A 47,449-nucleotide genomic window follows, 5' to 3' on the forward strand; every position below is an offset into this window, starting at 1 on the left:
CAGCGTCTTCGCCAATTGGCGAGCAGCTTCGGTCTTGCCGACACCAGAGGGACCGACGAATAGAACGCAGCCTTCAGGCTTGTTGGTCTCGCGCAGTCCGGCGCGGCCGATCAACACCGCATCCACCAGCGTGCGCAGGGCGGTGTCGTTGCAGGCCTCGTGACTAAAGCGCGAACAAAATTCCGCATCGGCCACGGCAACGGCCGCCCGGGAATCGGCGAGATAGAACTGCAGCAGGTCCGGCGGCGTCAGCGTGTTGATCAGGAGCGGCACGAAACCGGCGCGCACCGCGCCGAAGAATGCCGCAGGGTAGGCGGGCGTGTCGTCCAGAAACATCAGCACACGGTCGCCGCGCTTGAGCCCGAGCGAGATCAGGCCGTGGCCCCAACGTGAGGCTTCTGCGCACAGTTCGGCATAGGTCAGCTTGCCAAGCGGGCTGGTCAGCGCGATGCGATTTCCGTTTCCTTTATCAAGGTTGTCGAAAAGAACGCGGCTGGCATTGTAGATTTCAGGAATCGAAAAGCCTATTTCCTGCGCGCCGGGATTGTCGCGCGGCACCTGATCGGCGATCTGAAAGCGGTCGGATGACGTCATGCGCAGCCTCCGCCAGCCGAACGTGGCCGTGACGCTTCGTAGCGCGCCATGAAGGCGGGCGCCATTGCGCGCAGGCGCCCATCGTCGATCCGTCCCGAGCGGGTGATGTAGCTATAGGCAAAATCCATCAGGTCGAGCTTCATATGGTCGGCGAAGCCGGCGTACCAGTCGGCGCTGGTGCGTGCCGCGGTCACGAGCTTCTTCACGATCGGCTGCCGCTCGCTCTGGTAGCGGGTCAACGCGCTACTCAGGTTGCGCTCCGTCTCCAACGCCTTGGCAAGCGCGATCGCGTCCTCGATCGCAAGCCGCGTCCCCGAGCCGATGGAAAAGTGTGCGGAGTGCAGGGCGTCGCCGAGCAGAACCATGTTCTTGAAGAACCAGCGCTCGTTCCACACCCAGGGGAAGCTCCGCCAAATCGATTTGTTCGAGACGAGTCCATGGCCGCCGAGAGTATCGGCGAACACCTGCTGGCAAATTGCCTTGGACTCGTCGACCGTCTTGTCGGCGAAGTCGTAAGCCTGCCAGGTTGCCAAGTCGCATTCGACCAGGAAGGTGCTCATGTTGGCGGCGTAGCGATAGTGATGGGCGTTGAAGCTGCCGCGGTCGGAAGCCACAAAAGTCTGCGACAACGTTTCGAAACGCTGCGTGGTGCCATACCAGGCGAATTTGTTGCTCGAATAGGACAGCGAAGTGCCGAAATCGCTTTCGAAGGCGCCGCGCACCGACGAATTGAGGCCGTCGGCCGCGACGATCAGGTCATAACCGGCAAGTTGATCGAGCGAGACTTGCGTATCGAAATGCTGCGCTACGCCCACGGACGCCGCGCGTCCTTGCAGCATTTTCAGCAGATCGAGCCGGCCGATTGCCGAAAACCCGACGCCGTCGATCTCGACGCTCTCGCCCCGCAGACTGAGCGTGATGTTCTTCCAGCTTTCCATTCTCGGCGCGATCGCGTCGACCGTTTCGGCATCGTCGGCGCGCAGAAACTCAAGCGCAGAATCGGAGAAGACCACGCCGAAGCCCCAGGTGGCGCTGGCCGGGTTCTGTTCGAACAGGTCGATCTGCGCCTCGGGATGGCGCTTCTTCCAGAAGTAGCTGAAATAGAGGCCGCCGGGACCCCCACCGATGACGGCGATACGCACGTCGCCTCTCCCTGATTGACAGTATACTTACAATCTCGAGAGAATGTAGCGCCCGCGAGCTGCGGGCGCTACCGGAAAATTTCGGCTTTTGACCGGATCAGGCCTAGTGGTCCGATTCTAACATTTGCCTCCCGGCATAGCAGACAATTTGCAAATGTTAGAATCAAAGGACCACTAGCAAATATAGATTTCTAGTGGAGTTTAGGATTCGACATTCGCATTACGAAAGCGCGGTTACGGGGAGCGAATGTCAAATCCACTCCACTAGTAGCAGCGCCTCACCTTGACGCCGCCAACCCAGACCCACCTGCAAGCGGCGACCGGCTTCCTCACCACCACCGCGCCACGCGGTCCGGCGCAGCCTGCGCGATAGACCCCGCGGGCGCAGACGACGGCGCCGGCCGTGCTGGATTGGAGAATCATGAAAGCGGCAAAGGCGAGCAGAGTAGCGCTGGCGAATAGCACTGAACGCATGATGTCCTCCCTTGAATCGGTTGTTGTCGACAATGTTCTGCGGATGAAAAATTACTTCTTCTCGGCTGCTGCCAGCACCTTCTGGCAGGCCGGCGTCAGTTGGGCGTTGTGCTGGCCGAGGCAGGCGATGATCCGCCCCCCGCCGGGCGCGGTGCCCTTGCAGAATTTTCCAAAGTCGCCCGAGCAGGCCGCGCGCTGGGCGGCGGTCAACTGCTGCGCCATGGCGCCGGAGGCAAGCAGCAAGGCTGCCGCAGCGATGATGATGCGTAGCATTCGTCATTTCCTTTCTTTGTACCCCCGTGCCCCACCTTGATCGGTCTTCTGCCTTCCTGTTTCATGGCCGAGACCCGTTGTAGTGAAGGCTGGGCGCCGATTTCGATTAGCCGATATTGTTACAAGGAGAACTCATGGCAGTACCCAGGACCAATTGGCTTGTCTTCTATGGCGAGAATGTCGAGCCTGTTTTCAAAGAGATCGTTTCCCACATCGAGAAGATCATCATCGGAACGCTGATCGTCTCGGCCGGTGCCCATGTGTCGAGCAACAAGCCGTCGATCCAGCTGTTCGGCTATCTGCGCCACAGCCTGGTGGGCCGCGGCGTGATGCTGGTAGGCGTCATCATCCTGCTTCTGAATTTCATCGACGGCCTCTACAAGCTTGGTAGGGTGAACTGGCATGTGGCATGGCAGATCTTGATGTCGGTGTTCTACATCGCGCTATCGGTCCGCATGATCCAGCTCATCCTCGCGTTCCGTGGCGAATGACCGGTCGCCGCAAGGCGGCTGCGGGAGCAAGCCTTAACGCGCCGCGAACGGGGCGAGCACCTCTTTGCAGGCCGGGGATAAATCGGCTGCGCGGCTGGAAATGCACTGCATGATGCGGCCGCCGCCAGGGGCGACACCGGCACACAGCGTGCGGATGTCGGCGCCGCAAGCCGAGCGCATCACGAACAGCTCTTCGCGTGGCCGCAGCGGCCGCAGCACGATCACAACCGGAGCAGCCGCCGGCGTCGCTGCTGGCGCGCCACTCGCGGCCGGAGCAGTTGCGCCACCGCTCGCAGCCGCAAGCGCCGTGCCGCAAGCCGCCGAAACCCTGGCCTTGTTCTTCTCGAGGCATTCCAGCGCCGGCGCGCCGCCGGTCGGAACGCCTGCGCAAACCTTCGGATAATCGCCGCGGCAGGCGCTTTTGATCGCGGAAATCTGCGCGTTTGTCGGCTTCTTCGCCGCTGTCGTCGCAGCAGGCTTGGATTCCCCCTTCGGCTCGGCCGCGGTCGTCTCGGTCTTCGGCTCGGCCGCGGTCGTCTCGGTCTTCGGCGCGGCTGCGGTGTTGGCCGGTTCACTCTTCGGCGCCACGGAAGCTTGGATTGCGCGCACCGCGCTCTGACAGCTCGGTGCCAGGCTCGACATGTTCTTGGCGAGACATTGCAGCGCTGCTTCGCCGCCCGGCGGCACGCTGGAGCAATGCGATATATAGTCGTTGCGGCAAGCCGATTTGACGGCGTCCCTTTGCGCCTGGCTCGGCGCTTGCGCGAAGGATGGTGTTGCGATGGCCACAATTGCCACAGTCAGAAGCGCACAAGTCAGAAGCGCACAAAGCGCCCAATCACGTCTCAACGTGTCGAACATTTGCGTAAATCCTTTTGACTAAACGGTTTTGAGCAAATCCTTTCGGTTTGTCGCTGGCGCGCGCCTTCAATGCTTTAAATCTTCGATTCGTAAAATCTTCCAAACCGGCAGAACAACCTGCGCGAGCCGTATCCTTTTCTGTTTCCGGTTCCACTACAAGCGGATTATTGTTATCAAGGCGCGACAGAACGCCCCTTCGATAACGGTCTTTTTTCTGAACCAAATTGCACCTCGATAGACGTCGTCATTGATTTAAAACAAACTGCAATAGAGGCATGGGATGAGGTCTTTGCGTTTGCATGGCGCCGCGACCATCTCGCGCGCAGCGTTTGCCGTATCCGCATTCATCGCGTTAAGTGCCTGCGAGAAAAATACCTTTGTGGCGCCGCCGCCGCCGAAGGTGGACGTCGCCACGCCGGTGCAAAAATCGATCACGCGCTATCTCGATGCCACCGGCAATACCGCGCCGATCAAGATGGTCGATCTGGTCGCGCGCGTGCAGGGCTTTCTGCAGGCGATCAACTACCAGGACGGTAGTTTCGTAAAGCAAGGCACCACGCTGTTCACGATTGAGCCGGAGACCTACAAGCTCAAGCTCGAACAGGCGCAGGCAGCGGAAGCCGGCGCCCAGGCCTCGCTGAAGCAGGCGGAGAACGACTACAAGCGCCAGGCCGATCTCGTGCAGAAGCAAGCCGTGTCGCAGTCGACGCTGGATACGTCGACATCCAACCGCGACAATGCGCAGGCTAACCTTCAGCAGGCGCAGGCCAACACCAGGATTGCCGAAGTCAACTACGGCTATACCAATGTCACTGCGCCGTTTGACGGCATCGTGACGGCGCATCTGGTTTCGGTCGGCGAACTGGTCGGCGTGGCATCGCCGACACAACTCGCCACCATCGTGGCGCTCGACCCAATTTATGTGAATTTCAACGTCAACGAGCAGGACGTGCTAAGGGTGCGCGAGGAAGCGCGCCGCCGCGGCATAACCGTCGAAAACCTGCGCCAGCTTCCGATCGAGATCGGGCTACAGACCGAGACTGGTTATCCGCACGAGGGCACGCTGGATTACGTCTCGCCCCAGGTCAACCAATCGACAGGCACGCTAGCCGTGCGTGGCATCTTGAAAAACCCCGACCGCGTGCTGTTGCCCGGCTATTTCGCCCGCGTCCGGGTTCCGTTCGAGAAGACCGAGAAAGCGCTGCTCGTGCCCGACGTCGCCCTCGGCAGCGATCAGGCCGGCCGTTACGTGTTGGTGGTCAATGCGGAGAATGTCGTCGAGCAGCGCAAGGTGACCATCGGCCCGCTGGAAGGCGATCTGCGCGTCATCGAAAGCGGATTGAAGGCGGACGACAAGGTCGTCGTCGCGGGGCTGTTGCGCGCGATCCCCGGCCAGAAGGTCGATCCGCAGCTCAAGAACATCGAGTCCGGCAACGCGGCCACGAAGTAGGAGCCGGCCATGATCTCGAAATTCTTCATCGAGCGCCCGGTTCTTTCCAACGTCATCGCGATCCTGATGATCCTGATCGGCGGCGTCTCGCTGTTCGAACTCGCGATCGCCCAATATCCCGACGTGGTGCCGCCGACCGTGCAGGTCACCACCCGCTATCCTGGCGCAAGCGCCAAGACCGTGATCGACACCGTGGCGCTGCCGATCGAGCAGCAGGTCAACGGCGTCGAGGACATGATCTACATGCAGTCCTACAGCGGCGCCGACGGCACCTATACGCTGACGGTGACGTTCAAGATCGGCACCGACCTCAACTTCGCACAGGTCCTGGTGCAGAACCGCGTGTCGGCGGCGCTGTCGCAATTGCCGCAATCGGTGCAGAACCAGGGCGTCACGGTGCAGAAGAAGTCTACCGCGATCCTCCTGTTCGTGACGCTGACCTCGCCCAATGCGACCTATGACAGCCTTTTCCTGAGCAACTACGCCACCATCAATCTGCGCGACGAGCTATCGCGCCTGCCCGGCGTCGGCAACGTTACGGTGTTCGGCGCCGGCCAATATTCGATGCGGGTCTGGCTCGATCCGAACAAGCTGCAGGTGCGCGGGCTGATGCCGCAGGACGTCATCCAGTCGATCCAGCAGCAGAGCCAGCAGGTCACCGCTGGCCAGATCGGCGCGCCGCCGACGCCGTCCGGCCAGGCGTTCCAGTACACGCTCAATGTCGCGGGACGCCTCGACGACAAAAGCGAGTTCGAGAACATCATCGTCAAGACCGGCAGCAACGGCGACGTCACGCGCGTGCGCGATGTCGGCCGCGTCGAACTCGGTGCGCAGACCTATAGCCAGGTGTTCTCGCTCAACAAGAAGCCTGCCGCCGGCATCGGCGTGTTCCAGTCGCCAGGCGCGAACGCGCTCGAAGTTGAGAAGGCGGTCGACAGGAAGATGTCGGAGCTTTCCAAGGCCTTCCCGCAGGACATCCAGTACGACACCCCGTTCGACACCACCAAATTCGTGCAGGCCTCGATCGAAGAGGTCTACAAGACCCTGATCGAGGCGGGCCTCCTGGTGCTGATCGTGATCCTGGTGTTCCTGCAGGACTGGCGCGCGATGCTGGTGCCGGCGACCACCGTGCCGGTGACCATCATTGGCGCGTTCGCAGCGATGGCGGCGCTCGGCTTTACTGTCAATCTATCGACGCTGTTTGCCATCGTGCTCGCGATCGGCATCGTGGTCGACGACGCTATCGTCGTGGTCGAGGGCGCTGCGCATAACATCGAGCAGGGCATGTCCGGCCACGATGCCGCGATCAAGGCGATGGATGCGCTGTTCGCGCCGATCGTCGGCATCACGCTGGTGCTGATCTCGGTGTTCCTGCCGGCAGCGTTCCTGCCGGGGCTCACCGGGCGGATGTACGCGCAATTCGCGCTCGTCATTGCAGCAACCGCGCTGTTGTCGGCGGTCAACGCGGCGACGCTGAAGCCGACGCAATGCGCGTTGTGGCTGCGCCGGCCGGTGCCGCCGGAGCAGCGCAACTTCTTCTATCGCGGCTTCAACGCCGTCTATGCGCGCGTGGAGCGCGGCTACGCAAGTCTGATCGGCACTCTGGTACACCACAGCGGTATTTCCGTGATCGCGGCGCTGATCCTGATTGCCGTCGGCGGCTACGGCCTGTCACGCGTGCCGACCGGCTTCATCCCGATCGAGGACCAGGGCTATCTGCTCGCCGCCGTGCAATTGCCTGACGGTGCCGCACTCGACCGCACCCAGAAGGTGATGGACCATGTGCAGGAGATCGCAAGCAAGCAGCCTGGCGTCGATCAGATCATGACGATCGCCGGTATCTCGGCGCTCGACAACAGTTCGAGCCTCGCCAATGCCGGCGTTGCCTATATCGTGCTCAAGGACTGGAGCAGGCGCGGCAAGGGCGAGGATCTGCGCTCGCTGTTCGTCGGCTTGAACGAAAAGCTCTCGACTATTCAGCAAGCGCGCATCCTGGTTATTCCGCCGCCGCCGATCCAGGGCATCGGCAATGCGGCGGGATTCGCCATGCAAATCGAGCTGCGCGACGGTAACTCCGATTTCGGCGAGCTGCAGGCCATCACCAACGGGATGGTGGCGAACGGGCAGTCGCAGAGTGCGCTGCAGCGCGTCTCGTCGTCGTTCCGCGCCATGGTGCCGCAATTCGATGTCGAGGTGGATCGCGTCAAGACCCAGACGCTGCAGGTCACTACCGACCAGATCTTCTCGACGCTGTCGAGCTACATGGGCGCGTCCTACGTCAACCAGTTCAACAAGTATGGCCGCACTTTCCAGGTCTACGCTCAGGCCGATTCCCAGTCCCGCCTGACCCCGCGCGATATCGAGAACATGATGGTTCGCAACGCGCAGGGCAACATGATTCCGATTGGCACCGTGGCGAAAGTGACGCCCGCCGTCGGCCCGTCGCTGATCAGCCTGTACAACCTCTATCCCTCGTCGACCGTCATCGGCCTGCCGGCGCAGGGTTACAGTTCCGGCGAGTCGATGAAGCTGATGGAAGAGATTGCGGCCAAGACGCTGCCGCGCGGCGCCGGTTACGAATGGACGGCGATGTCCTACCAGGAGAAAATCGTCGGCGGTCAGATCTATCTCGTGTTCGGCCTTGCCATGCTGCTGGTCTATCTGGTGCTCGCCGGACAGTATGAGAGCTGGTACGCGCCGATCTCCGTTATCCTGGCGGTGCCATTGTCGCTGCTCGGTCCGATGGCCGTGCTGACCGGCCTGCGCATCGATAACAATCTCTATACCCAGATCGGCCTGATCCTGCTGATCGCGCTGTCGGCCAAGAACGCCATCCTGATTGTCGAGGTAGCGCTCGAATTGCATGTGCGCGACCGCAAGCCAGTGCTGGAATCCGCGATCGAAGCGGCGCGCGCCCGCTTCCGGCCGATCTTGATGACGTCGTTCTCCTTCATCCTCGGCGTGGTTCCGCTGGTGCTCGCGACCGGAGCCGGCGCCAGCGCTCGAAAGTCGATCGGCATCGCGGTGTTCTCAGGCATGATCGCCTCGACCTGTCTGGCCGTGCTGTTCGTGCCGACATTCTTTGTCGTGGTGCAACGCTTCGAGAATTGGCTCGCCAAACGCAAGGCCAGGATGGACAGCCTGCAGCCGGTTGGCGAGACCGGCGAGGTACGTTGAGACAAGCCGTCGTGAGCAGGGACAGCCGAAGGCCCGGGCCTGACGACGGCCTTCGCAATCCTCACACCTTGACCATCCGCTTGCCGCGGTTGTCGCCAGCAAGCAAGCCGATCAGCGCCTTTGGCGTGTTCTCCAGGCCATCGATCACATCTTCCTGTACCTTGAGCGCGCCTGAGGCGACCCATGACTGCAGGTCGCTCAGCGCCTCGTTGCGGCGCTCCATGTAGTCCGTGACAATGAAGCCTTGCATGATGAGGCGCTTGACGACGATCAGGCCCGGCACGCCGCGTGGTCCGGTGGTGGACGGTATACCATCATATTGGGAGATCGCTCCGCAGCAGGCGATGCGGCCGCGAAGGTTCATCTGCGCCAGGCACGCTTCGAGAATATCGCCGCCGACATTGTCGAAATAGACGTCGATGCCGTTTGGCGCCGCGGCCCTCAGCGCCTTGAACACCGCGCCGTCCTTGTAATCGACCGCGGCATCGAAGCCGAGTTCGGAGGTGAGCCACCGGCATTTCTCCTTGCCGCCCGCAATGCCGATGACGCGGCAGCCCTTGATCCTCGCAATTTGGCCGACGATCGAGCCGACCGAGCCAGCGGCCGCGGAGACCACCACGGTCTCGCCGACTTTGGGCTTGCCGACATCGAGCAATCCGAAATAGGCGGTAAGGCCGGCAATACCGTAGACGCTGAGCAGATAGGTCATCGGCTCGATCTTCGGCATCTTAGTGAGGTGCTTCGCCGGCACCACCGCATAGTCCTGCCATCCGGTGTCGCCGAACACGATATCGCCCTTGGCAAGCTCCGGCGCCTTAGATGAGATGACTTCGGCAATGCCGCCGCCCGCCATCACGGTGTTCGCTTCGACGGCCGCGCGATAGGTCGCGCCATGCATCCATGCTCGATTGGCCGCGTCGAGCGAGATGTAGCGCACCCGCAGCAAGGCCTCGCCATCGCGTGGCTCGGGGATGGTTCCCTCCCGCATCTTGAAGTGCTCGTCGCCGAGTTTCCCGGCCGGTTTTTCCACCAGCAGGATCTGGCGGTTGATGCTGTCGCTCATGGCTTTCCCTCTCGTGACTGTTCTTCAAGCAGCGCGCGCAAGAAATACGCAGGCTAGTGGTCCGATTCCAGCATTCGCATCCCTTCGCAGCGGGCACTTTTGCGAATGCTGGAATCATAGGACCACTAACAAATATTAGGTTCTAGTGGAGTTTTGGATCTGACATTCGCTTTCCGAGCTTGCGGCCAGGTGGGTAGCGAATGTCAGATCCACTCCGCTAGTCCGATTGTGCATTGCGTAACAGGCTAATCCGGCAGCGTCCGTTCCACAACGGTAACATCCGGGTTCTGGAAGCGTGTTGCGTCGGCTTTGAAATCTGCCAAACTCGGGACCAGGAACTTACGGGGGTAAGACATGTCGAACAGGTTTACGCAATATATTCTGATCGCGATGGTGCTGGGTATCGTGATGGGCGCGCTGATATTCAATTATCTGCCGGGTAGCCGTGCTGACATCGCTTCCAGCGTCAACCTGATCGCCATGCTGTTCCTGCGCCTGATCAAGATGATCATCGCGCCGCTGGTGTTTGCCACGCTGGTCGGCGGCATCGCCCATATGGGCTCCGGCGCGAAGCTCGGCCGCATCTTCGCCAAGACCATGGGATGGTTCGTCAGCGCGTCTTTCGTTTCGCTGATGCTCGGCCTCGTGATGGTCAACCTGCTGCAGCCCGGTTCCAACTTCCCCGGCACGCTGCCGGACAAGATGCAATCGACCGGATTGCCGGTGTCGGCTTTCTCGATCGAGAAATTCATGACCCACCTGATCCCGACCTCGATCGCGGATGCGATGGCGCAGAACGAGATCCTTCAGATCGTCGTCTTCGCGGTGTTCTTCTCGGTCGCGCTCGGCGCGCTGCCGGAGCGCTCCAAGCAGATCCTGTCGGTCATCGATGACCTTGCCCACATCATGCTCAAGGTCACCGGTTATGTGATGCTGTTTGCGCCCATCGCGGTGTGGGCCGCGATCACGGCGACCGTGTCCAAGAACGGACTGGCCGTGTTGTGGAAGCTCGTCGTGTTCATGGGCGGCTTCTATCTCTCGCTGCTAATCCTTTGGGGCATCCTTGTCATCGTCGGTTTCGTCGTGATCGGGCCGAGATACAGCCACTTGCTGCGGCTGATCCGCGAGCCGTTGATGATCGCGTTCTCGACCGCAAGCTCCGAGGCCGCCTATCCGAAGACGCTCGAAGGCCTCAACCGCTTCGGCGCCTCCGCGCGGATCTCGAGCTTCGTGCTGCCGCTCGGCTATTCCTTCAACCTCGACGGCACGATGATGTACTGCACCTTTGCCAGCATCTTCATCGCGCAGACCTACAAGATCGACATGTCGCTTGGCACCCAGTTTGCTATGCTGGCAACGCTGATGATCACCTCGAAGGGCGTTGCCGGCGTCCCCCGCGCTTCGCTCGTCGTGATCGCCTCGACGCTCGGGCAGTTCGGCATTCCCGAGGCAGGGCTCTTGATGATCATGGGCGTCGATACCTTTCTCGACATGGGCCGCAGCGCCACCAACGTGATCGGCAACACGCTCGCAACCTCCGTGGTGGCGAAGTGGGAAGGCGAACTTGCGCCCGAACACGCGCTCCGTCCCGACGACGTGGTGCCGCCGAACATGGTGCCGGGCGAAATCCCCGCGATGGGTCATTGACGGGGGGCGGTCCATGCGCCAGACGCTGGGAAGATCAATCGGGGTGGGCGGGCTATTGCTAGCGGGCTGCTGCCTGTTGGCGACGGCCGCCGCCGCCCAAAGCGACGGCGAAGGGCTTAGTCCGACGCTCGCCGCCATCAAGAGCCGGCACACCATCCATCTCGGCTATCGCGAAAGCTCGCCGCCGTTCTCTTTCCTCGACCAGGCCAACCGGCCGATCGGCTACAGCCTCGAGCTGTGCCAAGCGGTGGTCGAGGAGATCGCTACCGCGGTCGACGATCCCGATCTCAAGATCGAATATGTGAAGGTCACGTCGGACGACCGCATTCCCGCGGTTGTGCAAGGCAAGATCGATCTGGAATGCGGCTCGACCACCGCCAATGCCGAGCGCTCGAAGCAGGTGGCATTCTCCCCGCTGATGTTCGTGGCCGGCACCAAGCTGATGGTGGCGAAGGAATCCACCATCTCGGCGCCGAAGGACCTGCAGGGCAAGACGGTCGTCGTCACAAAGGGCACGACCAACGAGCAGGCCATGCATGCGCTGGACAAGAAGTTCAATCTTGGCCTGAAGATCGTGACGGCAGGCGATCACGAGCAATCCTATCAGATGCTGGTGGACGGCAAGGTCGATGCCTTCGCGACCGATGACATTCTGCTTTACGGCCTGATCGCGCGGCACAAGTCGCAGGACAAGTTCAAGGTCACCGGCGATTACCTGTCCTATGATCCGTATGGCATCATGTTCCGCAAGGGCGAGCCGCAACTGAAGGAAATCGTGGAGCGTACCTTCCGCAAGCTCGGCACCAACCACGACCTCGTGCCGCTCTACAACAAATGGTTCGTTGCCCGCCTGCCGACCGGAGAGCGGATGAATGTGGCGATCTCGCCCCAGCTCGAAGATGCCTTCAAAGCGCTCGATGATTCCGAAGGCGTCAACGACTGAACGAATCGCCCAGAGCTGAATGACAAGTCACCCCGCGGGCCTTGCGCTCGCGGGCATGGCGATCGCACCCCTACTTGATATGCAAGAAGGACCTGGTTGCGTCGACCGCGCTGTTGATGGTTGCCTTGGTCTGACCTGCGATCGTCGTGGCCTCGTAGGTCGCCCCCGCCGAAAAGCCGGTCTTCGATCTCGCCCCCATCGCGACCTCGGTCTTGCGGAGAAGATTGCCAAACAGCGACGATGTCGGCGCCTGGGCCTGACTTGGGCTACTCGTAGGCCTGCTGATAACGGCCGGCGCTGAAGTTGGAATGGGCAATATGCTGCTCATGAGGGTCTCCCGGAAGTAATGACCATCGGCCGCTATGGTTAATGAATCGTTACCTGCCGCCAAAGCCTTCAGAAGAAGAACAGTTTGGTTGCGTCCATCCCGCGCGCCAGGGCCGCAAATTCGATCGCGGTGAACAGTCCGCCGGCGACATAGATTCGGCCGTTCCGCGATTTGGCCAGTTCCTTGCTCGCGCTGAACGCCTGCTCGATCGTCGCGGCAATCTCGACATGCGCGCCTGGATTGATCCGGCGCATGCTGACGGCAAGTGCGGCCGGATCGCCGCCTTTATGATGCGCTGCCGTGCAGATGATGATTTCGAATTCCGGGGCGAGGGTGGACGCGATTTCCTCGGCCCTCTTGTCGAACGAAACGCCTGTGACGAGAATCCAGTTCTGCTTGCCGTAGATTTGCTGGAGCGAGGCGAGCGATTGCCGGACGCCGTCGGGCGTATGGCCGACATCGATGACGGTCAGGGGGTCCTGAGAGATGACCTCCAACCGGCCGGGCCAGCGCGCCTCACGCAATCCTTTCCGCACTGCCGTCTCGATGGGAGCACTGGGACCGCGGGGCCAGGTGCGATCGAGCCAGTGCAGGAACAGCGCGGCCGCAATCGCGGCATTGTTGAGCTGAAAGCTCCCGGCCAGCGCGATGTCCGTCGCGCGGAAGTCATATCCGCGAAAGGCGAAATCGAAGCATTGTCTGTCCGGCGCGACAGATTTGCCGTCTATCTCGACTTCGTCTCTGACGAACAGGCTTTCGACATTCCGGCTGCGGTTATATTCGATGATGTGCGGCCGCAAGCTGCGGCAATTCTCGCCATAGATGATTGTGCCGCCCGAGGCGCAGGCGTCGCTCTTGTCCGACACGATCAACTCCAATGAATTCCCGAGCAGTTCGATGTGTTCGTAATCGACCGAAGTCACCGTGGTGGTATGGCTTCCCAGCAGGCGAACCGGATCGTAGCGGCCGCCGATGCCGGCCTCGAACACCATGAATTCGCAGTCGCGCTCCTGGAAATAAAGACAAGCCAGCGCGAACATGGCTTCGAACGCACCGAACTTTTCGCCACGCTTTTTTGAGACGGCCTCGATCGCGGTCGCGATGCGGCTGGCCTTCTCATCGAGCTCGTGGTCGCCGATCGGTAAGCCATCGATCTGAAAGCGCTCGTTGACGCGAAACAGATGCGGCGAGGTGAACAGGCCGGTGCGCAGGCCGAAGGCGCGGCCAATGTTTGCGCAAAAGGCAGCCGTCGATCCCTTGCCGTTGGAGCCCGTGATTGCGACCGAGCGCTCTTGCAGCCGCGTGCGGTCGATGGCGAGCAGTTCGATCAGCTCGGCCATTCGCGCGAGGCAAACGCCGTCGCCATATTTCGGCAGGTCAAACATCCAACAACCCGACCGCAGAAAACGTGTGCCGCCAGATTTTCAAGATCAATTCCGGCCGTTGCAACTCTTCGAGCAGCCGGATCGATGGATTGGAATTGACCTCGATGATCGCGATCTCATCGGCATTTCCATCGATGTCGGCGAACAGGTCGACGGCCCCAGCGCGCAGGCCGAGCGCGCGTACGGCCTTTTGTGCCATCGTGAGCGCAGCCGAGCCGGGTGAGGCAAATGCCATCTGGCCGCCGGCGCTGAAGTTCATCCGGCCTGGAATTTTCCAGCGTTCGCCCGCGGGCAGGACGCGGTCGAGTTCGCCTTGCGGGATCGCCGCAGGATTGATCGCAGAGAGACCGCGGCTTTTCAGTGCGGCATTGTGAGCGTCAAGGATATCGCGCAATCGGCGCGCACCGTCTCCCTCGAGCGCGGGTGGAGATTTTTGCGCGGAATAGACGACTTCATCGTCGAGCACAAAGATTCGGTATTCGAGGCCACTGGCGATCGGCTGCATCAACACCGCATCGTAATGCGGCGCGACCTCGTCGAGGTAGCGGCCGAGCGAGGTCTCATCTGTGATGGCGTGCGCGAAATCGCCACGCGATCCCGTGAGCGGTTTGACGAAGACGCGCCCGTCCAGCTTCCTGAAATAGTGGAAGGCATCCTCGCGTTCGTGTCCGGCGGGACGCAGCGCGCGGTGCCGCGCGGTCAAAAAGATATATTTGCCGTCGAGGCTCGGGATGCCTGCTTGCTCAAAAATGCGGCTGGCGAAGTATTTATCGGAAGCGAGCGTCGCGGCGGTCGCATTGTTTTGCGGATACCAGGAGCATCGTCCGGCGCCGAAATACACTGCCTTGGCTTTCGAAGTGACGCGGAAGATGAGTCCAGTGCCGCCGTCGACGTCGTCAAAGCCAAGTCCCAACTCGGCGCAGGAATAGGCGGCGTAGACCGCCTGATCCGGATAGAAGGCGGGCTTTCCTTGGCGAAATTCCCTTAAGTTCGGCATCCGATACCGGCGACCTTCTATTTCCCGAATTTTTGAAGAATATCTCTAACGAATTTTTTCCGGGCGGGCGCGGCATTAAACACCTGAATTGGACATGCATTCGGCAAGTAAATTGCGCAGCGGAGCCACCCCGGAGAAGGTTTTGGCCAATGGCCCTGAAGAGGGGCCAGATCTGCGGTTTTCGAACGGATATCTTGCGCTGCAGCATGTTGACACCAGGTCAAAATCGGCTACTTAAATACCTGTAATTCCTCAATCGCCACAGAGGCTTCTGCCGCTTTGAGCGGCAAGACCCTGTTGGCCCCCAGCCAAGACGGAAGCGGGAAAAGAGATGAGCGCGTTTCATCGAGAGAAGGTTCTTTCTGTGCAGCACTGGACCGATACGTTGTTCAGCTTCCGCGCCACCCGGAACACCGGCTTTCGGTTTCAGAACGGCCAGTTCGCGATGATTGGACTTGAGGTCGACGGACGGCCTCTGCTGCGCGCCTATTCGATGGCGAGCGCCAATCATGAAGACGAGCTCGAATTCTTTTCGATCAAGGTTGCCGACGGTCCGCTGACCTCGCGGCTGCAAAAGATCAAGGAAGGTGACACCATCCTGGTCGGCCGCAAAGCCACCGGCACGCTGATTGCCGACAACCTGTTTCCCGGCAAGCGCGTGCTGTTGCTGTCGACCGGTACGGGACTGGCTCCGTTCGCAAGCCTGATCAAGGATCCGGACGTCTACGAGCGCTTCGAGCAGATTGTGCTCGTGCATGGCTGCCGCCAGGTTTCGGAACTCGCTTATGGCGAGCAACTGGTCGCGAACCTGCAGGAAGACGAATTGTTCGGACCGCTGCTGGCGGAGAAGCTGACCTACTATCCGACCGTGACCCGCGAGCCCTTCCGCAACCGCGGCCGCATCACCGACCTGATCACCTCCAAGCAGCTGTTCGACGACATCGGCCAGGAGCCGCTGAATATCGAAGGCGACCGCGTCATGATGTGCGGCAGCCCGGCGATGCTGGAAGAGCTGCGCCAGATGTTCGATGCCCGTGGCTTCGCGGAAGGAAGCCACAGCGAGCCCGGTCACTTCGTGATCGAGAAGGCGTTCGTGGAGCGCTAAAGCTCCGTTCGTCATTCCGGGGCGTGCATTAGCGCGAACCCGGAATCTCGAGATTCCGGGTCTGGTCCTGCGGACCATCCCGGAATGACGCGCAATAAATCAAGGGAATCGTTCAGTCGGCGATAAAGAACTTCGCCCCCGTTCGCTCGAGGAGCGATGCGCGGCGTCGCGCGGCGGCAAACACCCACTCTTGATGATGCGGGTCATGGAAGGCTTTGCTATAGTTTTCGAAAATAGCGCGGGTCTATCGGGGGGCGCGTCAAATTCGGGGGGAGGCCTTGTCCGCGTCTGTTCAGGACGATACGGCAAAGACGGCGTTTGTCTTCGCGGGCGGCGGCAGCTTTGGTGCGATCCAGGTCGGCATGCTGCATTCGCTTGTCGCTAACGGCGTTTCCGCCGACATGGTGGTTGGCTCCAGCGTCGGCGCCATCAATGGTGCCTATTTTGCCGGAACCCCTACATTGAAAGGCGTTCTCGAGCTCGAAACCATCTGGCGCGGGCTGACGCGCCATGACGTTTTCCCGATCACCTGGCGGACGCTTCTGGGGTTCATCTGGCGTCGCGACTTCCTGATCTCGCACGAGGGCATCCGCAAGCTGCTTGAAGACCACCTGCCTTTTCGGAAGCTGCAGGATGCGCAGTTGCCGATCCATATCGTCACCACCGATATCGTTTCCGGCGAGAGCGTCGTGCTTTCGGCGGGCTCGGCGATTGAAGCGATCGTGGCCTCGACCTCTATACCCGGGGCATTCGCGCCGGTGCCCTACAAAGGTCGTTACCTCGCGGACGGCGCCATCTCCGCCAATACGCCGGTCAAGGTCGCGATCGAGAAAGGTGCGCGCCGCCTGATCATCCTGCCGACCGGATATGCTTGCGCGAGCGATAAGCCGCCGGTCGGCGCAGTCGCCAATGCGCTGCATGCGCTAACGCTTTTGATCGCGCGGCAGCTGGTGAGCGACCTGGAAGAGCTTCCGCCCGACATCGAATACTTCGTGGTGCCGCCGTTGTGCCCCCTGCTAGGGTCTCCTTACGATTTTTCGCTGACGTCCGAGCATATCGAGCGCTCGATCCGAAGCACTGACGAATGGCTGGCCCACCATGGTCTGGAGAAGAAGCACATCCCCGGTGAACTACGGACACACGGTCACTGAGCTCTGTTGGTCCACCGATTTGCGCGGAAAGCAGCTACGCTGCAGTGCGAAACCGAGTTTGGCGCGATCGGCCCGGCCACCTGCCGGATTGATCACCCTTCAGGTGATTGGGTAGCCTGAGCGAAAGCCAAATCACCTGGCCGCCAATTGTCGCATCCGTGACCGTTGCAGCCGGTAATGTGATTGGCCAATTCGCGCGAGCCCGCCAAGCTGCACGATGACAAAGACCGGCTGATTGACCACCGAGGGGCCCATGGAAACATTGCTGCTGCCGTTCTCGCCGCGTTTCATCCTGCTCACGATATGCGCGGTGGTGACGGCGCTGCTTCTGGGAATCGGCGTCGTCGATCACAAGACGCTCGATTTGGTATTCATTCCCCTGGTGATCTTTGGCGCGCTCACGCTGCTCGGCATTCGCGATCTGACGCAGAAGAGCCACGCGGTGCTGCGCAACTATCCGATCTCGGCGCATTTGCGTTTCCTGCTCGAGGAAATCCGGCCCGAGATGCGGCAATACTTCTTCGAGAGCGAGAAGGACGGCATGCCGTTCTCGCGCGATACCCGCGCGGTGGTCTACCAGCGCGCGAAGATGGTGCTCGACAAGCGGCCGTTCGGCACGCAGGAGGACGTCTATCGCCAAGGCTACGAGTGGATTCACCACTCGGTGGCGCCGAAGGTTCACGCCGGCCAGAAATTCCGCATCACGATCGGCGGGCCGGATTGCGCCAAGCCCTATTCGGCTTCGGTCTTCAACATTTCCGCGATGAGCTTCGGTGCGCTCAGCCCCAACGCGGTGCGTGCGCTGAATGCGGGCGCGAAGAAAGGCGGTTTTGCGCACGATACCGGCGAAGGCGGCGTCAGCCCCTATCACCGCGAAAACGGCGGCGACCTGATCTGGGAAGTCGGCTCCGGCTATTTCGGCTGTCGTAACCTCGACGGCAGCTTCAATACCGACGAGTTTGCCCGCGTTGCTGTCGATCCGCAGATCAAGATGGTCGAACTCAAGATGAGTCAGGGCGCCAAGCCCGGTCATGGCGGCGTGCTGCCGGCGGCCAAAGTCTCGCAGGAGATTTCCCGGATCCGCGGCGTTGCCATGAACGAGGATTGCATATCGCCGGCATCGCACCGCGCATTCTCGACGCCGCTTCAGATGATGGCCTTTATCGGCGAGATGCGCCGCCTGTCCGGTGGCAAGCCGGCCGGGTTCAAATTGTGCATCGGCCATCCCTGGGAGTTCCTGGCCATCTGCAAGGCGATGCTGGAGACCGGCATCTATCCCGATTTCATCGTGGTCGACGGCAACGAAGGCGGCACCGGTGCCGCCCCGCTCGAATTCATGGATCATCTGGGCATGCCGATGCGCGAGGGCGTCAATTTCGTCCATAATGCGCTGATCGGCATCAATGCGCGCAACCGCATCCGCATCGGCGCTTCGGGCAAGATCGCGACGGCTTTCGACATGGCGCGCGCCATGGCGATCGGCGCCGACTGGTGCAATTCGGCGCGAGGTTTCATGTTCGCGCTCGGCTGCATCCAGTCGCTGAGTTGCCATACCGATCGCTGCCCGACCGGCGTGACCACGCAGGATCCTTCGCGTAACCGCGCGCTGGTGGTGCCGCACAAGATCGAGCGTGTCTTCAACTATCATCACGCGACGCTGCATGCGCTGGCAGAGCTTCTGGCTGCCGCCGGTCTCGAGCATCCGCAGGACCTGCGGCCGATTCACTTTTCGCAGAGGACGTCGACGACCGAAGTGCAGACCTTCGCCAAGCTCTATCCGTCGCTTCGTCCGGGCGAACTGATCGACGGCACCAGCGATCCACGCTTTGCCGAAGCCTGGACGATGGCGCGGCCGGATAGCTTCGCGCCGGTAGGGTAGAAATGGATTCGTCCCTGCCTGTACGGGGATGACGGCCGGAACTAATGCGGGTTTTCGAGGCTGTAGGTTTCCGATTGTTCGTCATAGGCGAACAGTTCGGCATAACGTCCCCATGACACGATGGTCTTCAGCGTTTCGTCGGCCGCCTGCTCGCTCATATAGTCTTCCAGCTCGTTGCGAAAGCGCGCTTCGGGCGCGGTGTGCGAAGGCCGCTCGTCAAGCACCCGCCGGACCAGGCCGATGACCGGCACGTAGTTGATCATATGCTCGGCGAACAGCCGTTTGCGGGCATCGGTTTCCAGGTTGGCGAAACGCTTTCCGGCATCGGTCAGCATCAGGTCGCCCTCGCTCAACTGGGCAAAGCGCAGAAGCTGCAGCGACTCGCCGAGATGGAAGATTTCATCCGCCTCGAGCTGCAAGTGATTGGCCAGAACCGGCAAGTCCGCATGGCCGTTGTAGGGCGGCGCGGCCAGCGTCTCGATCAGGCCCGACAACACGTTGGAGGAGACGTGATTGAGGATCATGCCGACGCCGGTGCCCTGGATGCCTTCGAGCGTCGGCGCCTTTGGCTCGGGGCGCTGCGTCATGCGGGCATAGATGCTGTCGACCAATTGGCGGAAGGCCGGGTCGAGGCGTTTGCGCGGATGCGGCAGGTCGACCTTGATCTCGGAGGCGACGCGGCCGGGGTTGGACGAAAACACCAGGATGCGGTCGCACATCAGCACCGCTTCCTCGATGTTGTGCGTCACCATCAAGACCGACTTGATCGGCAGGCGGCCTTCGATCCAGAGATCGATCAGGTCGGTGCGGAGCGTCTCTGCCGTCAGCACATCGAGCGCCGAGAACGGCTCGTCCATCAAGAGCAGATCCGGATGCACGACCAGCGCTCGTGCAAAGCCGACGCGCTGGCGCATGCCGCCCGACAATTCCTTCGGATAGGCGGATTCAAATCCGTCGAGGCCGATCAGGTCGATCGCCGCCAGCGCGCGCTTGCGTCGCTCGGCGCTCTCGACGCCCAGCGCTTCGAGGCCGAGTTCGACGTTCTGCAGCACCGTCAGCCATGGAAACAGCGCGAACGACTGAAACACCATGGAGACGCCGTTCGGCGGTCCCACGATGGTCTCGCCGCGGCATTTGGCGTCGCCAGATGACGGGCTGACCAGCCCTGCGATGATCCGCAACAGCGTCGACTTGCCGGATCCGGAGCGGCCGAGCAGGCCGACGATCTCGCCTGAACGGATGGTCAGGTCGACCTTCTCAAGAACCAGCAATTCCTCGCCGCTGCCCTTCGGGAAGGACCGGCAAACGCCGCGGATATCGAGCAGGTTGGCTTCTTTGAACGTATCGAGCATCGGGACTTCCCTTCAGAGCTCCGATTCCGAAGTTCGCAAGCTATCGCGGCGACCTCTGATGCGAACTTCGGAATCAAAGGAGCTCTGGCAAATAATGGTCTTTTAGTGGTCCAATTCTAACATTCGCATCCCTTCTCGGCGGCCACTTCTGCGAATGTTAGAATTGCTGGACCACTAGCAAATATTAGATTCTAGTGGAGTTTTGGATTTGACATTCGCTTGACGAACTCGTGGCCAGGTGGGTAGCGAATGTCAAATCCACTCCACTAGTGCGGCTTCGAATTTGAAGTTCCTATGAAGAACATGTCGCGACCCTGATAGGAACTTCAAATTCGCCGCACTTGCGTTTATCCGAGGCGAAGGCGGCGTTCTCCGAAGGCGTAAAGCGGCCTCCAGATCAGGCGGTTGAACAAGGTGACGAGGACGCACATCACGAGGATGCCGAGCACGACGCGCGGAAAGTCGCCGGCCTCGGTCGCTTGAGCGATATAGGAACCAAGTCCCCTGGCCATCAGGTGGGTGTTGCCCCAGCTCGCCACTTCCGCGACGATCGAAGCGTTCCAAGAGCCACCTGAGGCGGTGATCGCGCCCGTGATATAATAGGGGAAAATTCCCGGCAGGATCGCCTTGATCCACCACCGCCATCCGCGCAGGTGGAAGCTGCCGGCGGCCTCACGAAGATCGCTCGGGAAGGCGCTCGCGCCCGCGATCACGTTGAACAGGATGTACCACTGGGTGCCGAGGATCATCAGCGGGCTCAGCCAGATATTGGCGTTGAGGCCGAGGCGCACGATGATCAGCACGAATACCGGAAAGGCGAGATTGGCCGGAAAGGCGGCCAGAAATTGCGCCAGGGGCTGCACGCGTTCGGCGATTTTCGGCCGCAAGCCGATCCAGACGCCGATCGGCACCCAGATCAGCGAGGCCAGCGAGATCAGCACGATGACGCGGGCGAGCGTGATGAAGCCGTCGCCCACGGCCGTGAAGACGTCCGGCAGGGTCAACGTCGTCGACATGAACCGATAGGCACGCCAGCCGGCGTAGCAGGTCGCGGCCCCAATCAACGCAAGCCAGAGAGCATCGACGAGGCGCGACGACGACTCGGCCTTCATGGGCAGCCGCAGGCCTTCCGGCAGTCGCACATGCAGGTTCGAAAATACCTTGTTGGCGGCCGCGAAAGGCGCGGTCAGCGCCCGCAAGGCGCGCGTGCGGCGGAACAGGTCGAGCATCCAGGAAGTTGGAGCTGCGGCGGATGCCGTCTGCTCGAAACGAAACTTGTCGGCCCAGGCTACGACGGGGCGGAACAGCAACTGGTCGTAGGCAATGATCACGAGCAGCATGGTCAGGATGGCATAGCCGATCGCCGGCAGATCCTGTTTCTCGATACCAAGCGCCACATAAGAGCCGATGCCGGGCAGGGTGACGGTGGTGTTACCGACCGTGATGGCCTCCGAAGCCACGACAAAAAACCATCCGCCCGACATCGACATCATCGTGTTCCAGATCAGGCCGGGCATGGCGAAGGGCACGTCAAGTCGCCAGAAACGCTGCCATCCCGATAGATGAAAACTCTGCGAGGCGTCCTCGAGATCCTTCGGCACGTTGCGGATCGACTGGTACAGGCTGAAGGTCATGTTCCAGGCCTGGCTGGTGAAGATCGCGAACACGCAGGCGAGTTCGGCGCCGAACACCTGGCCGGGAAACAGATTCAGAAAGAACGCGACCGTAAAGGTGAGGAAGCCCAGGATCGGCACCGATTGCAGGATGTCGAGCAGCGGGATCAGCACAATTTCCGCCCGTCGGCTCTTGGCGGCGAGCGTGGCGTAGCAAAGCGTAAAAATGATCGAACAGACGAGGGCAAGCAGCATGCGCATCGTCGTGCGCAGCGCATAAAGCGGCAAATGCCTGGGATCGAGCGAAACCGGAGAGGTGTCGAGCGCCGATAGCGGCAGCGTGGTCTGCTCGCCGCCATAGACGATCAGCACCATCGCGCCGACGACCAGCACAAGAGCGACCACGTCCCAGATGTTCGGCCGCAGCGCCTGTCCCAGTCTCGGCGTAAGGATTTCGTCCAGCGTCATGCGTGCTGCCTTGGTTCGGATGCCTTGGGGACAGGCTGTCTTGATGACCGGTCTATCGGCGAGCTGGGATCTGAAAGAGCATCGGATTTTCGCAATTGCAAGTCTGCTTATTCCAGAATGGGTCCGACGCTCCAGCTCGCTGCCGAAACGGTCGGCTCCAGGCTGAGGCGGCCCACGACCTGTTCGAGCACCGCGTCATTCTTGATCGCCGAGGTGAGCCTGGCGTTGACCTCGACGCGTCCGCTTTCCTCCAGATCGGTGCTGTCAAGCTGCCGCAGGCTGAGCTGGCCGTTGCCGGTGCCCTGCAACAGTAGGGCCCGGACATGGGCCTCTTCGGGGCTGCGGCAGACGACGCGGACCCTGTAGCAAAAGTCGGTCTCGGCCTGCGCAAACGGCTGGCGGTTGATAAGCCGGACCAGCGGCCGCAGGGTCAGGTTGACGAGCACGACAAACGCCGTCGCCGCCGCCGCGTGCAGCGGACGTCCGCCGCCTGCAAGCAGTCCGACCGCGGCCGAGCACCACAGCGTCGCCGCCGTGTTGAGGCCGGTGACCTGAGGTCCCTCGCGAAAGATGATGCCGGCGCCGAGGAAGCCGATCCCCGAGGCGACCTGCGCGGCGACATGAGTCGGGCTTGCCTCGCCCGGAAACAGGCTTTCGAATACGACAAAGCTCGCCGCGCCGATCGCAACCAGCGTGTTGGTCCGCAAGCCCGCCATCCGTTGGCGCCATTGCCGCTCAAACCCGATGCAGGCGCCGAGCAGCGTCGCAACGCCGAGGTTGAACGCGGTCTGGTCGATCGACGTGATCATGACCGGATTCCCGTTTGGTTTTGCGGATTCTGGGCAAAGCGAGGGCCCGCGCCAAACAGGCAGGCTGGAAATATATTGCTGTTCTTCTTGAACATCGCTCGCCTCCACTTCCGCGATCAGCGCGGCAGGCCGGGGAGCGAACAGTCCGCCTAAGCGGGACCGCCAATCCTCACGCAGCGAAAGCCGACGCGATCAATTTTGAATGTCGCCGGCATCGTAGTCCCGGGCAGGGCCGGGATGACGTTGCCGAAGGTGGTACTGCCCATGGTCGATTGATATGGCTGTTGTCAGGATTGAAGGATTTGTTTGACACTAATGTAACTAGAGCTCCGATTCCGAAGTTCGCAAGCTATTGCGGCCTCTCCAATGCGAACTTCGCAATCAAAGGAGCTCTAGCAACTGATTGATTCTAGTGCGGCTTTGAATTTGAAGTTCCTATAACGAACTCACGGCGAAACTGATGGGAACTTCAAATTCGCCGCACTAGTATCGCCGATCTGAAGTCCCTGCAGCACAAGCGGCGAATTCGATCAGGGACTTCAGCTCGATAAAGCGGTACTAGAATCAATAAGCACGCGCGGCACCTACGCCCGGTTCCTGCCGCTGTCAACCGCAGATTTAGGCGAGGTGCTGGACCTCGACGGTGACATGCGACAAGTCCTCGAAATGTGCGAGCCGCTGCCGATAGTGAGCCGGCTCGCGCTGCGCTGACGTCGCGATCGAAACAATGGCGCCGAGGTGTCCGGGTCCGAGCCGCCAGAGATGCAGGTCGGTGACCCGGTCGCCCTCGCTTTCGATCGCGCGCTTGACCTTCTCGGCCATTCCGGCGTCGGGCAGGCGGTCAAGCAGGATGGCGCCGGTGTCGCGTACCAGCCCAATCGACCAGATCGCGATCACAAGCGCGCCGATCAGGCCGGCGAGGGGATCCATCCAGATCCAGCCAAACGCACGCGCGAGCAGCAGGCCGATAATGACCAGAACCGAGACGGCGGCATCGGCCGCGACATGAATGACGGCAGCGCGCATGTTGTTATCGCGGTGATGCCGCCCATCGGAATGATCATGGTCGTGATCGTCGTCGTGGGCGTGATCGTGGTGATACGAATGGTCATGAGAATGCCCATGGCCATGCGAATGATCGTGGTGATGCGCGTGGCCGTGGCCGTGGTGATGGCCGTCGGCCAATAGCCAGGCGCTGGCGATATTGACCAGAAGCCCGAGCGCCGCGATCGGGATCGCCTCGTTGAACGCAATCGGAACCGGATTGAGGAAACGAAGCACGGCTTCATAGGCGATCAGGAGCGCGATCATCGCCAGCACGATGGCGCTGGAATAGCCGGTGAGGTCGCCGAACTTGCCGGTTCCGAACGTGAAATTCGGGTCGGTGGCGTATCTGCGCGCAAATGTGTAGGCGAGCGCGGCGAGCAGCAGCGCGCCGGCATGGGTCGACATGTGCAGACCGTCGGCGATCAAGGCCAGCGAACCGAACAGGGCGCCGCCGACGATCTCCGCCAGCATCATGGCCGTGCAGAGCACGATGACCGCCCAAGTCCGCCGCTCCGCGCGCGCGTGGTCGGGACCCAAAAACACATGGCTGTGCGGCGAGGCCTGAAAGGCAGTGCCTTGGTTCGTCATGTTCGCCTCACTTCAGATAGGTATGAACCACATCGATGAGCTGGTCAGCGGCTTCCGCATTCAGCACGCCGGGATTCTTCTCCGGGTCAACCAGATGGGTGCGAATATGGTCTTCGACCACCTCGGCCATCAGCCCCGCAACGCTGCCGCGGACGCCCGCGATCATGTGCATGATGCGCTCGCATCCAGCCTCTTCCGCCAAGGCCCGCTCGATCGCTTCGACCTGGCCGCGGATACGGCCGACGCGCGCAATCAGCTTCTTTTTCTCTTTGATGGTATGGGACATCGCTAAAGCGAAATATAGGGTACCCCCCTATACTATGTCAACCGCGGCCCCGGATGCGCCGGTAACGCGTGCCGGGTCAGCGAGGAACCGCAGTCAGGCTTGCGGACGGTTGGACAGACGTTGCAGGTCGAAGCGGTCGACCTCGGCGAGCAACTCGCAGAAAGCGCGGGCGCCCTGATCCAGCAAGCGCTCGCCCTTTTCTGTGGAGGCAAGCGTCGCATCGCCCACAGCGCCGCTCGGATGAAGATCCTGGGTCTGCCAGGCAAAGGGCGCGGGGCGCTGGGTGGAGAGCCAGCGAAACTCCTTCTTCATCGCAATGGTCGAGGGGCGGAAATTGGCGATTCTCTCGCGCCGCACCTGTTCGCGATATCGCGCCAGCATGATCGACGTTTCGACGGCGCCGCCATGGATGCCGTGCTCGATCTCCTCGGCGGGAAACAGCGTCTCGGCCGACGAGAGTCGGCCCCAGGCCGTCGTCACCACCAGCATTTTGGCGCGCGTGCGCAGCTCCTGCGCCACCAGGCTCATCGCGGCGCTGTTGCCGCCGTGACTAGTGACGATCACGAGCTTTTTGAGACCGGCCTGCGCGATGCTTTCGCCGAGCGCGATCCAGTTCTGGATGGCGGCTTCCGGAGATAGCGTCAGCGTCCCGGGGAAGTCGGTATGCTCGGATGAGATTCCGATGCGCTCGATCGGCAGAAAGGTGACCGGCATGGCGTTGGTTAGCAGTTCTCGCACCCGCGCGAGATAGGCCTCGGCGATCAACACATCCGTTTCGAGCGGCAAATGCGGTCCGTGCTGCTCGGTCGCCGCCAGCGGCAACACCGCGATCCATCGCGCGCGATCGACACCTGCTGGGTCAAGCCGGCCAAGGTCATTCCAATCGCGGGGCGGGAGGGTTGCAGTCATGGCACAAAGATAGTTTGTATGGGTTCTCTATCGTTCGCATCATGCGGCCAAAGGCCCGCGGAGTCTAACCATGAAGCCACCTCTTTTGCCGCTGATGTTAACGGCTTTCCTGGGGGCCATGGTGGGTGCCACATCGCCGGCACACGCCCAGACCAAGCTGGACAAGGTGTCTTTCGGCACCAACTGGGTGCCCGAGGGTGAGCACGGCGGATTCTATCAGGCCCTTGCCGACGGCACTTACCAAAAATATGGCCTCGACGTCACGATCGTGCCCGGCGGTCCGAACGAGAACAACCGCATGCTGCTGGTCGCGGGCAGGATCGACTTCTTCATGGCCGCCAACACGCTGATGTCGTTCGACGCAGTGGCCAACAACGTGCCGGTCGTCACGGTGGCGGCGATCTTCCAGAAGGATCCGCAGGTTTTCCTGACGCATCCGGAATCCAAGATCACCAAACTCGAGGAGCTCAAGCCGCTGACGCTGTTCGTCTCGAAGGAGGGCATCTCAAGCTATTACCAGTGGCTCAAGTCGGAATATGGATTTAGCGAAGACAAGGTAAAGCCCTATACCTTCAATGCCCAGCCGTTCATCGCCGACAAGCATAGCGCGATGCAGGGCTATGTCACGTCAGAACCCTATGGGGTCGAGAAAGCGGCCGGATTCAAGCCCGGCGTAATTTTGCTCGCCGATTATGGCTGGAACACCTATTCGACGCTGATCGAGACGCGTCGCGACGTGATCGACAAGAAGCCGGATCTGGTGCAGCGCTTTGTGAACGCTTCGATGATCGGCTGGTACAACTATCTCTACGGCAACAACACCGCGGCCAATGCGATGATCAGGAAACTCAATCCGGAAATGACCGACGAAATGCTCGCGTTTTCCGTCGCAAAAATGAAGGAATACGGGATCGTCGATTCCGGAGATGCCTTGCACGACGGCATCGGCGCCATCAACGACGCGCGGATGGCAAGCTTCTTCGACAAGATGGTGCGCGCCCATGTCGTTCGTCCCGATATCGATTATCGCAAGTCCTACACACTTCGTTTCATCAACAAGGGTGTCGGCCTCGATCTCAGGCCCAGGAATTAGGTTGCCGGGAAATGGCGAACTCGCCGGCGTCGAGGGGATCGGGCATTGAACCCGCAGGGCTTGCGGTCGATCTGCGCGACGTCGTCAAGGCCTATGACAACGGCGTCGTCGCGCTCGGGCCGATCAATCTCGCCGTGCGCCGTGGCGAATTCGTCTCCCTGCTCGGGCCATCCGGCTGCGGCAAGTCGACCGCGCTCCGGCTGATTGCCGGTCTGAGCAATCCGACCTCGGGCACCGTCGAAGTGGCGCGGCCGGCTCGAACTGAGAACGGCCGGCATCCGATCGGCTTTGTGTTTCAGGAGCCGACGCTGATGCCGTGGGCTACCGTGCGCGAGAATGTCCGCCTGCCGTTGAAACTCGCGCATGTTTCGCTTTCGGAATCCAGCGAGCGTATCGACGCGGCGCTGGCGCAGGTCGGGCTTTCTGAATTTGCAGCGAGCCACCCCCGCGAACTGTCCGGCGGAATGAAGATGCGGGTCTCGCTGGCCCGCGCGCTCGTCACCGATCCCGACATCCTGTTGATGGACGAGCCGTTCGCAGCACTCGACGAGATCACGCGCTTCCGTCTCAACAATGATCTCCTGGCGCTTTGGCGCAGCCTGTACAAGACCGTCATCTTCGTCACCCATTCCGTCTTCGAGTCGGTCTACCTGTCGCAGCGGGTGCTGGTGATGACATCGCGGCCCGGGCGCATCGCCACTGAAATCGGCGTCGAAACCGCCGAGCCGCGCGGCGAGGAGTTTCGTACCTCCGCCGATTATGCCGGCTACTGCCGCAAGGTATCGGAAGCACTGGCGCCTGCCTATTCGGGGCAATCCGCATGATCGCGCCCAACGCCTCTCGATCGGTTGCCGCTCCACCGTCTCAGGGCAACGGCGCTGCACGTCTCGTTCGCCTCATGTTGCCCATCATCGTGCTCGCGGCGGGCATCGGCGTGTGGGAACTCGTGGTCCGCCTCGATGACATCCAGCCCTACGTACTGCCTGCGCCGTCAGCCATCTTTGCAACACTGATCCGCGATTGGGGCGTGCTCTCGCAATCGCTGCTCACCACGCTTTTGACGACGTTCGAAGGTTTTGTCGCGGCGGCGATCGGTGGCGTTGCGCTGGCGCTATTGTTCAATCTGTCGAAGTGGCTGGAATATTCGCTATTCCCCTACGCGGTGGTGTTGCAGGTCACCCCCGTGATCGCGATCGCGCCGCTGCTGTTGATTTACCTGTCGCAATCCACCGCCGTGGTGGTCTGCGCCTTCATCGTCGCCTTTTTCCCAGTGCTATCCAACACGACACTCGGTCTGAGTTCGGTGGATCGAAATCTCGCCGGCCTGTTTCAGCTTTATGGCGCATCGCCTTTGCAAACCCTGTTCTTTCTCAAGCTGCCTGCGGCGCTGCCGTTCGTGCTGGGCGGGCTTCGCATCGCGGGCGGCCTGTCGCTGATCGGCGCAGTCGTGGCTGAAATTGCGGCCGGCTCCGCCGGCGCGGGATCGGGGCTTGCGTATCGAATTGCCGAATCCGGTTACCGGCTCAACATTCCTCGAATGTTTGCGGCCTTGCTGTTGCTCTCAGTCGCCGGAATTGTCATTTATGGGTTGCTGGCGCTAACCTCGCATCTGTTGCTGCGGCGCTGGCACGAGAGCGCGATTGGAAAGGAAAATTAGATGGCGGGCGGAAATATCTCATCGGAGAAGATCGATCTTCTGATCTATGGACCGAACAAACCGATCATCGACAAGGGCTTTTCCGATCAATACATTCTCCATCCCGCCGAGACACGCGCCGATCTCGAGCGCATAAGTCCGGCGGTGGCTGGGAAAATCCGCGGCGCCGCGGTGACCTACGGCACCGCCCGATGCGACGGCGGCGTGATGGCGATGTTCCCGAAGCTCGAAATCGTGGCGTCCTTTGGCGTCGGCTACGATCACGTCGAAGCCAACTATGCGCGCGAGCATAACATTATCGTGACCAACACGCCCGACGTCCTCTCCGAGGAAGTCGCCGACATCGCGATGGGCCTTTTGATCTCGACCTTGCGTGAATTCGTCAAGGCCGACCGCTACGTTCGTTCGGGCCTCTGGACGACGCAGCAATACCCCTTGAGCGCCGGCTCGCTGCGCGACCGCAAGGTCGGATTCGTCGGCATGGGTCGGATCGGCCAGGCGATCGCGCGACGGCTGGAGGCATCGCTGGTGCCGGTGGTCTATCATTCGCGTAATGCCGTCTCAGGCCTCAAATACCAGCACTATCCCGACCTGATCGAGATGGCGAAAGCCGTCGATACGCTGATGGTGATCGTGCCCGGCGGTCCCTCGACGGCGAAGATGATCAACGCCGATGTGTTCAAGGCGCTCGGCCCGCGCGGCGTTATCGTCAACGTCGCGCGCGGCTCGGTCGTCGATGAAGAGGCGTTGATCGCGGCATTGAAGTCCGGCACCATTCTGGCCGCAGGCCTCGACGTGTTCGCCAACGAGCCTGCCGTGCCGGATGAACTGAAGGCGATGCAGAATGTGGTGCTGTTGCCGCATATCGGTTCGGCGTCGGTCGTCACCCGCAATGCGATGGATCAGCTGGTGGTCGACAACCTGAAAGCCTGGTTTGGCGGCAAACCGCCGCTGACCCCGATTGCGGAAACGCCGGCGAAGGGCCGCTGATGCGCCGCGCGGCGATCATGTTGCTGGCCGCGCCGCTCGTCTGCGGACATCCGGCCGCCGCGCAGGATGCCGCCGTCCTGAAAAAGGACATGATCGGCCAGTGGGAGCTTGCCACCACGGAGCGCAGCAAGACCTGCGTCGTGACGCTAAAGGGCGACACGACGCCACAAGGCCTGAAACTGGAGCTTGAGCCAAGTTGCGCCAAGGCGTTGCCATTCTCCAAGGACATCGTCGCCTGGAACATCAGGGGACTCGATATCGTCCGCTTGCAGGATGCGGCCGGAGAGCCCGTGATCGACTTCACCGAGGTCGAGAGCGGCATTTTCGAAGGTGTGCGGCAGGGCGAGGGCGTCTACATCCTGCAAAATCTCGCCGCTGCGCGCTCGCTCGCCAAATCGATGGACCAGATGATCGGCGACTGGGCGATGGTGCGTGGCAACGGTCAGGCCATTTGCGGCCTGACGCTAACCAACACCGATACGGGCCATGACGATTTCAAGGTGTTCCTGAAGCCGAAATGCGATCCCATCGTCGCCGCATTCGCGCCGACGCATTGGCGGCTCGATCACGGCCAGATCGAGCTGATGTCTGACAAAGGCGAGACCTGGCAGTTCGAAGCCGACGACAACGCGCAATGGCGTCTGGTGCCCGACAGCGCCGATCCTCTGCTCATGGTGCGGCAGTAGCCGCGAAGGTGCCAAATTTTTTTGAGGGACTCGTGTCGATCTGCAGCCGGCTGGTTCGTCGAACCATTAGCGAGACAGTTCGCAGGCAAGGCGCCCGCGGCTCGCCCTGAGGGAGTTTTGACATGCGCTTCATGTATCTCGTCACACATCCCGGTCCATCGGGAAATCCAACGCCCGAACTTATGGAAGCGATGCACAAGCTTGCCGACCGGGAGATCAAGGCAGGCCGCATGCTGGACAACGGTGGTCTGATGCCGGTTCAGACGGGTGCCCAGGTACGTATCAAGAACGGCAAGCTGAGCGTAATCGATGGCCCGTTCGTCGAAGCCAAGGAGGTCGTCGGCGGCTATGCGATTTTCGAGCTCCGCGACAAGGAAGAGGCCGTGGCGATGGCGCGAGAGTTCATGCAACTCCACCTCGATCATATGCCCGGCTGGGAAGGAACGTGCGAACTTCGTGCGTTCGCGGGCCCTTGACCGCCGTGCCCAGGAACGGTCGCGGTCGGCCGTGACGACCACCGATATCCATCACGCCATTCTTGCCGTCTGGCGGATCGAGCAGCCCCGGCTCATCACGAGCCTGTCGAGGATGCTGCGCGATGTGCCGCTGGCGGAGGAGTTGACGCAGGACGCCCTGGTGGCGGCGCTGGAGTCCTGGCCAGCCACCGGCATTCCCGAGCAGCCGGGAGCGTGGCTGATGGCAACGGCCAAGCGCCGGGCGCTGGACCAGCTGCGCCGCGCCCGCATGCTCGCGCGCAAACATGAAATGGTCACGCTCGAGCTGGAAGCGGAGCAGCAGGCGATGCCCGATATGGATGCCGCGCTCGATGACCACATCGGCGACGAGTTGCTTCGGCTCATCTTTACAGCGTGCCATCCGCTGCTGTCGCATGAAGGGCGTGTGGCGCTGGCGCTGCGGATGATCTGCGGACTGACCACCGAAGAGATAGCAAGGGCGTTTCTGGTTTCGGAAACTACCGTCGCCCAGCGCATCGTGCGCGCGAAGCGAACGCTTTCCGAATCGGGACTGGTTTACGAGACGCCCCGTCGGGAAGAGCTGTCGGAAAGGCTCGCTGCTGTGCTTGAAGTCGTCTACCTCATCTTCAACGAGGGCCATACTGCCGCACGCGGCGAGGATTGGCTGCGGCCGCAGCTGTGTCAGGAAGCGCTCCGTATCGGCCGGATATTGACCTCGATCGCACCCCGCGAGCCCGAAGCCCATGGCCTGCTCGCGTTGATGGAGCTGAACGCTTCGCGGACCGCAGCGCGTACAGATGCCGCGGGTGAACCTATCCTGATGGGTGACCAGAACCGCGCCTTGTGGGACCAGTTGCAGATCCGGCGAGGAATGCTGGCGCTGGGCCGCGCGCGTGAACTCGGCGGGGCTGGGGGTTTTTATGTGCTGCAGGCGGAGATCGTTGCCTGCCATGCGAAGGCCGGGACGGCGGCCGAGACCGACTGGCGGAGGATCTCGGCGTTTTATTCAGAGCTGGCAAAACGCGCGAATTCGCCCGTCATCGAACTCAACCGCGCCGTCGCGGTCGGAATCGCCGAGGGACCGGCGGCCGGACTTGCGATCGCGAACCGGCTGGTGGGCGAGCCGGCCCTCAGGACCTACCATCTGCTTGAAAGCGTTCGCGGTGACCTGCTTTGCAAGCTCGAACGTTTCGAGGAGGCGAGGGCGGCATTTGAGTCGGCCGCCGCGCTCGCGAGCAACAAACGAGAGCGCGATTTCTTGCAGCGGCGTGCCGCAGAGGCGGCGCGTGCGGCAAGTTCGCCTACCGATTAGACTTGGCCGTCAGTAGTTCGGTTCACCGTTTCGCATCGGCGGCCGTTCGGCTAGATCAACTTCATCCCGCGCAGGCTCGCATGCCCGTTCTTGCCGACGATGATGTGGTCGTGCACGGAAATGCCGAGCGGCGAGGCGATGCCGACGATCGCTTTCGTCATCTGGATGTCGGCCTGCGAGGGCGAGGGATCGCCGGAAGGATGATTGTGCACAACGCGCCGCGAGACTTATCGATTTGATATCATTTAAGTTATTGCCGAAACCTGTCAGTGGGGACCGCTGATAGGGGCGGTAGATGGTGCATGTTCGTGATTATCCCGATGAGTCAACCTCGGCCCCGTGGCCTACTCCAGCGGTACGGTTGATCATCGAATTGCTCTGGGATCAGGTCTGCTTTGGGTCCCTCAGCGACAACGATGGAACCAGGCTCGAGATCGACCCTTCCGAATACAGTCGTTGATCGCAGGTCGAAATCGTCGACCGGCATCCTCAAAACAAGCAACGGATATGACAGCCATCCCGTGTTTGCGGTATGCTCAAAATGGAAATTAACCCCTATCCTTGCATGCCGCGGCCCTTGCTTGGGAGAGGGCATCATGACGACAGTGATGGTAGTCGAGGACGACCCGGCGTTTCTGACCAGGTTTTGCAAGATCGTGGCCTCCGACTCCGAACTCGAACTCTTTGCCGCGGTGGCTGACGTCGCCTCCGCCCGTCAGGCGATGAGCAAGGCGACACCTGACGTGTTGCTGACGGACCTGGGACTTCCCGACGGTAGCGGCATCGACCTGATCCGCGAAACAGCGCGCCGCTATCCCGACACGGACATCATGGTTATCACGGTTTTCGGCGACGAAGATCATGTGCTCGCCAGCATCGAGGCAGGCGCGACAGGCTACATCCTCAAGGACAGCCTGCCCCAGGAGTTCGTCCACTTGATCAAACAGCTGCGCGCTGGGGGCTCCCCGATCAGTCCGGTCATCGCCCGGCAGTTGCTAAAGCGGCTCAAGCCTGCGGGAATCGCGGCGGCAGTGCAGCCGATGGAGGAGACCCCGCTGTCGGTGCGGGAGTCGGAGGTGCTGGGCTTCATCGCCAAGGGCTTCGGCTTCGGCGAGATCGCGCGGTTGCTTGGCGTGTCGCAACACACCGTCATTTCACATGTGAAGAATATCTATCAGAAGCTCGCCGTGCATTCACGCGGGGAGGCAGTCTATGAGGCCGGAAAGATGGGGCTCATCTAGGTCCGTCGGCGGGGTGGTTCTGCGGCCGCCACAAAATTCGCTGCCCTTGGCGCGTCTGTGTGCAATCGCGCTTGTTCTCGAGTTGGCGCTCGCGCCGATTCCGTCTCTCGGAGCTACGGGCGAGTCCCTGCTGCGCCTCGACCATGCCGAGTTTGTCCTGAGCGACTCGTCGGAGGCACCGTCGGATTCACTCGCTTGGCAGCCGCAGGGCTTGCCGGATGACTGGGTGGCTTCGCGTCCGGATGTCTGGGGATACGGCTGGTATCGGCTGCGTTTCGTTCTACCCGGCGAACCGCATGAGCTATACGCCGTTCACCTGCCTGTGCTGAAGGGTGTTGCGGCTTTGTATGTGAACGGAGGGTACATAGGACAGACGGAAACCTTTGGACGAGGGGACAGCACCGATCGACCGTCGCTCGAGACGCCGTTACTCGTACCTGAGCGCGGCCTTTTCGCCCATGTCCCGCGGCTTTTCGCCATACGGCCTGAACTGCTGCATACGGGCGTGAACACCGCCTACGTGCGCCTGCAGGTCAGGCGCGGCGCGTCCGGCGTTTTATCGCGCGTCACGATAGGACCGGAGCCTCTGGTGCGCTCCGAATATGACCGAACTGTCTTCGTGTCACTCAGCGGCCCTGGGATGATTTCAATTTTTTCGGCAGGCTTCGGAGCCTTCATCCTGCTCTTGTGGCTGCGTCGACGTCATGAGTCGATGTACGGCTATTTCGGATTGACCGCGCTCGCGTTCGCTCTCTTCGTCGCCGGCAGATTTGTCATCACCGAGCCGCCGATCCCATTTCCCTACTGGGGCATCTTGGTGTGGGTGGGATTGGAAGGTTACATCGTATTCCTGTGCCTTTTCGCGCTGCGCTACGCAGGTTGGCGCTGGCCGCGTCTGGAGCGTTGGCTCTGGGCCTATCTGGCTGTTTCGCCATTCATCGACTACGCGTCCTTCGTCGGGATCGGGGGATGGATCCCTCAGCATTGGTGGCTCATGACCTTCGTGCTGACCCTTGTCTATGTTGGGGTTTTTTGGGCGACCGCTTGGCGGCGAAAGACGCTGGAGACGCTGGGCCTCGCCGTCGCCGGCTCAGTCAAGCTCATCATCTCCGCCAACGAGCGCCTGCTGCCCCATCCGATTGATTTGCCACGGTATCAGCCGTTTGCCTACGTGCCGATGTTCATGATGATCGGCTGGATCCTGATCGATCGCTTCGTGAAGTCGCTCAACGAATCGGAAAAGCTCAACGCCGAATTGGAGCACCGTGTGGCACAGAAGCATGCCGAGCTGGAGCAGAGCTACCGGCACATGCAGCAGATGGAGCGGCAGCAAGCGATCGTCGAAGAGCGCCGCCGGATCATGCGCGACATGCACGACGGCATCGGAGCGCAGTTGATCTCGGCCTTAAGTCTGGTCGAGCACGGCGAATCTTCGGCAACGGAAATCGCCGCCGCCTTGCGCGAATGCCTCGACGACCTTCGACTCACCATCGATTCGCTGGAGCCGACTGAAAACGACCTTCTCCCAGTGATGGGAAACCTGCGCTACCGGCTCGACGGACGGCTGCGCAAGCAAGGCATCGACCTCGACTGGCAGGTGAGAGAGGTACCGGGTCTCTTCTGCCTGACGCCGCAGAACGTGCTGCACATTCTGCGCATCCTGCAGGAGGCCTTCACCAACATCGTCAAGCACGCACATGCATCTAGCATACACGTAGAAACCGGATTGGATGCGGCCGGTGAGCACGTCTACATCCAGGTACGCGACAACGGCACAGGCTTCTGCGGCGAGCACGCCGGTCGCGGTATCGCCAGCATGAGGCATCGCGCGAAAATCATCGGCGGCCGCCTCGAAATCAAGCCATCCGCCGCGGGCACGACGCTCAATCTGTTGCTGCCGGTTTCTTAAACCACCGCAACAACGCGCCGCCTCGGTTCGTCCGGTCTGCGCACTGCGTGAGAGCGCAACCCGTGTTTGCGGGATGGGTTTCCATATTCGCGGGATTCCGCCGCTTCCATCGCGCCGGTACGCTGGGATTTGTCACGCGCGCCGGGCTTCACGATTTGCCAGGCGGCGCGAGAGGACTTGTCAACCATCACGCGGTCGCGTGGGAGATCAAATAGGAGCTTACGCACGCGATCTCCGGGCCCGGGGAACTGCTCCGGCGACGGCCTGATCGATTTTGGAGGTTCAGCAATGAAAGCGAAATATGTGCTCTGTGCAGCTCTGCTGGTTGCGCTCACTGCCGTCGGCAGCGCGCGGGCCGAGGATATGCGTGCCGTAATGGAGGCGGACAACGCGCGTTGGCTCGCCGCATACAACACCAATACGCCGGCGGCGTTTCCGGCGATGTACACGAAAGACGCAGTTGTGCTGCCGCCTGGGGCGCAGCCGGTCAACGGACGGCAAGCAATTGGACGGTTTTGGGAAGATCGCCTCAAGCCAGGCAACAGGAAGGACCATACGTTCGAGATCGTCAGTATTGGGCAGGATGGCCGATATGCCTATCAGGAAGCCCACTGGACGCTCAACATCATCAACAAAGCCGGCGAGGCGACGAAGGTGTCGGGGAACACCGTCCGCATCTTCGAGCACCAGCCCGACGGTGCCTGGCTCACCAAGTTGCACATCTTCAATCTTAGCCAATGACGATCGCGCGGAACCGGCGAGTCCGCATTCATGGCGTCGCTCCACTGCGGCAAGCCCGGATCATCATAACAACCCGGTTGTCATGGTGGAGCCGACACAAGCCAGGCTGCTGAGGAGGCAATCTGCCGGAGCAGAACCGGCGTCGTGCGATCGCGCCCTCACATCAACTTCAGCCCCTTCATGCTCGCATGTCCGTTTTTGCCGACGATGATGTGGTCGTGCACGGAAATGCCGAGCGGCGAGGCGATGCCGACGATTGCTTTCGTCATCTGGATGTCGGCCTGCGAGGGCGAGGGATCGCCGGAAGGATGGTTGTGGATCAGGATCAAGGCGGTCGCGGATAGTTCGAGCGCGCGCTTGATCACCTCGCGCGGATAGACTGGCGTGTGGTCCACTGTGCCGGTCTGCTGCACCTCGTCGGCGATCAGCTGATTGCGCTTGTCGAGAAAGAGGATGCGAAACTGTTCCTTGTCGGCAAACGCCATGCTGCTGCGGCAATAGCCGATGACGTCATTCCAGGACGATAGTGCGACGCTGCGCTTGATCTCGCCCTTGGCGATGCGGTCGGCCGCGGCGGCGAGCAGCTTGAGCTGGGTAATCGATGCATCGCCGATGCCGTCGATTTCGCGCAGCAGGTTTTCCGGCGCATGTACGACTTCCGCGAACGAGCCGAATTTCTTCAGGAGCAATTTGGCAATTGGTTTGGTGTCCCGGCGCGGCAACGCGGCGAACAGCGCCAACTCCAATAGTTCGTAATCGCTCAGCGCCTCCGGGCCGGCGTCGTAAAAACGCGTGCGCAGCCGCTCGCGGTGGCCATGGTAATGCGGCGCCTCTTCGCGCGCGGCCTTTGGATTGTCCGGATCGGTACTCTCGCTGCCCATTGGCCCCAATGTGCCGCGGCGGCGGAGTTTTGCAACCGGGAAGTGGGGCGGGGCCTGCGAAGCCGGTCCTCCGGCTGACGGCGTTTTAAGCCTGGGGTCTGCGTTTGAAGTAAAACTCGGCGGTGAGACGCCACGTCTGCCGCTCGTCGGCGGATTCGCGGCTGACCCAATGAAAGGAATTGGCCGTGATCTCGAAAAAGCACCATTGGCAGATCGTGCCGTTTGCCTCGCGATATTCCTGAATGATGTCGGGCCCGGTCTGCCGCCCGGTCATCCTGTCGTGCTTCTGCCTGACCGGGTCGATGAAGGTGATGTCCCAGTGGTCGGCCTTCGGATCGTAAACACGCAACGTCGTCCCATACATTCTGTCGATCTCGCCGGGCGCCCGTCCACGGCGCGCAGGCGCGATCCAGACGTCTTGAATGGCGCGGCCTTCGAGCGCCCAGCCGAAATGAACTTCCGCCGTGGAATCGGAGCGATCGCCATTGGCGCCGTACCGCGTGAGTGTTCCGTCCCATGCGCCGACGAACTGCCCATACAGCATCATCTTGCCGGCGCGGTCATGCGCCGGGCCGTCGGTGCCGCACAGCGCGTCGATAAAAGAACGGGATTCGTTGGCCATCGATCGTCTCCGGGGGATGCTTCGCGTCTGCGGCGAATATCGCCAAAGGCCGGGATCATCGCTTGGAGAAAATTGCGCTCGCAGCGGCCCCGCCGGGGGCTTCGAGACCGCTAAGCCGGTGGCGGATTATTCGCCGGATTACGTGGCTGGCGGCTTCTCGCCGTGGCGTTCCGACAGCGTAAAGATCTCGAAGCCGGTCGCCGTGACGCCGACCGAATGCTCGAACTGGGCGGACAGCGAGCGGTCCCGCGTCACCGCGGTCCAGCCGTCGGACAGAATCTTCACGTGTGGCTTGCCGAGATTGATCATCGGCTCGATGGTGAAGAACATCCCGGGCTTGAGCGGCACGCCTTCGCCGGGTCGGCCGACATGAATGATGTTCGGCTCGTCGTGGAACAGCCGGCCAAGGCCGTGGCCGCAGAAATCGCGCACCACGCTCATGCCCTGCGGTTCGACGTAGCCCTGGATCGCATAGCCGATGTCGCCAGTGGTGGCGCCTGGCTTGACGGCGGCAATGCCGCGCATCATCGCCTCATAGGTCACCTCGATCAGCCGCTCGGCCTTTCGCGCGATCGGGGCAATCGCATACATCCGGCTGGAATCGCCGTACCAGCCATCGAAGATGAAGGTGACGTCGATGTTGACGATGTCGCCTTCCTTCAGCGCGCGGTCGCCGGGCATGCCGTGGCACACCACATGGTTGATCGAGGTGCAGGTCGAATAGCGATAGCCGCGATACGTCAGCGTGGCCGGAAAGGCATCGTGACTGAAGGCAAACTCCCGCACGAAATCGTCGATCTTCGAGGTCGGCATGCCGGCCTTGACGATGTCGGTCAGCTCGTCGAGGCATTTTGCCACCAGGGAGCCCGCCTTGCGCATGCCGGCAAAGGCGCCCGGGCCGTGCAGCTTGATCTGCCCGGTCTTGCGCAGGGATGTATCTGAAGCCTCGACATAGCTCATGGGCGGGTCGTGTCTCGAAGGGGTTCTGATTGAAGGATCTAATTTAATGATTGGCGCGCGCCGCGCAAGTTGCTCGCCAACGCCGGAACCAGAGGTGGAAGGTTAATTCGAGACTTCCACCGACGTTTCGACCGGGAGTGCCCCGCCGCGAACCCGGAGCTCGCGCACAGGGTAGGGCACTTTGATGCCCTCGCGCTTGAACGCCTCCCACAGCGACAGCATCACCTCGCTCTTGACGTTATCCATGCCGTCGGGGTCCGCGATCCAGAAGGTCAAGGAGAACTTCATGCCGGTCTCGCCGAATTCGGTGAGAATGCAGTTCGGAGGCTTGGACTTGATGGCGCGGGGGGCTGCGGCCGCGATTTCGATGGCGAGCTGGCACACCCGCCGCGGATCGGATTCATAGTTGGTATTGAAGGTCACCTTCACCAGCGTGTTCTTGTCGGTATAGGTCCAGTTGGTGACCTTTTGCGTCACCAGGTCCTCGTTCGGAATCAGGAATTCGCGGCCGTCGCCGGCAGCCACCGAAATATAACGCGTCTTCATCGCGCTGATGCGCCCGGAGCTGTCGCCGATGGTGACGAGGTCGCCCGGCTTTACCGACTTGTCCGCGAGCAGGATGATGCCGCTGATGAAGTTGGCGACGATTTTCTGCAGACCGATGCCGATGCCGACGCCGACCGCACCCGAGAACACCGCCAGCGCCGACAGGTTGATACCAACCGCGCTTAGGGCCAGCGCAATTGCGACGATCATCAACCCCATGCGGATCATCTTCACCAGCAGCACCTGGATCGATGGGGTCAGGTCCGAAGACTGGTTGATGCGGCTTTCGGCAAAATTGCTGGCGATGTTGGTGACCCAGAGCGCGGCGATCAGGATCAGGCCGAGCTTGATCACGAGCAGCGGCGTCAGGCGCAGCCCGCCCAGAACGACCGAGACCGAATCGAGCGCATCAGCCATCGGCTCGAGTTGGTTGATGACGCTGAGCGCCGCGATCACCCACGCCGTGACCGAGACCAGCTTGACCAGGGTTGCGTTACGGATGACCGACGTCATCAGCCGGATGACCAGCCAGGCCAGCGCGAGCTTGACCGCGACCACCAGCATGTAACTGCGGCTCGGCCAGGTCGAGTGGTACATCACGATCCGCGCGCCGATGATCAGAACCGTAAACATGATGGTGGGGAAACTTTCCACCAGCACATGCGCCAGCCGACGCAGCGGCAGCGGCCACCGCCGGGCGAGGGAAGTGGTATCGACGCGTGCCTGAAATGCGGCATTGGCTGCCAGCGCAATCCCGGCGGCAACCAGGATCAGGCCGAATTGCAGATAGAAGAAGGGTGAGGAGATTTCAGCGCCCGTGGAACTCGCCACCGTTCGCAGGTAGTCGATGATGTCGTTAAATTCCATCGTCAAAAATCTCGGGGTCGGGCAGATCGTCCCAGGGCGGGTGTGATTCGGACGATTTTCACATAACCGCGTCGCCCGCGCCATCATCACCAGCAGCCTCGGTACGGAATGGCGCGGAAAATCGAGCTTCGGCAAAATGGGGTTGGCGTCGAACTGTGGCGACGATAAGGATGCTAGTGCTCACTTTCCGAAGTTCGTGCTCCATCGCAGCACCCACCTTCACGAACTTCGGAAAGTCATGGGCACTAGCAAACTTATTGATTCTAGTACCGCTTTATCGATCTGAAGTCCCGGATCGAATTCGCCGCTTGTGGTGCAGGGACTTCAGATCGGCGGTACTAGAGCAAGGATTTACGTAACAGCCATGGCCTCTCTCGACTCCGTCAGCCTAGCCATCCTGCTCGGTGCAGTGCTCGTCATGGCGGGCATTTTGTCGAGCCTGCTGGCGCTGCGCTTCGGCGCGCCGCTATTGCTGGTGTTTTTGCTGATCGGCGTCATCGCGGGCGATTCCGGCCCCGGCCAGCTCGAGTTCAACGACTTGCGCAGTACCTATCTGGTCGGATCGGTGGCGCTCGCGCTGATCCTGTTCGATGGCGGCCTGCGGACGCGCTTCCAGAACATCAGCGCCGTGCTGGCGCCATCGATGGTGCTGGCGACCGTCGGGGTGTTGCTGACGGCGCTTATCACCGCACCCATCGCCAAATATATCCTCGACCTGAACTGGGCCGAAGCGCTCCTGGTTGGCGCGGTGGTGGCATCGACCGACGCGGCGGCGGTGTTCCTGCTGGTACATGCGCAGGGCCTGCGGCTGCGCCCGCGCGTGGGTGCGACACTGGAAGCGGAGTCCGGCACCAACGATCCGTTTGCGGTTTTTCTCACGCTGATGCTGGTCGAACTGATTTCCGTCGGCGGCAGTTCTTTCGCCCATGTCGCGATGGAGCTCGGCCGCGAGGCAGTGCTGGGCGCGGTGGCTGGAATTGTCGGCGGCCGGCTGGTGGTGCTGGCGCTCAATCGCGTGGCCCTGCCGCAGGGGTTGCATGCGCCCTTCGTGCTCACGGCGGCGCTCGTGATATTCGGTGTCGCGCAGATCGCCCACGCCTCGGGTTTCCTGGCGGTCTATCTCGCCGGCATCATCATCGGCAATCGGCCGACCCGCGCGCACAATTCGGTGGTGACGTTCCTGGACGCCGCGACCTGGCTGGCGCAGATCGTTATGTTCGTGCTGCTTGGGCTTCTCGCCTCGCCGCAGCGTCTGATGGGGAGCGTTGGACCTGCTGTCGTCATCGCTCTGGTGTTGATGCTGGTGGCGCGTCCGCTTGCGGTGTTTGTTTGTCTGTTGCCGTTTCGCTTCAATTGGCGCGAGAAGGTCTTCATCGCCTGGACCGGCCTGCGCGGCGCGGTTGCGATCTTCCTGGCATCGATACCGATGCTGGTCGGCCTCTCGAAGGCCTATCTTTACTTCGATGTCGCCTTCGTCATCGTCGTGATTTCGCTGCTGCTGCAGGGATGGACGCTGGCGGCGGCCGCGCGGCGGCTGCATGTCGCGCTGCCACGCACCGACCGTGGCCCTCGCCGGGTCGAGCTCGATCTTCCCGGCCAGCTCGAGCAGCAACTGGTCGGCTATCCTGTGCGGCCGAAAAGTCTGTTTTTCCGGCGCGGCCTCACGCCATCCTGGTCGAAGGCGACGCTCGTGATCCGCGACGAAAACATTCTATCGCCGGTGGAAGCCGAACCGGTTCGGCCTGGCGACTATATCTATCTGCTCGCGCCGCCGGAGAAGGCGGAGGCGCTCGACCGTTTCTTCGTCGACATGCCGCCGAGCTCGGCGCCCGATCCGCATCTGCTCGGCGATTTCACGGTGTCAGGCGAGCACACGTTGGGCGAACTGGCAGAGGTCTACGGCGTCAAGGTCAATCCTGACGAGACGGCACTCACGCTCGCCGACTATTTCGACATCCATCTCGATCACGCGCCTAGAGAAGGCGCCGCGCTCGAGCTCGACAGCATTGTTCTGGTGGCGCGCAGCATCAGCGGCGGAAGGGTCAGCGTGATCGGTCTTCGTCTGCCTGAAGATCCGGATGAGATGCCGCCGCCTCCGCCGCCGCTAAAGCTGCTCAAGCAAAAATTGGCCAGTTTCTGGTCGTCAGTGGCCGGGATCTGAAAACAAAATGGCGCGGGCGGCCCCGCAGGCCCACGCCATCAATTCAGATTTGGTTCGATGTCAGTAGCGGGCAACGTCAGCCGTCAACGACAACAGCGCGTTTGCCTTTACCGAGATCATTAACGGAAGATGCGACGCTTGCCGAGAAATGCAGGCTTTTGGGAACGTCAAGCAGGCTCGGTTGCTGCAGGCAGCACTTCGCTGCCGCCAAAGGCCGTCACTCGGCCGCGCCGGACGATTGCAATCTGCGTCGCCAGCTTCCGCATCTCTGATGCATCATGGCTGACATAGACCATGGGCACGCCGGCTTCGTCGCGCAGGCGAACGAGGTAGGGCAGAATGTCTTCCTTGCGCTCTTCATCGAGCGATCCCAATGGTTCATCCAATAGCAACAACCGCGGCTCGGACAATAGCGCCCGCCCCAGCGCGACGCGCTGGCGCTCACCGCCCGACAGCCTTCCTGGACGGCGATCAAGCAAATGGCCGATGTCCAGAAGCTCGGTGACGCGCTGCCACAGGGCGGCATCTTCCGCGAGGCGGTTCATGCGCCGCCCGTAGTTGAGATTTTTGCGGATGTCGAGATGCGGAAACAGCCGCGCATCCTGAAAGACATAACCGATCCGGCGGCGGTGAACGGCGACGTGCAGCTGTCGCGACGTATCATCGAGCGTTTCGCCGTCGATCGCGATCGTGCCGCGGTCGGGCCGCAGCAGGCCTGCAATCATGTTGACCAGCGATGTCTTCCCCGCGCCGGAAGCGCCGAACAACCCGGTGACGCGGCCCTCGCTCGCGAACGAGGCTTCGATCGCAAATTCCCCCAGCTGCTTCGTGACGTCGACGCTCAGCATGACTAGTGCCCTGATTCCGAAGTTCGTATCATTTTGCGGCCCCCGGTTTACGAACTTCGGAATCGACAGGACACTAGTAAATTCATAATTCTAGTGTGGCTTTGGTTCAGAAGTCCACATGACGAACTCGCGGCAATATGGATGTGGACTTCTGAACCGCCACACTAGTTCCCGTGCAGGCGCAGAAGGGCGCGCCGGGCAAACCATTCGGAAGCAATGAGAGCGGCGGTCGCCATCAAGGTCGATACCACGACCAGCCGCATGGCCGCCGCGTCGCCATCGGGGGTCTGGATCAACGCATAGATCGCCGATGAGATGGTCTGGGTTTCGCCGGGAATGTTCGACACAAATGTAATCGTCGCGCCGAATTCGCCGAGCGCCTTGGCAAATCCGAGCACCATTCCGGCGAGCACGCCGGAGAGTGCGAGCGGCAACGTCACGGTCAGAAATACCTGCCAGGGCGCCGCTCCGAGCGTTGCCGCAGCTTGCTCCAGCCGCCGGTCGACGGCCTCGATCGAGAGCCGGATCGGCCGCACCAGCAAGGGAAACGACATGATGCCGCAGGCGAGCGCGGCGCCGGTCCAGCGAAAGGCAAAGACGAGACCGAGATGTTCGGCGAGCCACGCCCCGACGGCGCCGTGGCGGCCAAAGGTGAGGAGCAGCAGATAGCCGGTGACGACCGGCGGCAGCACCAGCGGCAGATGGATGACCGCATCAAGCAGCGCCTTGCCCCAGAATTCACGCCGCGCCAACAGCCAGGCGACCGCAATCCCGAGCGGCGTCGCCACCAGCGTTGCTACGGTCGCAACGCGCAGCGAAAGCAGGATAGCCGTCCATTCCGTGGGTGAGATGTCGAACACGCCGTTCAAATGCGATCAGGACGAGGGGCGGACGAGGAAAGCAAATCCGTATTTCTCAAAAATGGTTTTTGCGGCCTGCGAGTGCAGGAAAGCAAGGTAATTGAAGCTGGCGGGACCGGCCGATGTGGTTGCCGCGACCGGATAGATGATTGGCGGATGGGAGTCAGCCGGGAAGGTGCCGACGACCTTCACTTCGGGCTCGACCTTCGCGTCAGTCGAATAGACGATGCCGAGCACGGCTTCGCCGCGCGCCACCAGCGTCAGCGCGGCGCGCACGCTTTCGGCCATGGCGAATTTCGGCGCCGCGGCCTCCCATGCGCCGAGCCTTTCCAGCGCGGCCTTGGCGTATTTGCCGACCGGGACCGAGTTCACGTCGCCGGTCGCGATCCACCCATTGCCGGCGAGTTTGGCGAGATCGAAGCCCGATGCGATCGTGACCTTGCCGATCGAAGAGTCCTTGGGTGCGATCAAGACGATGCTGTTGCCGAGCAGGCTGGTCCGCGTGTCCGCCTTGATGGTTTTCTGCTTTGTCGCGTAGTTCATCCAGTCGGTGTCGGCCGACAGGAAGACATCGGCGGGTGCGCCCTGGTCGATTTGCCTGGCGAGCACAGAGCTTGCCGCATAGCTCGCGGTGACCTTGACGCCGGTCTTGGTGGTATAGGCTGCGTCGACCTCGTCGAGCGCGTTTTTCATCGAGGCCGCGGCAAAGACGGTCAGGCCCTTTTCCTCAGCCGAGGTGGGCGGCGAGAAAAGGCCGCACGCGATTGTGAGGCCAAAAGCAAGTTTGATTAGCCGTTGCATGAGTGTGCGCTCCGCGCCCGAACGTCGCGCCAATTGGCGCGCAAAATCAGGCGTTGGTCCGTGATGGCACGCGAGAAGCGAAAGCGCCGTTTCGCTAGCCCCGCCGGCTTACGGCCAGCGGGAACTTCGCTTTGAAAACAATAACAGGCCGACGGTTCAGGTCAAAGAGGCCAAACGCCGCCCGTTCATTCCGACGGCAGGATGGCAACCGACAGCGAATTCTGTCTGGCGCCGCTGATCTGAAGCACGAAGGGGCTTGCCGAAAGATCGTATTTCATGGTCTTGCGGATGCCCTCGCAATCCCTGGCGCCGCTGAAGGCCGTCGGCTTGACGAAATGCCCGTCCTGCACCACGTCGATCCAGGCACCGCTGGAAAGGCTGATCGTGTAACTGCCCGCCTTCGGCGCAGAGGTGACCTTCGTGAATCCGGCGAAGGTGCCTTCCTTCGGCGCGCGCTCCGGCGGAGTCGGCAGTTTGGCGTCGGCCGGCGTCACCAGCGCGACCGTCACGGCGGTCGTCGGCAAGGCCGCGAGCTCACTCCCGGTGTTGAGTTTCGCGCGATCCGGCGCCGTCAGCGCGGCCCGCGCGTGGTCGATATTCCATTTGAACTTGTCGCAGCCGCTCGGCTCTTCCGCTGCAAATGCGGGTGCGGCTGCAAGCAAGGTCAAGGCAACGAAGAAGGATTTCCGCATCAATCGACCGCGATCATGACGTCAGAAGCCTTGACCATTACGGTCACATGACCCTTGGCCTTGATGCCGAGTTCGTCGACCGCCTCATTGGTGATTGACGACGTGATGACGTGGCCGTTGCCGATATCGACCCGAACATGGGAGGTCGTCGCACCTTTCTTGACTTCGAGAACAGTGCCCTTGATCTGGTTGCGTGCACTAAGGCGCATGATGGTCTCTCCACATGATCGGCCTCGCTCAATCGGCGGCGGGCACGATGTTCTTCTGATAGAAAAGAAGATGGGATTGCCGTCCCGGCTACGCCGCGGTGCTTACGGCATCAGCGGCAGGGGGGTTTTAACCCAATCGAGACCTGCGCGATAGGGTTGCCACGCCAATGTTAGGGCTTGGCATTTGGCGCGGCCAGCACGTGGCGGCACTCGCTCGGCAATTGCGCCAGCGTCAGTCCCGGCTTGGGCTTGGCCGGCTCCGGCGACGGTTTCGGATGGAGCACCTCATCCTTGAACCAGTAAGCAAGATCGGCCGCCCTGCAGGCCTCGCCCTCCGTCGGCTCCGGCTGGCTTTTGCAGGTGCTGCTGCCGGCCGGACATCGGATCCGGATGTGAAAGTGATAGTCGTGGCCCCAGTACGGGCGGACCTTGGCGAGCCAACTGCGATCGCCCTTGGCCTCCCGACAAAGCGCCTTCTTGATCGCGGCATTGACGAAGATGCGCTCGACGCTCGGCTCCTGCGCGGCGTCGCGGACGACGGCCAGATGCTGAGGTGTCCACGCGTGCGGATCGATGTCGAGCCGATCGGCACGCACCATCATCACGGCCGACATCTCTTCGCGTTCATTGCGCGACAGAAGGTGGTTCGGCATCGGCGTCAACCAGATGTCGGCGTCAAGCCCGACTTGATGGCTGGCGTGGCCGGTCAACATCGGGCCGCCGCGCGGTTGCGACATGTCCCCGACCAGGATGCCCGGCCAGCCCGCGTCCTTGTGCGCGTTCGCCGACAGACGCTCCAGCAAAGCGATCAGGTTGGGGTGCCCCCAATTGCGATTGCGTGACAGCCGCATCACCTGCCACGTCGGACCGTTGATCGGCAAAGCGTGCGCGCCGGCAATGCAGCCCTTGGAGTAGAAGCCGATCACCTGCGTCGGCATGGCGGCGGGCAAAACCTTGCGCCCGAACAACTCCTTGGCTGCGAGTTTGGGATCGTTTGGATTGGTAAGGGGCGGCAGCGGTTTTGGATCGACGCTGCCTTTGTCCTGGGCCAACGCGACAGAGTTGCCGGCACAGATCAGCACGACCAGAAATATCGGGATCAAAAGCGGGCGGCGATTCATGGCCACACTCTACGCGACGTGCGAGAGGCGGGGAATTCACTAGTGCGGTGAATTTGAAGTTCCTATCAGTTTCGCCTTGAGTTCGTTATAGGAACTTCAAATTCAAAGCCGCACTAGAAACAATAAGTTGCTAGAGCTCCTTCGATTCCGAAGCTCGCATCGGAGCGGCCGCAATAGCTTGCGAACTTCGGAATCGGAGCTCTAGTCGGAGAAAATCACCTCACACGCGGCCGCGCTTGTTGGCGTGATAAGTCAGCGCCAGCGCCACGCAGTGTTCCAGCGCGTCTTTCGGCAGTTCTTCGGCCGCGTCGAGCAGAATGCACCGATTGCCTCCATAGGTCAGCTCCGGATAAAGCTGACGAAAGGTCTCGACCAGATTGGTCTGGCAATGAAAGTAGAGCGCATACCATACCGCGCGGGCTCTGACCTCACCTGATCAATCCGGATCGTGCTGCCGCTTTTGCTGTCGGTGGTGAGATAGCTCACCTGTCCCCATTTGAGGGTCTCTTCCAGCGGGCCGACGCCGTTTGTCCTTTTTGCGGTATCGAGGATCAAGCGGCGAAGGGCGAGAAGCTTTGTTCGCACCCGTGTCGGATAGCTGCTGAAGGCTGCTGCCACTTTGGGGCTTGACGGAGCCGGACGATGGCTTGGCTTCGCTTTTGTCGGGCTCTTTCTTGAGAGGCTCGGCATTGCCATCCACGTCGTTGCGGCTTGAATGCAGCTTAATGCGCACAACGCTCAAAC

Annotated in this window: 46 protein-coding genes and 1 pseudogene; 19 read left to right on the forward strand and 28 right to left on the reverse strand. The window is 61.5% G+C overall.

The genetic code is table 11. The features are described 5' to 3' along the window. The 4 genes from M6D32_RS10845 to M6D32_RS10860 form a co-directional block, all read right to left on the reverse strand. The coding region (locus M6D32_RS10845; RefSeq protein ID WP_298255901.1) for an AMP-binding protein at window positions 1-594 on the reverse strand (594 nt) is incomplete at its 3' end. Next, window positions 591-1,736 (reverse strand): FAD-dependent monooxygenase, encoded by a 1,146-nt coding sequence (locus M6D32_RS10850; protein ID WP_298255902.1) that lies wholly within the window; start codon window positions 1,734-1,736, stop codon window positions 591-593. The genes M6D32_RS10845 and M6D32_RS10850, both read right to left, overlap by 4 nt. Window positions 1,737-2,000: 264 nt before the next feature. Continuing rightward, window positions 2,001-2,210: a hypothetical protein gene (locus tag M6D32_RS10855; RefSeq protein ID WP_298255903.1), complete on the reverse strand. Its 210-nt coding sequence runs from the start codon at window positions 2,208-2,210 to the stop codon at window positions 2,001-2,003. 51 nt (window positions 2,211-2,261) lie between these two features. Further along, a complete protein-coding gene (locus M6D32_RS10860) occupies window positions 2,262-2,483 on the reverse strand; it encodes a cysteine rich repeat-containing protein (protein WP_298255904.1) in 222 nt (73 codons plus the stop codon). A gap of 134 nt (window positions 2,484-2,617) precedes the next feature. Here M6D32_RS10860 and M6D32_RS10865 point away from each other — a divergent pair, with 134 nt between their 5' ends. Beyond that, complete coding sequence (locus M6D32_RS10865; protein WP_298255905.1) at window positions 2,618-2,974, forward strand: hypothetical protein; 357 nt, start codon at window positions 2,618-2,620, stop codon at window positions 2,972-2,974. Between the two features lie 33 nt (window positions 2,975-3,007). Here the strand turns inward: M6D32_RS10865 and M6D32_RS10870 are convergent, their stop codons facing one another. Both M6D32_RS10870 and M6D32_RS10875 read right to left on the reverse strand, forming a co-directional pair. Beyond that, window positions 3,008-3,835 carry a hypothetical protein gene (locus tag M6D32_RS10870; RefSeq protein WP_298255906.1) on the reverse strand — a complete coding sequence of 276 codons (828 nt, stop codon included), beginning with the start codon at window positions 3,833-3,835 and terminating at the stop codon, window positions 3,008-3,010. Further along, window positions 3,813-4,058, reverse strand: a complete 246-nt coding sequence (locus M6D32_RS10875) for a hypothetical protein (RefSeq protein WP_298255907.1) — start codon at window positions 4,056-4,058, stop codon at window positions 3,813-3,815. Before M6D32_RS10875 ends, M6D32_RS10870 begins: the two co-directional genes overlap by 23 nt. Before the next feature lie 57 nt (window positions 4,059-4,115). Here M6D32_RS10875 and M6D32_RS10880 point away from each other — a divergent pair, with 57 nt between their 5' ends. After that, window positions 4,116-5,285, forward strand: a complete 1,170-nt coding sequence (locus M6D32_RS10880) for an efflux RND transporter periplasmic adaptor subunit (protein WP_298255908.1) — start codon at window positions 4,116-4,118, stop codon at window positions 5,283-5,285. 9 nt (window positions 5,286-5,294) lie between these two features. Beyond that, entirely contained in the window at window positions 5,295-8,462 is a 3,168-nt protein-coding gene (locus M6D32_RS10885; RefSeq protein ID WP_298255909.1) for a multidrug efflux RND transporter permease subunit, read from the forward strand. Between the two features lie 61 nt (window positions 8,463-8,523). Here the strand turns inward: M6D32_RS10885 and M6D32_RS10890 are convergent, their stop codons facing one another. Then, window positions 8,524-9,525 carry an NADP-dependent oxidoreductase gene (locus M6D32_RS10890; RefSeq protein WP_298255910.1) on the reverse strand — a complete coding sequence of 334 codons (1,002 nt, stop codon included), beginning with the start codon at window positions 9,523-9,525 and terminating at the stop codon, window positions 8,524-8,526. 354 nt (window positions 9,526-9,879) lie between these two features. Between M6D32_RS10890 and M6D32_RS10895 the strand changes: the two genes are divergently transcribed. Further along, window positions 9,880-11,172, forward strand: a complete 1,293-nt coding sequence (locus M6D32_RS10895) for a dicarboxylate/amino acid:cation symporter (RefSeq protein ID WP_298255911.1) — start codon at window positions 9,880-9,882, stop codon at window positions 11,170-11,172. Between the two features lie 13 nt (window positions 11,173-11,185). Further along, window positions 11,186-12,115 carry an amino acid ABC transporter substrate-binding protein gene (locus M6D32_RS10900; RefSeq protein ID WP_298255912.1) on the forward strand — a complete coding sequence of 310 codons (930 nt, stop codon included), beginning with the start codon at window positions 11,186-11,188 and terminating at the stop codon, window positions 12,113-12,115. Window positions 12,116-12,185: 70 nt separating this feature from the next. On the opposite strand, the gene M6D32_RS10905 is transcribed toward M6D32_RS10900, so the two are convergent. The 3 genes from M6D32_RS10905 to M6D32_RS10915 all read right to left on the reverse strand — a co-directional run bounded on the left by M6D32_RS10905 (window position 12,186) and on the right by M6D32_RS10915 (window position 14,825). Next, window positions 12,186-12,443 (reverse strand): hypothetical protein, encoded by a 258-nt coding sequence (locus M6D32_RS10905; protein ID WP_298255913.1) that lies wholly within the window; start codon window positions 12,441-12,443, stop codon window positions 12,186-12,188. A 68-nt stretch (window positions 12,444-12,511) separates the two neighbouring features. Further along, window positions 12,512-13,828: a cyanophycin synthetase gene (locus M6D32_RS10910; protein WP_298255914.1), complete on the reverse strand. Its 1,317-nt coding sequence runs from the start codon at window positions 13,826-13,828 to the stop codon at window positions 12,512-12,514. Next, the gene (locus tag M6D32_RS10915; protein WP_298255915.1) at window positions 13,821-14,825 is read right to left on the reverse strand and encodes a hypothetical protein; all 1,005 of its coding nucleotides are present in this window, start codon (window positions 14,823-14,825) and stop codon (window positions 13,821-13,823) included. Before M6D32_RS10915 ends, M6D32_RS10910 begins: the two co-directional genes overlap by 8 nt. A gap of 331 nt (window positions 14,826-15,156) precedes the next feature. Here M6D32_RS10915 and M6D32_RS10920 point away from each other — a divergent pair, with 331 nt between their 5' ends. The 3 genes from M6D32_RS10920 to M6D32_RS10930 all read left to right on the forward strand — a co-directional run bounded on the left by M6D32_RS10920 (window position 15,157) and on the right by M6D32_RS10930 (window position 18,960). Continuing rightward, entirely contained in the window at window positions 15,157-15,930 is a 774-nt protein-coding gene (locus M6D32_RS10920; RefSeq protein WP_298255916.1) for a ferredoxin--NADP reductase, read from the forward strand. Window positions 15,931-16,208: 278 nt separating this feature from the next. Next, complete coding sequence (locus M6D32_RS10925; protein WP_298255917.1) at window positions 16,209-17,081, forward strand: patatin-like phospholipase family protein; 873 nt, start codon at window positions 16,209-16,211, stop codon at window positions 17,079-17,081. A 253-nt stretch (window positions 17,082-17,334) separates the two neighbouring features. Then, window positions 17,335-18,960 carry an FMN-binding glutamate synthase family protein gene (locus M6D32_RS10930; protein WP_298255918.1) on the forward strand — a complete coding sequence of 542 codons (1,626 nt, stop codon included), beginning with the start codon at window positions 17,335-17,337 and terminating at the stop codon, window positions 18,958-18,960. 41 nt (window positions 18,961-19,001) lie between these two features. Here the strand turns inward: M6D32_RS10930 and M6D32_RS10935 are convergent, their stop codons facing one another. From M6D32_RS10935 to M6D32_RS10960, 6 genes are all read right to left on the reverse strand, one after another. Then, the gene (locus M6D32_RS10935) at window positions 19,002-20,312 is read right to left on the reverse strand and encodes a nitrate/sulfonate/bicarbonate ABC transporter ATP-binding protein (RefSeq protein WP_298255919.1); all 1,311 of its coding nucleotides are present in this window, start codon (window positions 20,310-20,312) and stop codon (window positions 19,002-19,004) included. Between the two features lie 347 nt (window positions 20,313-20,659). Beyond that, window positions 20,660-22,393: an ABC transporter permease subunit gene (locus M6D32_RS10940; RefSeq protein WP_298255920.1), complete on the reverse strand. Its 1,734-nt coding sequence runs from the start codon at window positions 22,391-22,393 to the stop codon at window positions 20,660-20,662. A 107-nt stretch (window positions 22,394-22,500) separates the two neighbouring features. Then, window positions 22,501-23,202 (reverse strand): MgtC/SapB family protein, encoded by a 702-nt coding sequence (locus tag M6D32_RS10945; protein ID WP_298255921.1) that lies wholly within the window; start codon window positions 23,200-23,202, stop codon window positions 22,501-22,503. Between the two features lie 618 nt (window positions 23,203-23,820). Then, a complete protein-coding gene (dmeF, locus tag M6D32_RS10950; RefSeq protein WP_298255922.1) occupies window positions 23,821-24,837 on the reverse strand; it encodes a CDF family Co(II)/Ni(II) efflux transporter DmeF in 1,017 nt (338 codons plus the stop codon). A 7-nt stretch (window positions 24,838-24,844) separates the two neighbouring features. After that, a complete protein-coding gene (locus M6D32_RS10955; protein ID WP_298255923.1) occupies window positions 24,845-25,123 on the reverse strand; it encodes a metal/formaldehyde-sensitive transcriptional repressor in 279 nt (92 codons plus the stop codon). Window positions 25,124-25,216: 93 nt separating this feature from the next. After that, a complete protein-coding gene (locus tag M6D32_RS10960) occupies window positions 25,217-26,032 on the reverse strand; it encodes a creatininase family protein (protein WP_298255924.1) in 816 nt (271 codons plus the stop codon). A 70-nt stretch (window positions 26,033-26,102) separates the two neighbouring features. Here M6D32_RS10960 and M6D32_RS10965 point away from each other — a divergent pair, with 70 nt between their 5' ends. The 7 genes from M6D32_RS10965 (at window position 26,103) to M6D32_RS10995 (ending at window position 32,246) form a co-directional block, all read left to right on the forward strand. Continuing rightward, window positions 26,103-27,125 carry an ABC transporter substrate-binding protein gene (locus M6D32_RS10965; protein ID WP_298255925.1) on the forward strand — a complete coding sequence of 341 codons (1,023 nt, stop codon included), beginning with the start codon at window positions 26,103-26,105 and terminating at the stop codon, window positions 27,123-27,125. An 11-nt stretch (window positions 27,126-27,136) separates the two neighbouring features. After that, window positions 27,137-27,949, forward strand: a complete 813-nt coding sequence (locus M6D32_RS10970; RefSeq protein ID WP_298255926.1) for an ABC transporter ATP-binding protein — start codon at window positions 27,137-27,139, stop codon at window positions 27,947-27,949. A gap of 74 nt (window positions 27,950-28,023) precedes the next feature. Beyond that, window positions 28,024-28,782: an ABC transporter permease gene (locus M6D32_RS10975; protein WP_298255927.1), complete on the forward strand. Its 759-nt coding sequence runs from the start codon at window positions 28,024-28,026 to the stop codon at window positions 28,780-28,782. After that, window positions 28,783-29,772, forward strand: coding sequence for a 2-hydroxyacid dehydrogenase (locus M6D32_RS10980; RefSeq protein ID WP_298255928.1), 990 nt, complete (start codon window positions 28,783-28,785; stop codon window positions 29,770-29,772). It begins immediately after the preceding gene. After that, the gene (locus tag M6D32_RS10985) at window positions 29,772-30,458 is read left to right on the forward strand and encodes an AprI/Inh family metalloprotease inhibitor (RefSeq protein ID WP_298255929.1); all 687 of its coding nucleotides are present in this window, start codon (window positions 29,772-29,774) and stop codon (window positions 30,456-30,458) included. The genes M6D32_RS10980 and M6D32_RS10985 overlap by 1 nt, the downstream gene beginning before the upstream one ends. A 122-nt stretch (window positions 30,459-30,580) precedes the next feature. Next, window positions 30,581-30,934, forward strand: coding sequence for a YciI family protein (locus M6D32_RS10990; protein ID WP_298255930.1), 354 nt, complete (start codon window positions 30,581-30,583; stop codon window positions 30,932-30,934). 31 nt (window positions 30,935-30,965) lie between these two features. Next, entirely contained in the window at window positions 30,966-32,246 is a 1,281-nt protein-coding gene (locus tag M6D32_RS10995) for an RNA polymerase sigma factor (protein ID WP_298255931.1), read from the forward strand. 50 nt (window positions 32,247-32,296) lie between these two features. On the opposite strand, the pseudogene M6D32_RS11000 reads toward M6D32_RS10995, so the two are convergent. Further along, window positions 32,297-32,461, reverse strand: a pseudogene (locus tag M6D32_RS11000) (JAB domain-containing protein); the annotation flags it as partial. Window positions 32,462-32,842: 381 nt separating this feature from the next. Here M6D32_RS11000 and M6D32_RS11005 point away from each other — a divergent pair. From M6D32_RS11005 to M6D32_RS11015, 3 genes are all read left to right on the forward strand, one after another. Further along, window positions 32,843-33,487, forward strand: coding sequence for a response regulator transcription factor (locus tag M6D32_RS11005; protein ID WP_298255932.1), 645 nt, complete (start codon window positions 32,843-32,845; stop codon window positions 33,485-33,487). 46 nt (window positions 33,488-33,533) lie between these two features. Next, entirely contained in the window at window positions 33,534-35,396 is a 1,863-nt protein-coding gene (locus tag M6D32_RS11010; RefSeq protein ID WP_298255933.1) for an ATP-binding protein, read from the forward strand. A 288-nt stretch (window positions 35,397-35,684) separates the two neighbouring features. Next, on the forward strand, window positions 35,685-36,137 hold the full coding sequence (locus tag M6D32_RS11015) for a nuclear transport factor 2 family protein (RefSeq protein ID WP_298255934.1): 453 nt from the start codon (window positions 35,685-35,687) through the stop codon (window positions 36,135-36,137). A gap of 158 nt (window positions 36,138-36,295) precedes the next feature. Here M6D32_RS11015 and radC read toward each other — a convergent pair whose 3' ends face one another. The 4 genes from radC to M6D32_RS11035 form a co-directional block, all read right to left on the reverse strand. After that, window positions 36,296-37,018, reverse strand: coding sequence for a DNA repair protein RadC (gene radC / locus M6D32_RS11020; RefSeq protein WP_298255935.1), 723 nt, complete (start codon window positions 37,016-37,018; stop codon window positions 36,296-36,298). Between the two features lie 85 nt (window positions 37,019-37,103). Beyond that, on the reverse strand, window positions 37,104-37,640 hold the full coding sequence (locus M6D32_RS11025) for a hypothetical protein (protein ID WP_298255936.1): 537 nt from the start codon (window positions 37,638-37,640) through the stop codon (window positions 37,104-37,106). Window positions 37,641-37,778: 138 nt separating this feature from the next. Beyond that, window positions 37,779-38,600 carry a type I methionyl aminopeptidase gene (gene map / locus M6D32_RS11030; RefSeq protein ID WP_298255937.1) on the reverse strand — a complete coding sequence of 274 codons (822 nt, stop codon included), beginning with the start codon at window positions 38,598-38,600 and terminating at the stop codon, window positions 37,779-37,781. Window positions 38,601-38,702: 102 nt separating this feature from the next. Then, window positions 38,703-40,013, reverse strand: a complete 1,311-nt coding sequence (locus M6D32_RS11035) for a mechanosensitive ion channel domain-containing protein (protein ID WP_298255938.1) — start codon at window positions 40,011-40,013, stop codon at window positions 38,703-38,705. Window positions 40,014-40,377: 364 nt separating this feature from the next. Here M6D32_RS11035 and M6D32_RS11040 point away from each other — a divergent pair, with 364 nt between their 5' ends. Next, complete coding sequence (locus tag M6D32_RS11040) at window positions 40,378-42,174, forward strand: potassium/proton antiporter (protein WP_298255939.1); 1,797 nt, start codon at window positions 40,378-40,380, stop codon at window positions 42,172-42,174. Window positions 42,175-42,341: 167 nt separating this feature from the next. Here M6D32_RS11040 and modC read toward each other — a convergent pair whose 3' ends face one another. From modC to M6D32_RS11075, 7 genes are all read right to left on the reverse strand, one after another. Continuing rightward, on the reverse strand, window positions 42,342-43,022 hold the full coding sequence (gene modC, locus M6D32_RS11045) for a molybdenum ABC transporter ATP-binding protein (protein ID WP_298255940.1): 681 nt from the start codon (window positions 43,020-43,022) through the stop codon (window positions 42,342-42,344). A 164-nt stretch (window positions 43,023-43,186) separates the two neighbouring features. After that, the gene (gene modB, locus M6D32_RS11050; RefSeq protein WP_298255941.1) at window positions 43,187-43,882 is read right to left on the reverse strand and encodes a molybdate ABC transporter permease subunit; all 696 of its coding nucleotides are present in this window, start codon (window positions 43,880-43,882) and stop codon (window positions 43,187-43,189) included. Between the two features lie 15 nt (window positions 43,883-43,897). Then, window positions 43,898-44,683: a molybdate ABC transporter substrate-binding protein gene (modA, locus tag M6D32_RS11055; protein ID WP_298255942.1), complete on the reverse strand. Its 786-nt coding sequence runs from the start codon at window positions 44,681-44,683 to the stop codon at window positions 43,898-43,900. A gap of 185 nt (window positions 44,684-44,868) precedes the next feature. Then, on the reverse strand, window positions 44,869-45,375 hold the full coding sequence (locus M6D32_RS11060) for a hypothetical protein (RefSeq protein ID WP_298255943.1): 507 nt from the start codon (window positions 45,373-45,375) through the stop codon (window positions 44,869-44,871). Next, complete coding sequence (locus M6D32_RS11065) at window positions 45,375-45,584, reverse strand: TOBE domain-containing protein (RefSeq protein WP_298255944.1); 210 nt, start codon at window positions 45,582-45,584, stop codon at window positions 45,375-45,377. Before M6D32_RS11065 ends, M6D32_RS11060 begins: the two co-directional genes overlap by 1 nt. A gap of 170 nt (window positions 45,585-45,754) precedes the next feature. After that, window positions 45,755-46,705 (reverse strand): penicillin-insensitive murein endopeptidase, encoded by a 951-nt coding sequence (gene mepA / locus M6D32_RS11070; protein WP_298255945.1) that lies wholly within the window; start codon window positions 46,703-46,705, stop codon window positions 45,755-45,757. Window positions 46,706-47,141: 436 nt separating this feature from the next. Then, window positions 47,142-47,449, reverse strand: a 308-nt coding sequence (locus M6D32_RS11075) for a hypothetical protein (protein WP_298255946.1), incomplete at its 5' end; no start/stop codon positions are given.

Origin of the sequence: Bradyrhizobium sp., assembly GCF_027307225.1 — a bacterium.
GTDB lineage: Bacteria > Pseudomonadota > Alphaproteobacteria > Rhizobiales > Xanthobacteraceae > Bradyrhizobium.

Bases quoted from the DNA above. Each gene is read 5' to 3' on its own strand.
- radC (WP_298255935.1), bottom strand. From the start codon at position 37,018: ATGGGCAGCGAGAGTACCGATCCGGACAATCCAAAGGCCGCGCGCGAA.
- M6D32_RS10990 (WP_298255930.1), top strand. From the start codon at position 30,581: ATGCGCTTCATGTATCTCGTCACACATCCCGGTCCATCGGGAAATCCA.
- M6D32_RS10920 (WP_298255916.1), top strand. From the start codon at position 15,157: ATGAGCGCGTTTCATCGAGAGAAGGTTCTTTCTGTGCAGCACTGGACC.
- M6D32_RS10860 (WP_298255904.1), bottom strand. From the start codon at position 2,483: ATGCTACGCATCATCATCGCTGCGGCAGCCTTGCTGCTTGCCTCCGGC.
- M6D32_RS10855 (WP_298255903.1), bottom strand. From the start codon at position 2,210: ATGCGTTCAGTGCTATTCGCCAGCGCTACTCTGCTCGCCTTTGCCGCT.
- M6D32_RS10915 (WP_298255915.1), bottom strand. From the start codon at position 14,825: ATGCCGAACTTAAGGGAATTTCGCCAAGGAAAGCCCGCCTTCTATCCG.
- M6D32_RS10970 (WP_298255926.1), top strand. From the start codon at position 27,137: ATGGCGAACTCGCCGGCGTCGAGGGGATCGGGCATTGAACCCGCAGGG.
- M6D32_RS10880 (WP_298255908.1), top strand. From the start codon at position 4,116: ATGAGGTCTTTGCGTTTGCATGGCGCCGCGACCATCTCGCGCGCAGCG.
- M6D32_RS10940 (WP_298255920.1), bottom strand. From the start codon at position 22,393: ATGACGCTGGACGAAATCCTTACGCCGAGACTGGGACAGGCGCTGCGG.
- M6D32_RS10865 (WP_298255905.1), top strand. From the start codon at position 2,618: ATGGCAGTACCCAGGACCAATTGGCTTGTCTTCTATGGCGAGAATGTC.
- mepA (WP_298255945.1), bottom strand. From the start codon at position 46,705: ATGAATCGCCGCCCGCTTTTGATCCCGATATTTCTGGTCGTGCTGATC.
- M6D32_RS10980 (WP_298255928.1), top strand. From the start codon at position 28,783: ATGGCGGGCGGAAATATCTCATCGGAGAAGATCGATCTTCTGATCTAT.
- M6D32_RS10870 (WP_298255906.1), bottom strand. From the start codon at position 3,835: ATGTTCGACACGTTGAGACGTGATTGGGCGCTTTGTGCGCTTCTGACT.
- M6D32_RS11035 (WP_298255938.1), bottom strand. From the start codon at position 40,013: ATGGAATTTAACGACATCATCGACTACCTGCGAACGGTGGCGAGTTCC.
- M6D32_RS11005 (WP_298255932.1), top strand. From the start codon at position 32,843: ATGACGACAGTGATGGTAGTCGAGGACGACCCGGCGTTTCTGACCAGG.
- map (WP_298255937.1), bottom strand. From the start codon at position 38,600: ATGAGCTATGTCGAGGCTTCAGATACATCCCTGCGCAAGACCGGGCAG.
- M6D32_RS10905 (WP_298255913.1), bottom strand. From the start codon at position 12,443: ATGAGCAGCATATTGCCCATTCCAACTTCAGCGCCGGCCGTTATCAGC.
- M6D32_RS10985 (WP_298255929.1), top strand. From the start codon at position 29,772: ATGCGCCGCGCGGCGATCATGTTGCTGGCCGCGCCGCTCGTCTGCGGA.
- M6D32_RS10965 (WP_298255925.1), top strand. From the start codon at position 26,103: ATGAAGCCACCTCTTTTGCCGCTGATGTTAACGGCTTTCCTGGGGGCC.
- M6D32_RS10900 (WP_298255912.1), top strand. From the start codon at position 11,186: ATGCGCCAGACGCTGGGAAGATCAATCGGGGTGGGCGGGCTATTGCTA.
- M6D32_RS11060 (WP_298255943.1), bottom strand. From the start codon at position 45,375: ATGCGGAAATCCTTCTTCGTTGCCTTGACCTTGCTTGCAGCCGCACCC.
- M6D32_RS11040 (WP_298255939.1), top strand. From the start codon at position 40,378: ATGGCCTCTCTCGACTCCGTCAGCCTAGCCATCCTGCTCGGTGCAGTG.
- M6D32_RS10910 (WP_298255914.1), bottom strand. From the start codon at position 13,828: ATGTTTGACCTGCCGAAATATGGCGACGGCGTTTGCCTCGCGCGAATG.
- M6D32_RS10930 (WP_298255918.1), top strand. From the start codon at position 17,335: ATGGAAACATTGCTGCTGCCGTTCTCGCCGCGTTTCATCCTGCTCACG.
- M6D32_RS10890 (WP_298255910.1), bottom strand. From the start codon at position 9,525: ATGAGCGACAGCATCAACCGCCAGATCCTGCTGGTGGAAAAACCGGCC.
- M6D32_RS10935 (WP_298255919.1), bottom strand. From the start codon at position 20,312: ATGCTCGATACGTTCAAAGAAGCCAACCTGCTCGATATCCGCGGCGTT.
- M6D32_RS11025 (WP_298255936.1), bottom strand. From the start codon at position 37,640: ATGGCCAACGAATCCCGTTCTTTTATCGACGCGCTGTGCGGCACCGAC.
- M6D32_RS10975 (WP_298255927.1), top strand. From the start codon at position 28,024: ATGTTGCCCATCATCGTGCTCGCGGCGGGCATCGGCGTGTGGGAACTC.
- M6D32_RS10895 (WP_298255911.1), top strand. From the start codon at position 9,880: ATGTCGAACAGGTTTACGCAATATATTCTGATCGCGATGGTGCTGGGT.
- M6D32_RS10885 (WP_298255909.1), top strand. From the start codon at position 5,295: ATGATCTCGAAATTCTTCATCGAGCGCCCGGTTCTTTCCAACGTCATC.
- M6D32_RS10960 (WP_298255924.1), bottom strand. From the start codon at position 26,032: ATGACTGCAACCCTCCCGCCCCGCGATTGGAATGACCTTGGCCGGCTT.
- M6D32_RS11065 (WP_298255944.1), bottom strand. From the start codon at position 45,584: ATGCGCCTTAGTGCACGCAACCAGATCAAGGGCACTGTTCTCGAAGTC.
- M6D32_RS10955 (WP_298255923.1), bottom strand. From the start codon at position 25,123: ATGTCCCATACCATCAAAGAGAAAAAGAAGCTGATTGCGCGCGTCGGC.
- dmeF (WP_298255922.1), bottom strand. From the start codon at position 24,837: ATGACGAACCAAGGCACTGCCTTTCAGGCCTCGCCGCACAGCCATGTG.
- M6D32_RS10945 (WP_298255921.1), bottom strand. From the start codon at position 23,202: ATGATCACGTCGATCGACCAGACCGCGTTCAACCTCGGCGTTGCGACG.
- modA (WP_298255942.1), bottom strand. From the start codon at position 44,683: ATGCAACGGCTAATCAAACTTGCTTTTGGCCTCACAATCGCGTGCGGC.
- M6D32_RS11015 (WP_298255934.1), top strand. From the start codon at position 35,685: ATGAAAGCGAAATATGTGCTCTGTGCAGCTCTGCTGGTTGCGCTCACT.
- modC (WP_298255940.1), bottom strand. From the start codon at position 43,022: ATGCTGAGCGTCGACGTCACGAAGCAGCTGGGGGAATTTGCGATCGAA.